Annotated in this window: 30 protein-coding genes and 2 pseudogenes (1 of these 32 running past the window's edge); 10 read left to right on the forward strand and 22 right to left on the reverse strand. The window is 71.5% G+C overall.

Going from position 1 to position 40,930, the window contains the following annotated elements; translation table 11 throughout:
* From G3I60_RS31620 to G3I60_RS31655, 8 genes are all read right to left on the reverse strand, one after another.
* Positions 1-1,489, reverse strand: the 5' portion of a protein-coding gene (locus G3I60_RS31620; protein WP_164296348.1) for an acetyl-CoA carboxylase carboxyltransferase subunit alpha. 239 nt of this gene lie to the left of the window's left edge; 1,489 of the gene's 1,728 nt are visible here — the first part of the coding sequence; its start codon is at positions 1,487-1,489; the stop codon falls past the left edge of the window.
* Positions 1,490-1,585: 96 nt separating this feature from the next.
* Positions 1,586-1,918 carry a TcmI family type II polyketide cyclase gene (locus G3I60_RS31625; RefSeq protein ID WP_138356903.1) on the reverse strand — a complete coding sequence of 111 codons (333 nt, stop codon included), beginning with the start codon at positions 1,916-1,918 and terminating at the stop codon, positions 1,586-1,588.
* Positions 1,919-1,952: 34 nt separating this feature from the next.
* Positions 1,953-2,408 (reverse strand): SRPBCC family protein, encoded by a 456-nt coding sequence (locus G3I60_RS31630; protein WP_138356902.1) that lies wholly within the window; start codon positions 2,406-2,408, stop codon positions 1,953-1,955.
* Position 2,409: 1 nt separating this feature from the next.
* The gene (locus tag G3I60_RS31635) at positions 2,410-2,667 is read right to left on the reverse strand and encodes an acyl carrier protein (protein WP_138356901.1); all 258 of its coding nucleotides are present in this window, start codon (positions 2,665-2,667) and stop codon (positions 2,410-2,412) included.
* 89 nt (positions 2,668-2,756) lie between these two features.
* Positions 2,757-4,019 carry a beta-ketoacyl synthase N-terminal-like domain-containing protein gene (locus G3I60_RS31640; protein ID WP_164296350.1) on the reverse strand — a complete coding sequence of 421 codons (1,263 nt, stop codon included), beginning with the start codon at positions 4,017-4,019 and terminating at the stop codon, positions 2,757-2,759.
* Positions 4,016-5,284, reverse strand: coding sequence for a beta-ketoacyl synthase (locus G3I60_RS31645; RefSeq protein ID WP_138356899.1), 1,269 nt, complete (start codon positions 5,282-5,284; stop codon positions 4,016-4,018). The genes G3I60_RS31640 and G3I60_RS31645 overlap by 4 nt, the downstream gene beginning before the upstream one ends.
* Positions 5,281-5,721: a cupin domain-containing protein gene (locus G3I60_RS31650; RefSeq protein WP_138356898.1), complete on the reverse strand. Its 441-nt coding sequence runs from the start codon at positions 5,719-5,721 to the stop codon at positions 5,281-5,283. The genes G3I60_RS31645 and G3I60_RS31650 overlap by 4 nt, the downstream gene beginning before the upstream one ends.
* A gap of 53 nt (positions 5,722-5,774) precedes the next feature.
* Positions 5,775-6,944 carry a SchA/CurD-like domain-containing protein gene (locus G3I60_RS31655; RefSeq protein ID WP_164296370.1) on the reverse strand — a complete coding sequence of 390 codons (1,170 nt, stop codon included), beginning with the start codon at positions 6,942-6,944 and terminating at the stop codon, positions 5,775-5,777.
* Between the two features lie 302 nt (positions 6,945-7,246).
* Between G3I60_RS31655 and G3I60_RS31660 the strand changes: the two genes are divergently transcribed.
* The 5 genes from G3I60_RS31660 (at position 7,247) to G3I60_RS31680 (ending at position 12,628) form a co-directional block, all read left to right on the forward strand.
* Positions 7,247-8,887, forward strand: coding sequence for an FAD-dependent monooxygenase (locus G3I60_RS31660; RefSeq protein ID WP_138356896.1), 1,641 nt, complete (start codon positions 7,247-7,249; stop codon positions 8,885-8,887).
* Positions 8,888-9,203: 316 nt separating this feature from the next.
* Positions 9,204-9,605 (forward strand): hypothetical protein, encoded by a 402-nt coding sequence (locus G3I60_RS31665; RefSeq protein WP_138356895.1) that lies wholly within the window; start codon positions 9,204-9,206, stop codon positions 9,603-9,605.
* 146 nt (positions 9,606-9,751) lie between these two features.
* Entirely contained in the window at positions 9,752-10,447 is a 696-nt protein-coding gene (locus G3I60_RS31670) for a class F sortase (protein WP_164296372.1), read from the forward strand.
* A 162-nt stretch (positions 10,448-10,609) separates the two neighbouring features.
* Positions 10,610-12,022 carry a pyridoxal-phosphate dependent enzyme gene (locus G3I60_RS31675; RefSeq protein WP_164296374.1) on the forward strand — a complete coding sequence of 471 codons (1,413 nt, stop codon included), beginning with the start codon at positions 10,610-10,612 and terminating at the stop codon, positions 12,020-12,022.
* Positions 12,023-12,208: 186 nt separating this feature from the next.
* Positions 12,209-12,628, forward strand: coding sequence for a molybdopterin-binding protein (locus tag G3I60_RS31680; RefSeq protein WP_164296376.1), 420 nt, complete (start codon positions 12,209-12,211; stop codon positions 12,626-12,628).
* Positions 12,629-12,668: 40 nt separating this feature from the next.
* Here G3I60_RS31680 and G3I60_RS31685 read toward each other — a convergent pair whose 3' ends face one another.
* Positions 12,669-12,881, reverse strand: a complete 213-nt coding sequence (locus G3I60_RS31685; RefSeq protein ID WP_138356891.1) for a DUF4287 domain-containing protein — start codon at positions 12,879-12,881, stop codon at positions 12,669-12,671.
* A 30-nt stretch (positions 12,882-12,911) separates the two neighbouring features.
* The gene (locus tag G3I60_RS31690; RefSeq protein ID WP_244809015.1) at positions 12,912-13,388 is read right to left on the reverse strand and encodes a DUF5990 family protein; all 477 of its coding nucleotides are present in this window, start codon (positions 13,386-13,388) and stop codon (positions 12,912-12,914) included.
* Between the two features lie 254 nt (positions 13,389-13,642).
* Between G3I60_RS31690 and G3I60_RS31695 the strand changes: the two genes are divergently transcribed.
* The 3 genes and pseudogenes from G3I60_RS31695 to G3I60_RS46925 all read left to right on the forward strand — a co-directional run.
* Positions 13,643-15,070, forward strand: coding sequence for an alkaline phosphatase family protein (locus G3I60_RS31695; RefSeq protein ID WP_164296378.1), 1,428 nt, complete (start codon positions 13,643-13,645; stop codon positions 15,068-15,070).
* A 223-nt stretch (positions 15,071-15,293) separates the two neighbouring features.
* Positions 15,294-16,244, forward strand: a pseudogene (locus G3I60_RS46920) (discoidin domain-containing protein); the annotation flags it as partial.
* A 246-nt stretch (positions 16,245-16,490) separates the two neighbouring features.
* Positions 16,491-17,084 (forward strand): annotated as a pseudogene (locus G3I60_RS46925) (beta-1,3-glucanase family protein); the annotation flags it as partial.
* Positions 17,085-17,139: 55 nt separating this feature from the next.
* Here G3I60_RS46925 and G3I60_RS31705 read toward each other — a convergent pair.
* The 3 genes from G3I60_RS31705 to gdhA all read right to left on the reverse strand — a co-directional run bounded on the left by G3I60_RS31705 (position 17,140) and on the right by gdhA (position 20,979).
* A complete protein-coding gene (locus tag G3I60_RS31705; protein WP_164296381.1) occupies positions 17,140-18,678 on the reverse strand; it encodes an ATP-dependent DNA ligase in 1,539 nt (512 codons plus the stop codon).
* A 132-nt stretch (positions 18,679-18,810) separates the two neighbouring features.
* Positions 18,811-19,440 (reverse strand): alpha-ketoglutarate-dependent dioxygenase AlkB, encoded by a 630-nt coding sequence (locus G3I60_RS31710; protein ID WP_164296383.1) that lies wholly within the window; start codon positions 19,438-19,440, stop codon positions 18,811-18,813.
* Between the two features lie 207 nt (positions 19,441-19,647).
* Entirely contained in the window at positions 19,648-20,979 is a 1,332-nt protein-coding gene (gene gdhA / locus G3I60_RS31715) for an NADP-specific glutamate dehydrogenase (RefSeq protein ID WP_164296385.1), read from the reverse strand.
* 316 nt (positions 20,980-21,295) lie between these two features.
* Between gdhA and G3I60_RS31720 the strand changes: the two genes are divergently transcribed.
* Positions 21,296-22,204 (forward strand): alpha/beta fold hydrolase, encoded by a 909-nt coding sequence (locus tag G3I60_RS31720; protein WP_164296387.1) that lies wholly within the window; start codon positions 21,296-21,298, stop codon positions 22,202-22,204.
* On the opposite strand, the gene G3I60_RS31725 is transcribed toward G3I60_RS31720, so the two are convergent.
* The 3 genes from G3I60_RS31725 to G3I60_RS31735 all read right to left on the reverse strand — a co-directional run bounded on the left by G3I60_RS31725 (position 22,201) and on the right by G3I60_RS31735 (position 28,063).
* Positions 22,201-24,879 carry a SpoIIE family protein phosphatase/ATP-binding protein gene (locus G3I60_RS31725; RefSeq protein WP_164296389.1) on the reverse strand — a complete coding sequence of 893 codons (2,679 nt, stop codon included), beginning with the start codon at positions 24,877-24,879 and terminating at the stop codon, positions 22,201-22,203. The two genes, G3I60_RS31720 and G3I60_RS31725, sit on opposite strands and share 4 nt — an antisense overlap.
* Positions 24,880-24,940: 61 nt before the next feature.
* Complete coding sequence (locus G3I60_RS31730) at positions 24,941-26,566, reverse strand: MFS transporter (RefSeq protein ID WP_138356882.1); 1,626 nt, start codon at positions 26,564-26,566, stop codon at positions 24,941-24,943.
* Positions 26,567-26,689: 123 nt separating this feature from the next.
* Positions 26,690-28,063 carry a wax ester/triacylglycerol synthase family O-acyltransferase gene (locus G3I60_RS31735; protein ID WP_198358292.1) on the reverse strand — a complete coding sequence of 458 codons (1,374 nt, stop codon included), beginning with the start codon at positions 28,061-28,063 and terminating at the stop codon, positions 26,690-26,692.
* A 234-nt stretch (positions 28,064-28,297) separates the two neighbouring features.
* On the opposite strand from G3I60_RS31735, the gene G3I60_RS31740 reads away from it, so the two are divergent.
* Positions 28,298-29,437, forward strand: coding sequence for a M4 family metallopeptidase (locus tag G3I60_RS31740; protein WP_138356880.1), 1,140 nt, complete (start codon positions 28,298-28,300; stop codon positions 29,435-29,437).
* Here the strand turns inward: G3I60_RS31740 and G3I60_RS31745 are convergent.
* From G3I60_RS31745 to G3I60_RS31770, 6 genes are all read right to left on the reverse strand, one after another.
* On the reverse strand, positions 29,424-32,354 hold the full coding sequence (locus G3I60_RS31745) for a glycoside hydrolase family 3 C-terminal domain-containing protein (RefSeq protein WP_164296391.1): 2,931 nt from the start codon (positions 32,352-32,354) through the stop codon (positions 29,424-29,426). The genes G3I60_RS31740 and G3I60_RS31745 overlap by 14 nt on opposite strands.
* 295 nt (positions 32,355-32,649) lie before the next feature.
* On the reverse strand, positions 32,650-34,014 hold the full coding sequence (locus G3I60_RS31750; protein WP_164296393.1) for a M1 family metallopeptidase: 1,365 nt from the start codon (positions 34,012-34,014) through the stop codon (positions 32,650-32,652).
* Positions 34,014-38,105, reverse strand: coding sequence for a Pls/PosA family non-ribosomal peptide synthetase (locus G3I60_RS31755; protein WP_239070480.1), 4,092 nt, complete (start codon positions 38,103-38,105; stop codon positions 34,014-34,016). Before G3I60_RS31755 ends, G3I60_RS31750 begins: the two co-directional genes overlap by 1 nt.
* A gap of 350 nt (positions 38,106-38,455) precedes the next feature.
* Positions 38,456-38,890, reverse strand: coding sequence for a subtilase-type protease inhibitor (locus tag G3I60_RS31760; RefSeq protein WP_164296395.1), 435 nt, complete (start codon positions 38,888-38,890; stop codon positions 38,456-38,458).
* Between the two features lie 334 nt (positions 38,891-39,224).
* The gene (locus tag G3I60_RS31765) at positions 39,225-39,722 is read right to left on the reverse strand and encodes a VOC family protein (RefSeq protein ID WP_138356876.1); all 498 of its coding nucleotides are present in this window, start codon (positions 39,720-39,722) and stop codon (positions 39,225-39,227) included.
* A gap of 147 nt (positions 39,723-39,869) precedes the next feature.
* A complete protein-coding gene (locus G3I60_RS31770; RefSeq protein ID WP_343241579.1) occupies positions 39,870-40,736 on the reverse strand; it encodes a polysaccharide deacetylase family protein in 867 nt (288 codons plus the stop codon).
* Between the last annotated feature and the right edge of the window lie 194 nt (positions 40,737-40,930).

The raw sequence follows: 40,930 nt of genomic DNA on the forward strand, positions 1-40,930 counted from the left end.
GGGCCTCGGCGGCGGTCGGCGCCGCCGACGCGTCCTTCCAGAGGATGGCGGCGCAGCCCTCCGGGCTGATCACCGAGTAGATGCCGTTGGCGCTGATGAGCACCCGGTCCGCGACGGCCAGCGCCAGCGCGCCGCCACTGCCGCCCTCGCCGGTGACGACGGCCACGATCGGCACCGGCAGCCGGGCCATCAGCCGCAGGTTCGCCGCGATGGCACCGGCCTGGCCGGTGCGTTCCGCGTCGGGACCCGGGTTGGCGCCGGGGGTGTCGATCAGCGTGATGACGGGCAGTCCGAGCTTCGCGGCCATCCGCATCAGCCGGGCCGCCTTGCGGTATCCGCCCGGATTCGGCATACCGAACTTGCGGCGCTTGCGCTCCACGAGTCCGGTGCCGCCCTTCTGATGGCCGATCAGCATGACGGGCCGGCCGTTCAGCAGCCCCGGGCCGCCGACCACCGCCGCGCAGTCCTCCGCGATCCGGTCACCGTGCAGCTCGTGGAAGCCGTCCAGCAGGTGCGCGGCGTAGTCCAGCGTCGTGGGGCGGTCCGGGTGGCGGGCGAGTTGCACCGTCGCCCATGGGTCGGCGCCGGCCAGTTCTTCCGGCCGGCGCAGGATGGCTCCGCTGTCAGTGGCCGTCGCGGCGGGAGCCGCGGTCGCCGCCGCATCCGGTTCCGGGTCCGCGGCCGGTTGCAGCGCGAGGAGCTGGCCGAGCGTCGCCCGCAGTGCGGCCCGCGGCACGACGTCGTCGACCAGTCCGTGGCTCAGCAGGAACTCAGCGGTCTGGAAGCCCTCCGGGAGCGTCTCGCCGGTGGTGTGTTCGATCACCCGCGGCCCGGCGAAGCCCAGCCGCGCACCGGGTTCGGCGATGATCACATCCGCGAGCGTCGCGAACGAGGCGGCCACGCCGCCGTAGGTCGGGTCGGTGATGAGCGAGATCACCAGGATCCCGGCCTCGTCCAGCTCGGCCAGGGCGTTGGTGGTCTTCGCCATCTGCATCAACGACAGCACGCCCTCCTGCATCCGCGCGCCGCCGGAGGCGGTGACGAGCAGCAGGGGGACGCGCATCCGCAGACTGGTGTGCGCCGCCGCCGTGATCAGCGCGCCCTCACCGCAGCCGAGGCTGCCGCCGAGAAACCCGAAGTCCATCGCGGCGACCACCACCGGCTGGCCCTCGATGGTGCCGCGGGCGCAGAGCACCGCCGTCCGCTGTCCGGTCGCCGCCCGCGCGTCCACCAGCCGGTCGACGTACGGGCGGGTGTCGGAGAAGCCCAGCGGGTCGGGTACGCACTCGACCGGGTCCAGCGGTACCGCGGTTCCGGGGTCGAGCAGGTGCTCCAGCCGTTGACGGGCGGTGAGCCGGGTATGGGAACCGCAGTCGGGGCACACCTTGAGTGCCCGGGTGAAGCGTTTGGCGTAGATGAGCGTGACGCAGCTGTCGCACCGCACCCACGCCGGGGGCTCGGCGTTGTGGGGAATCTCGACCTCGACCATGGGAGGTGGTGTCCTTCCAGCCTGCCGTGCAGGGCTCGAACGTGCGGGCAACGCAAGTTGCCTGGGGCCGGAGATCCGGCCCCAGGCTGCTCCGAACTAGTCGGCGTCGCTGCGCTCCCAGCGGTAGAACTCGCGGGCCATCGCGTCCTTGGGCTCGCGCCAGGTGGCCGGGTCGTACGCCTGGACGTGCGCGGCGAGCCGGTCGCTGACGTCCCGGAACTCCGGATGGCCCTTGAACCGGGCCACTTCGGGGCCGGGCGGCCGGTCCGCCTCGATCAGGTGCAGGTACAGGTCGCCGAACTGGAACAGACTGCGCCCGGTCACACCGATGAGGCGCGGCAGTTCCCCGCGGTCGGAGGCGGCGAAGGCCTCGGCGATGTCGGGGGCGGCGTCGGTCCGCATACGGGCGACGATGAGCGAACGGTGCATCGGGGTGGTCCCTTCGGGGTCGGAGCGGGGTCGGTCAGACGACCCGGGCGTGCTGCTCGACCTGCTCGCGGATGCGTTCCATCTGGATCAGCGAGTTGCGGTTGATGTGGTCGGTCATGCCCGCGTCGTCGACCGGCGCGGTGGGCTTCATCGCGAAGTCCTGCAGCCAGCGCATGGACGTGCCGTCCGGCACCTCCCGGTACTCCCAGCGGATGTTCATGTGCTCGAAGGGACCGGTCTCCACGCGGCGGGCCTTTACGGTGAACGTCTTCGGATCGGCCTCCCGCTCCGAGACCCAGCTCCAGACCGTGCCGTTCTCGTCGGGGTGCATCGTCAGCCGGAAGGTGACGGTGTCGCCCTGGCGCTCGAGCACGTCGACGGACGCGTACTCGCTGAACAGCGTCGGCCAGCGTTCGAGGTCGTTGGTGAGCTCCCAGGTGAGGTCCAAGGGCGCGTTGATGACGATCTCGTTGTCGGTGTGTCCGGTCATGTCAGGCTCCGAGGGTGAGTTGGGCGTTGACGCTCTGCAGGAAGGAGTGCGGGGTCTTGCACGAGTCCGCTTCGTCGCCGATCTGCCGGCCGTAGCGGTTCTCCAGCTCGGAGACGATGCCGAGCAGGCCGAGGGAGTCGAGGTTGAACTCCTCGAACGTCGCCTCGGGCCTCTTCTCCATCTCGCCCGGGTCGACGGACAGGCCGGCGCGGCCCTTCATCAGGGACGCGAGCTCATCGAACGTGACAGGTCCGTTCATCACTGGTTTCTCCTTGGCTCGGGGGAACAGCTCCGGGGAACAGCGGTCGGGGGACGCGGGAACGGCGCCCGGTGGGCGCGCCGTTCCCGTCAGCGCCGGTCGTCGGGAACGCGGCGCAGCACCAGGGCCGAGTTGCAGCCCATCAAGCCGCGGCTCAGGACGAGGGCCGTGCGCAGTTCGGTGGCGCGGGCCTCGCCGGTGACGAGGTCGAGGTCGTGGCGGACCTCGGTGATGTTGGGGGTGGGGGGCACCACGCCGTGTTCCAGGGCGAGTACCGCGGTGGCGACGTCCAGTGCCGACGCCGCGGAGTACGCCCGGCCGAAGCCGGTCTTCGGCGCGGTGACGGGGACGTTCGCGGCGTGCGGGCCGAGGGCGTCGGCGATCGCCAGTGCCTCGGCCTGGTCGGCCGCGGGTACGCCGAGGGCGTCGGCGAAGACCACGTCGATGTCCTCGGCGGAGCAGCCCGCCTCGTCCAGCGCGCCCTGGATCGCCCGCGCCAGACCCGGCCGGGAGTGCTCCCAGCCCGCGGTGCCGGTGAACGTGGCCGCATGTCCCGCGACCACGGCCCGGACCGGGGCGCCGCGGCGGCGCGCCGCGGACTCCTCCTCGACCACGAACATCGCGCCGCCTTCGGCGGGCGAGAATCCGCAGGCGTCGTCGGTGAACGGCAGATAGGCCCGGTGCGGGTCCTTGGCGAGACTGAGCTCGGGGTAGCCGAGCTGGCAGACGACCGAGTAGGGGGCCAGCGGCGCCTCGGTGGCGCCGACGACGACCGCGTCGGTGCCCCGCCGGATCGTGCGGCAGGCGTGTCCGAACGCGTCGAGGCCGCCGGCCTCGTCGTTGGCGAGCACTCCGCAGGGGCCCTGGAAGCCGCCCCGGATGGAGATCTGGCCGGTGCTCGCGGCGTAGAACCAGGCGATGGACTGGTACGGCCCGACGAAGTGCGGGCCCTGGCCCCACAACTGCTGCAGTTCGCCCTGGCCGAACTCGCCGCCGCCGGAGCCGGCCGCGGTCACCACACCGATGGCGAAGGGCGACTGCGGGTCGTGCTCCAGCTGGGCGTCGCCGAGGGCGAGATCGGCCGCCGCCATCGCGAAGTGCGTGAAGCGATCGGTCTGGACCAGATAGCGGCCTTCGACCAGGAGGGCCGGGTCGAACCCGGCGACCTCTCCGGCGACCCGCAGCGGCAGCTCGTTGCAGCCCTCGCGGGTGACCGGGCCGAGCACGGACACGCCCTGCTGGACGGCCTTCCAGAAGGCGTCGGTCCCGACGCCGTTCGGCGCGATGACGCCGAGGCCGGTCACCACGGTCTGCCGGCCGGTGGTGCTCCGATCCGGTGACGTTCGCTTCATGACGGGCTCCTCTCCGCGTGCCCGAGCACCACGGCGGACTGGAAGCCGCCGAAGCCGCTGCCGACCGACAGCACGGACCGCAGCGGGGCGGTGCGCGCGGTCCTCGGCACGTAGTCGAGATCGCAGTCGGGGTCGGGGGTGTCGTAGTTCGCGGTCGGCGGCACCACGCCGTGGGTCAGCGCCAGGGCGCAGGCGGCGAGTTCGATCGCCCCGATGGCGCCGAGCGAGTGCCCGACCATCGACTTGATCGAGCTCATCGGTACGGTGTGCGCGTGCGCGCCCAGGGAGCGCTTCACGGCCGCCGTCTCGTGCCGGTCGTTCTGCACGGTGCCGGAGCCGTGCGCGTTCACGTAGTCGATCTCGGTCCGGTCGATACGGGCCTGGTCCAGCGCCTGGTCGATGGCGTGGGACATCTCCAGGCCCTCGGTGGTGAGACCGGTCATGTGGTACGCGTTGCCGAACGTGGCGAAGCCGCGCAGCTCGCAGTAGATCCGGGCGCCGCGCTTCTGCGCGTGCTCCCATTCCTCCAGGAGCAGCACGGCGGCGCCCTCGCCCAGGACGAACCCGTCGCGTTCGGCGTCGAAGGGACGGGAGGCGTGGGCGGGGTCGTCGTTGCGTGTGGAGGTCGCCTTGATCGCGTCGAAGCAGGCCACCGTGATCGGGGAGATCGGTGAGTCCGCGGCTCCGGCGACGATCACGTCGGCCTTGCCGTCCTGGATGGCGTGGAAGGCGTGGCCCACCGCGTCCAGCCCTGACGTGCAGCCCGTCGAGATCGTCTGGACCGGGCCCTTGGCGCCGAGGTCCTCGGCCACTTCGGAGGCGAGCGCGCTGGGCGAGAAGGCCCGGTGCAGATGCGGTCCGGCACCTTCCGGCCGTACGTCCCAGCGCCCACCCGAGTCGCTGACCTTCACGTAGTCGTGTTCGAGCCGGGTGGTACCGCCGACGGCCGACCCGAGGGAGGCCCCGACCCGCCAGGGGTCCTGGGCCTCCATGTCGAGCCCCGAGTCCCGGACCGCTTCGCGGGCGGCGACCAGCGCGAACTGGACGTACCGGTCGGCGCGCTTCTCGAGGTCCGGGCCGAGACCGCAGGCGGCGGCATCGAAGTCGACCTCCGCGGCGATCCTGGAGCGGAAGCCCTCGGGGTCGAACAGCGTGATGCCCCGGGTCGCGGTACGCCCGGCGGTGAGCAGGTCCCAGAAGGCAGGAACCCCCACGCCGCCGGGGGCGACCACGCCCAGTCCGGTGACCGCCACCCGCCGGGTCACGTCCTCGCCCCCGCGGGGTCGGGGGGAGCCATCGTTCCGGCTTGGACGTGCTCGGTCTCCTCGGTGTCCACATGGCCCAGTTCCGGCCGGGGCGCGAGCGGCCCCAGATGGAAGACCATCCGGGCCTCTTCGGTGCCCACGTTGCGGAAGCGGTGCCGGACGTCGAGGGGAACCAGCAGCCCCTGGTCCGGGCGGAGCGAGTGGCTGACGCCGTCCAGGTCCACTTCGAGCGCGCCCGAGACGACGTAGACGAACTCCTCGGAGTACGGGTGGTAGTGCTCCGCGATCTGCTCACCGGGCTGGATGATCGCCAACCCCATGAAGCCGCTCGTGGAGCCTACGGACGTCGGGGTGAGGACGGCGCGGATGTCTCCGCCACGCCGGGTGTTGGGGCTGGTGTCGTCGAGGTGGACGATACGTGCCTGCTGAGGTGTCATGGCCGCTCCTTGGTCGGTGCCGTCCGGTTGCGGAGCCGGACGCGCTGGGGGTTTCAGGCGGCCTGCGCCCGGCGGTCGGTGATGAGGTCCATCGCCGCGACTCCGTACGAGAGTTCACCGGCGGCGGACGGGTCGTGGTGCTTGCCGAGGTCGAGCAGCCGGTTCAGCTCCTCGGGCACGACATCGGCGAGCTCGCCGGCCGGCGAGCGCCGCTGCGGCTCCGCCAGGTCGACGACACGGACGAGGACGTCGTCGCGGTGGAAGACCGTGCTGCCCACGAGCCGCTGCCCGGGGTCCGCGGCGGCGGCCGCGTCCAGCTCGGCGAGCAGGCGGGCCGCCTCCTCGCCGCGGCCGGGCTTGACCGGGTAGAAGTACGCCCGACGGGTGACGCCGTTGTCCGGGGCGGTCGCGGAGCCGGTGACGTGCTCGACGGCGGGGAGCGCCGCGCGGGCGAAGAAGGCGCGGGCGGACGACCCGTCGGTGAGGTCCCGGGCCTCCTCCAGATACGGGTTGATCGCTTCCTCGACGGCCCTGACCTCGGGCTGGGCGGCGACGTGCCGCAGCGCGTTGCCCAGGTCGCCCGTCACCTCGACGGCCCGCACGACGCGGTTGCCGTGCATGAAGAGCGACGTGCGGCGCAGCTGCGTGGTGTCGTCGACGCGGGCCTGCGGCGAGCGGTAGCCGGCCAGGATCTTGGCCACGGCCGGTTCGCTGCCGGGCTTGACGGTGAAGGTGATCGCGTGGCGCACGACGCCGCCGGAGCACAGCGGCGGTGCCGGCAGCGGGTCGGTGCCGGCGGCGCGCTTGGCGGCGGCCTTCCCCTTGGCGGGGCCCGGCCGGGCCGCACGCCGCTCCGGGCGGGCCGGGGGGTCCAGCGGGTCGGGGGTCTCCCGGGCGATCACGAAGCGCAGGGACGTGGTGTCCCGGACGCAGCCGTGCAGCGGTTCGACCATCTTGCGGTGGGCCGCGCTCTCCACCCAGGCCAGGAAGGGCTCGCTGCCCTCCCATTCGCTGGTGATGAGCCATTGGGACGAATTTCCGAGCGACTGGCAGAGCTGGTCGCTGACGTGGCCCGGTACTCCGGCCACCTGGTGCCTGATCTCCTCGTACGCCTCCAGGAAGCGCTCCTGTCGGCCGTCGAGGACGTCCAGCAGGAGCACGACGCGCAGTCGCGTCGTCTCCAGGGTGGGGTCCGCTATGCGCCGGTCGTCCAGAGTCGTCACCGTGATCGTTCCTCTCTGTCGGGGGACGGGCGTACCGCCCGCCACGGAATGCGGCTTCGATGACGGGTCGGGAAAACTCCGACACCCCTGCCGACTGCCGCAGGCCTTGCCCTCTGCATATGCACCAGGCGTGCTCGGCTACGGCCGATGCTCACATAACGGCATGAATCGCGCACGGTACGTGAGGCGGGCGAGTGACTTCCCGGTCAACAGGCTTGCGACAGGGAAAGGAGGAACGCAGCCGAACGGCCGTCACGAATCCGTGGCGGACCCGCTCCCGCACAACCCTCTCTGGAGACCTCATGACGTCGAAGATCGACGATCGCGTGCCCGTCCTGATCGTTGGTGGCTCCCTGGTGGGGCTGTCCGCCTCGCTGTTCCTGGGCCGGCTCGGCATCGAGCACCTGCTCGTGGAACGGCACGCCCAGACCTCGCACCACCCTCGCGGCCGGGGCAACAACGTCCGCACGATGGAACTGTTCCGGACCGCGGGGGTGGAACCGCTGATCCGCGAGGCCGCCTCCGTCCTGGCGGAGAACCACGGCATCCTGCAGGCCGACACACTGACCGGCTCGGAGCAGGAGTGGCTGTTCAAGCAGATCGACCCCGGCGGGGCGCTGGCCAAGTTCAGCCCGTCGGGCTGGTGCCTGTGCAGCCAGAACGACCTGGAGCCGGTGCTGCTGCGCAGCGCCCGCGAGCTCGGCGGCGACATCCGCTTCGGCACCGAGCTGATCTCCGCCGAGCAGGACGCCGAAGGAGTGACGGCGGTGGTCCGGTCCCGTGAGACGGGTGAGGACCGGACGATCCGGGCGGACTACCTCGTCGCCGCGGACGGGCCGCGCAGCCCGGTGCGCGAGCGGCTCGGCATCGGGATGACCGGGGCCGGCGACCTGTTCCACAACGTGAGCATCACGTTCAAGGCCAAGCGGCTGGCCGACGCGGTCGGCGACCGGCGCTTCATCGTCTGCTACCTGACGAACCCCGAGAGCCCCGGCGCGCTGCTGCCCGTCGACAACGACGAGAACTGGGTGTTCCACGCACCCTGGCGCCCGGACGACGGCGAGACCCTGGAGGACTTCACCGACCAGCGGTGCGAGGCACTGATCCGCACCGCGGTCGGGGTGCCCGACCTCGAGGTGGAGGTCACCGGGAAGGCGCCGTGGCATGCCGCCGAGCGGGTGGCCGAGCGCTACGGCACCGGCCGGATCTTCCTGGCCGGCGACTCGGCGCACGAGATGTCCCCGACCGGTGCGTTCGGCTCCAACACCGGCATCCAGGACGCGCACAACCTCGCCTGGAAGCTCGCCGCGGTGCTGCGCGGCTGGGCGGGCCCCGGGCTGCTGGAGACGTACGACGCCGAGCGGCGGCCGGTGGCGCTGGCCACCGGCGCCCGCGCCTCGACCCGTTCCGCGGAACACCGGCACCCGGGTTACGACGTCAGCCCCGGCGCCGGCCGGAAGCCCGGGATGCTCGCGGTGGTGCTGGGCTACCGCTACCTCGACGGCGCGGTGGTGGGCGCCCCGCAGGACCAGCCGGCCGTCCCGGAGGAGTTCCGTCCACTGGCCCAGCCGGGCGGCCGGGCCCCGCACATGTGGCTCAGCCAGGAGGGCCGCCGGCTCTCCACCCTCGACCTGTACGAGCGGACCCCGGTGCTGCTCAGCGGTCCCGACGGCGGCGCCTGGCACCAGGCCGGTCTGAGCGTCGCCGGGCGCACCGGCATCCCGCTGGCCTGCTTCCGGGTGGGCCCGGACGAGAATCACGACCTCGTCCCCGAAGAGGGCGCCGACTGGGCGCAGTTGCACGGGGCGGAGAACGACGGGGCGGTCCTGATCCGCCCCGACGGATTCATCGCCTGGCGGTCGCGGACCGCGGACGCGAACGCGGAGCGGACGCTGACGGACGTGCTGGAGAAGGTACTGGGCGGCGTTCCCGGCAACGGGTGACGGCTGCCACCGGGAGCGGGCCGCGCGGACGCCGCGCGGCCCGCTCCGCCGCGTCACGCCGGGTGACGCCGCATTTCCCCGTGGTCCGGCCCGCGGGCCGGGGGTGCTGATGCCCCGTCGGGGTGAGGCACCGTCAGCCCGGTGCCGCCCCACTCCCCCACGGCCGGCACCACCCGAAGAGAGCACTCCGTCACCCATTGTGCTCTCTCCGGTGGCACAACCTCGGTATATGACTGACGGTGATGACGTCGCTACTGCGCTTCCTATGGCTGATGCCCTGTCAGCCAGCGCACGTCGCGGCGGAAGGAACCTTCCCATGCGCACTGCTCGCACCCTGCTGGCCGGAGCAACCCTCTCCGCTGTCCTCGCCATCGCCGCTCCCGCCGCCCACGCCGCCACGGGTGCCCACAACGCATACGACCCGAGCGGCTCCTCCAGCTCCAGCTCCAGCGACAGCTGGTCCCCGTCCGAGCAGGGCGCCAAGTCCGAGAACGGCTGGAAGGGCGAGGAGTCCAAGAAGGGCGCCAAGTCCGAGGAAGGGTGGAAGGGCCAGGAGGCCAAGAAGCCGCACGGTGGCATGCACACCGGCGGTGGCGGCATGGCCCTCTCGGGCGGTGGCCTGGCCGCCGGTTCCGTTCTGCTGCTCGGTGGCCTCGGCGCCGGCGCCTTCGTCCTGCGCCGCCGCAACACCTCGGCCGGCGCCGGCCTCGCGGCCTGATCCGACGCACGTTCCGCACCACGCGTTCCGTCGTTGCCACCGTCGTCCCACGATGACGGTGGCAGCGCCGGTTCCGGGCCCGGCCCGCCGCCCCGCTCGCGGGCAGCAGAACCACGAACCGCAGAGCTGATGAAAGGCATCACCGAATGGCCCAGCAGTCCGCACAGCACAGCGCCCGAGCGGCGGAGAACGCACCGGGCGGTGACGGCTCGTCCCGAGTCCTGGGCTGGGCCACCGGCGCGGCTCTGCTCGGCGCGTTCCTGATCTACAACTCCGTCGACGCCTCCGAGGCCGCGCCGCCCCCGGCCGCCGCCGTCGTGGCGCAGGCCACGGCGCACGCGGCGGCCCCGCCGCCGGTCAGCGCCGCCCCCGGACTGCCCGCCTCGCGCCCGACCCTGCTGACGATTCCCGACATCGGCGTGAGCGCACCCTTCACCCCGCTGCACATCGGCACGTCGGGCAAGCTGGATCCCCCGCCGTCGGACAACAACAACCTCGCCGGCTGGTACGCGGAAGGCCCCACCCCCGGCGAACGCGGCAACTCCATCGTCGCCGGCCATGTCGACACCAAGACCGGCCCCGCGGTGTTCTTCCTGCTCAGCATGGTCAAGCCGGGCGCCACCGCCGAGATCACCCGCGCCGACGGCGTCATCGCGAAGTTCAAGGTCGACTCCGTCGAGACCTTCTCCAAGAACAACTTCCCCGACCAGCGCGTCTACGCCGACACCCCCAACGCCCAGCTGCGCATCATCACCTGCGGCGGCGCGTACGACCACTCGAAGAAGGACTACACGGACAACGTCGTCGTCTTCGCCCATCTGGAATCCTCCCGCCAGGGCTGACCACCCGGCGGCACACACCCGGGGCAGGGCCGGGGGCGGTCACGGTATCGTCCCCCTGCGGGTCCATGAACCGGACACCGGCCCCGCGGTGTTGCCGCTGGTCCTTCACACCCGGTGGTGCCGTCGCGTCGAAACCACCGGAAGAGGGACGAGGTTCCAGAGATGACCGTCTACGAATCGGTCACGGACGCGATCGGCGGGACGCCACTGTTCCGGCTGGCGCGGCTGGGCGAGGGAATCGTGGCTCCGGTCTACGCGAAGGCGGAGTTCCTCAGCATCGGCGGCAGCGTCAAGGACCGTGCCGCGCTGTCGATGGTGCGGGAGGCCGAGCGTACGGGTGAGCTCCGGCCGGGCGGCACCATCATCGAGGCGACGTCGGGGAACACCGGTATCGGGCTGGCCATCGTCGGACGGCAGCGCGGCTACCGGGTCGTGATCGGGGTGTCCGAGCGGGCCGCCCCGGAGAAGAGCGACATCCTGCGGGCCTACGGCGCCGAGGTCGTACTCGCCCCGACCGCGCTCTCCAAGGACCATCCGGACCACCTCTTCCATGTGGTCCGCCGGCTCGCGGAGGAGATCCCCGGCGCCTGGCTGGCGAACCAGTACGACAACCCGGCCAACCCGGACGCCCATGTGGTGACCACCGGGCCGGAGATCTGGGAGCAGACCGGCGGGCGGGTCACGCACTTCGTGGCGGGCGTCGGCACCGGCGGCACCATCAGCGGCACCGGCGCCTTCCTGAAGAAGGCATCCGACGGACGGGTCACCGTCGTCGGCGCGGACCCGGAGGCGTCGGTGTACGCCGGCGGCGACGGCAGCTCCTACTTCGTGGAGAGCATCGGCCACTTCGTCCATCCGGAGACCTCGGAGGACGTGTGGCCCGAGTCGTACCACCGGAGCGTGGTCGACGTGTTCGAACGGGTGCCGGACCGGGAGTCGTTGCTGACGGCGCGGCGGATGGCCCGTGAGGAAGGACTACTGGTGGGCCCCTCCTCGGGGACGGCGGTGGCCGCGGCGCTGCGGGTGGCACGGCGGCTGGGCCCCGACGACCTGGTCGTCGTCCTGCTGCCCGACTCGGGCCGCTCCTATCTGTCCTCGGCGCTCAGCGACGACTGGCTGCGGCAGCGCGGCTTCCTGGAGGAGCCCCGGCACCGCGACGACACCGAACCGACGGTGCGCACGGTCCTGGGCGACGCCCCGGGCCACGGCGAAAACCTCGTCACGGTCGCCTCCACCGCCTCGCTGGGCGAGGCACTGGCCGTGCTGCGCGCCGCGCGGACCGATGTCGCGCCCGTGGTGCTCGCCCGCGCCGAGCGGCCGTTCGGCATCGCCGCCTCCGAGATCACCGGCTCGGCCGAGGCCGCCGGACTCCAGCGGGCACTCGACTCGGGTGCGGGTCCTGAGGAGCCGCTGCGCGACCACCTCGCCCCGGCGCTGCCCGTCGTCGGCCTCGGCCAGCCGCTCTCCAGCGCGCTCGCCTGCCTCGACACTCCTCAACGCCGCCACGAGGCCGCCGTCGTCCTGCTCGACGGGCGCGCGGTCGGCCTGGTCGGCCGGAAGGCGCTGGAGGGCTGAGCGGTCGCCCGGCCGCGGCGTGGTGAACCGGCGGAATCCGGCAGTTGTGGGGGATGTGCCAGGCCGTTCCCGCCACTGGCATGGCGTTTGCGACGCGTACCGGAACGGGTGCGCGGAGTGTCGCTACGGTGAAGGGACACGACGGGCCAAGCCCGACATTCCACTCACTTTGCGAGGCGCACCTTCATGAGTCTGAGCATCCGCAACCAGATTCCCGGCACCGTCACCGACGTCACCGCCGGCGAGGTCATGGCGACCGTCAAGGTCCGGCTGGACGGCGGCCAGGACATCACCGCGGCCATCACGCTGGAAGCCGTCAAGGAGCTCGGGATCGCCGAGGGTACGACCGTCCGCACCCTGGTGAAGTCGACGGAGGTCGCCCTGGCCACCGGCCCGGTCGAAGGCCTGAGCATCCGCAACCAGCTCGCCGGCACCATCTCCGAGGTCGCCACCGGCGGCGCGATGGCCAGCGTCAAGGTCACCGTCCCGGGCGGCGAACTGACCGCGGCCATCACCAAGGACGCCGTCACCGACCTCGGCCTGACCGCCGGCACCTCCGTGGTCGCGCTCATCAAGTCGACCGAGATCTCCCTCGCCACCGTCTGATCCGGGCGACAGCCCGCCGCGCGGAGTCCGCGCCGGCGGGCTATTTACCGTTGTCCTCGGCGAGGGTGTGCGCGACCAGGGCGTTCGCATGGCCATGGCCCATGCCGTGCTCGGCCTTGAGCCACCCGACCAGTTCCATGTGCCTGGTCAGCGGCGAGGACCGGATGAGGTCCTTCCATTCGGCGATCGGGCGGCCGTACTTCTGCTCGATCGAGGGGAAATAGGCGGCGGGGCCCTTCACAGTCTCAGTCATGGGAAAAGTGTGGCATCCGGGTCTGACAACTCACCTGGGCCGTAGCGTCTGCGGGGTGGTTGCCGACCAGGTCACCAGGGGCGGCCGCACCCGCCCGCACAGCGGCCGGCCCTCGGCGGTCGTCAGCCGCAGCCGCGCGGTCAGCCGGCCGCCGCGCACCGCCTCGTCGAACGTCTCCGACGGGACGTCGGCGAACATCAGCTTCGCCCGGCGCAGCATGTCGGTCACACCCGCCGCGTCCACCGTGACCCAGGACAGGAAGACGAACTGCCCGCCCAGCCGGTTCTGGATGTAAGGGCCTTCGAGTTCCGTCCCGGTGGCGGTCGCGACGGCGACGGCCTCCAGGGTCCAGCTCGCCGACGCGGCGTCACCCGGGTGGAGGCCCGTCCACTCGCCCGGCCGGTCCTTGCGCTGCACGCCGATGTGAACGTTGCCCGCGGCGGGGAAGTCCGGGCCGAGGACGAAGGCACGGCCGGGCAGGTCTGAGGCCTCGATACGGATCTCCACCCGGTCATCATCCCCCGCCGGCCCGGCCATGGGCGTGTCCCGGCACCATGACTCTGCGTCAGGTGCCTCATGGAGACATGACGTCCGGTGGAGCTCCCGCCCTCCCGCGGCGGCCTGCCGTGCCGTGGCCCGGTGCTCGCTGCTCGTTGGTCACGTGTTCACCGATTGCCCCCTTCGCCTCCCTCCCGGTCCCCGCAAAGGTGTTGATGGGTCCACGACCAGGGCTCGCACCGACAGGTCGAGAAGGGATGTTCATGGCCGAGTTGACGCGACGCAGACTCCTCGGATCGGCGGCGGGGGCGATGGGAGGCGCGGCGGCGCTCTCCCTGCTGCCGCCCAGCGTGCAGAAGGCCGTCGCGGCGGGACCACCGCGGCACGGTTCGCTGAACGACATCGAGCATGTCGTCATGCTGATGCAGGAGAACCGCTCCTTCGACCACTACTTCGGCACCCTCTCCGGCGTCCGCGGCTTCAACGATCCGCACGCGCTGAAGCTGGACAACGGGCGCTCGGTCTTCTACCAGCCCGACACGGTCAATCCGGACGGCTATCTGCTGCCGTTCCATCTGGACACCCACAAGTCCAGCGCCCAGGCCATCCCGTCCACCAGCCACGCCTGGGCCGTGCAGCACGCCGCCTGGAACGGCGGCAGGATGGACCAGTGGCTGCCCGCACACCGCAAGGCCGACGGGGTCAACGGCCCGTACGTGATGGGCTACTACACGCGGAAGGACATCCCCTTCCAGTTCGCCCTCGCGGAGACCTTCACCATCTGCGACAACTACTTCTGCTCGGTCTTCGGCCCGACGTGGCCGAACCGCCTGTACTGGATGACCGGCACCATCGACCCCGGCGGCACGATGGGCGGCCCGGTGCTCACCAACAAGGCGCCCACGCCGTACCGGTGGCCGACCTACGCGGAGCGCCTGCAGGCCGCCGGCATCAGCTGGAAGGTGTACCAGCAGGACGACGACTACGGCTGCAACATGCTGGAGCAGTTCAAGACGTTCCGGGACTCCAAGCCGGGCGAGGACCTCTACGAGCGCGGCATGCGCCCGCAGCCCGAGGGCACCTTCGAGGACGACGCGCGCAACGACCGGCTGCCGACGGTCTCCTGGATCATGCCGACGAGCTTCCAGTCCGAGCACCCGGACTACCTGCCGGCGGCCGGCGCCGACTTCGTGGCGCAGAAGATCGAGGCCATCGCGTCCAATCCGAAGGTGTGGGCGAAGACCGCGTTCATCCTCAACTACGACGAGAACGACGGCCTGTTCGACCATGTGGCCCCGCCCACGCCGAAGGCGGGCACGGTCGACGAGTTCGTCCAGGGGCTGCCGATCGGCGGTGGCTTCCGGGTCCCGGCGATCATCGTCTCGCCCTGGACCGTGGGCGGCTGGGTGGCGAGCGAGGCCTTCGACCACACCTCGGCACTGCAGTTCCTGGAGCGGTTCACCGGCGTCGAGGCACCGAACGTCACACAGTGGCGGCGGCGCACCTTCGGCGATCTGACCTCGGCGTTCCGCTTCTCCCACGCCACCGCGCGGCCGCCGCGGCTGCCGCACGACACAGCGAAGCAGCTGGAGGAGGCCAAGAAGGAAGTGGCCACCCTCCCCAAGCCGGTTCTCCCCGGCGCCGACCAGACGTTCCCGAAGCAGGAGAAGGGCCGGCGGCCGCACACCTGAGCCGGCCCCGCACAGCGATCCGTGCCGAGCGCGGGGAACCCGGCCTGTCGGGTTCCCCGCGCTCGGCGCGTGTTCAACCCTCGTTGTCAGCAGGTGGGTTGGGGCGATTATGGAGCTACTTCTTGACGCCGAGGAAACGCGGTTGTAAACATCACCCCACCGGGAGAGCGCTCTCTCGACGTTTCCGGCTCCATCACGGACCCCCACCCGTTCAGGAGATGCCATGTCAGGCGATCGTTCCTTGCTGGTGCGCCATCGGTTGAGCCGCGACAAGCGCCGACCGTATGTCCTCATCGCCCTGCTCACCGCGTTACTTGCGGGCCTGCTCTTCGTCGTGACGCAGCCGCCGGCCCACGCGGCGGGCGCGCTGCTCTCGCAGGGGAAGCCGGCCACCGCGTCCTCCGCCGAGAACGCCGGAACCCTCGCCGGCGCCGCCGTCGACGGCAACACCGGCACCCGCTGGTCCAGCGCCTTCAGCGACCCGCAGTGGATCCAGGTCGACCTCGGGGCCACCGCCTCGGTCAGCCAGATCGGGCTGACCTGGGAGGCGGCGTACGCGAGCGGCTTCCAGATCCAGGTCTCCGACACCGGAACCGGCAACTGGACCACCGTCTACTCCACCACCACCGGAACCGGCGGCACCCAGACCCTCGACGTCAACGGCACCGGCCGCTACGTCCGCATGAACGGCACCACGCGCGCCACCGCCTACGGCTACTCCCTGTGGGAGTTCCAGGTCTACGGCGTCCTCACCCCCGGCGGCTGCGGCTCCGCCAACGCGGCGCTGAACCGTCCGGCCACCGCGTCGTCCACGGAGAACGCCGCGAGTCCGGCGAGCGCCGCGTTCGACGGCAACACCGGCACCCGCTGGTCCAGCGCTTTCAGCGACCCGCAGTGGGTCCAGGTCGACCTCGGCGCGTCGCAGCAGATCTGCCAGGTCGTCCTGCAGTGGGAGGCGGCGTACGCGAAGGGCTTCCAGATCCAGGTCTCCGACACCGGAACCGGCAACTGGACCACGGTCTACTCCACCACCACCGGAACCGGTGGCACCCAGACCCTCGACGTCAACGGCACCGGCCGCTACGTCCGCATGAACGGCACCGCCCGATCCACCGCCTACGGCTACTCGCTGTGGGAGTTCCAGGTGCGCTCCGGTTCACCGGGCACCCCGCCCACCACTCCCCCGACGGACCCCGGTTCGTTCTGGGGCGACACCAGCACCATCCCGCCCGCGCAGAACGTCGTCATGCTCAAGATCCTCAACCGGACCAACGGCAAGTACCCGGACAGCCAGGTCTACTGGAGCTACAACGGGCAGGTCCACTCGATCGCCGACCAGCCGTACTTCGACATGCCCGTCAACTCCGCCGGGCGGATGTACTTCTACGTCGGCACGCCGAACGGCCAGTACTTCGACTTCATCGAGTTCACCGTCGGAGCGAACGTCTTCAACGGCAACACCACACGGGTCGACGCGTTCGGCCTGAAGCTCGCGATGCGGCTGCACACCCGCGACGGTTACGACGTGTCCGTGGGTGAGGACCAGGCCACCTTCGCCGAGGACCGGTCGGTCACCTTCCAGAAGTTCATCAACGAGGTGCCGGCGCAGTTCAAGGTGCTGGCGCAGTCCCAGGCCCCGTACCGGATCATCGCGCCGGGCAGCGACCCGACGTTCCGGGCCGGCGGGGTGAACGCCAACTACTACACCGCCTACGCGAACTCGGTCGGTGTCAACGCTCCCACGTCCGATGTCTTCGGCTGCGCGGGCACCCTGTCCGAGAGCCCGGGGATGTGCTCGGCGCTCAACCGGCATGTCGCCACGCTGCCGCAGTCTCAGTGGTCGGACCCCAGCCTGTACTACCAGGCGGGCCCGGCGAACTACTACGCGAAGTTCTGGCACGACTACGGCATCAGCAAGCTGGCGTACGGGTTCCCGTACGACGACTACGCCGGCCAGTCCTCGTTCGTCTCCCACGCGAATCCGCAGTACCTGCTGGTCGCGGTGGGCTGGTAAGCACGCTCCGTCGTCCGGGTGCGGTGGTCACCGCACCCGGAGGACGAGGTGGGACCTACAGTCCTTCCTCGGCGGCCAGCGCCCGCACGGTGGACACCGTGTCCGCCTCGGCCGCGGTCTTGTCGTCGCGGTAGCGCAGCACGCGCGCGAAGCGCAGGGCGAGGCCCGCCGGGTAGCGGGGGCTGCGCTGGAGGCCGTCGAAGGCGACCTCGACGACCAACTCCGGGCGGACGTGGACGACATACCGGTCGCGGGTCTCCTCCCGCTCCAGCAGTTCGGTGGTCTGCCAGGTCAGCAGCTCGTCGGTGAGCCCCTTGAAGGTCTTGCCGAGCATCACCCAGGGGGCGGGGTCGGATTCCTCGCCGCGTGCCGCGAGATGCAGATTGCTCAGCCACCCCTGGCGCCTGCCATGACCCCATTCGGCGGCCGTCACCACCAGGTCCAGGGTGTGCCGCGGCTTCACCTTGATCCACCCGGCGCCGCGGCGGCCCGCCGCGTACGGCGCGGCCGGGTCCTTGGCCACCACGCCTTCGTGGCCGCGGGCGAGTGCCTCCTGGAAGAAGCGCGCGGCGGCGTCGGCGTCCGCGGTGACGGTGCGCGGCACGCGCAGTTCCGCCGGCACCACGTCGTCGAGTTCCGCCCAGCGGCGTTCCGCGGGCAGGTCGAGCAGATCGGCGCCGTCGCGGTGCAGCAGGTCGAAGAAGAAGACGCTCAGCGGCACCTCGGCCCGCAGCTGTTCCGGGTCCTGCCGCGAGGCGGTGCGGGCGGCGGTCACCTGGAACGGGCGGGGCCGGCCGTCCGGGCCGAGGGTGATGGCCTCGCCGTCGAGCACGGCCGTCCGCACGGGCAGTGAGCGTACGGCTTCCACCACTTCCGGTACGCGGGAGGTGATGTCGTCCAGGCTCCGGGTGAACACGGAGACGTCGTCCCCGTCCCGGTGCACCTGGACCCGGATCCCGTCGAGTTTCCACTCCAGCGCGGCGGGGCTCATCCGCTCCAGGGCGGCGGCGACGTCCGGGGCCGCCACGGCGAGCATCGGCCGTACCGGGCGCCCGACCTCCAGCCCGAACGCGCGCAGCGCCTCCTTCCCGCCCGACATGGCGGCCGCCGCGACGGCGCGGGCGGAGCCGCGGAACATCAGCGCCCGGCGGACGTCCGCCGCCGGCACACCGGCCGCCTTGGCGACGGCGTCCGCCACCACCGCGTCCAGTGCGCCCTGCCGCAGTTCGCCGACCAGCACCGCGCTCAGGAACGTCTGCTCCTGCGCGGTGGCCCTGGCGAACAGCTCCTCCAGCAGCCGGCGCCGTTCGCCCTGCGCGCCGGATCCGTGCACGGCGGCGAGCGCGGCCAGTACGTCCTGGGTCTCCCGCACGCCGAGCTCCGGTTCGCCGGCGGGTGGCGGCAGTTCGCGCAGGCCGGCGGGGCCGACCCCGATCCGCATCCGCCGGGACTCACCGGACAGCAGGGCCACGGCCGCGGGCAGCTCGTCGGACCCCAGGCTCCGGAGGTATCCGGCCAGCAGGGCGATCTTCGCGTTGCGGGCCGGCTCGGCGCCGACGGCCTGGGAGGTGACGGCCAGTTCGTGAAGCAGCATGGGCGGGGAACTCCAGGGCTGGGGCGGTGAAGGCTGCGCGTGGCCCATGCGTACCCGCTTTCCCGTTCCGTCTCCCGGGGCGAAGCGGCCAGGCCCCCGCCCGGACCCGCCCCGATCCCGTCCGCTACCGGTTCAGCGCACCCCGCGCGGCCGGAACTGCACACTGATCCGGGGTCCCACCGGCCGCGCCGTCTTGGGAATCGCGTGCTCCCAGGAGCGCTGGCAGCTGCCGCCCATGACGATGAGGTCACCGTGTCCGAGCGGCATGCGCACGGCGGCCGGGCCGCCGGAGCGCGGCCGCAGCACCAGGTTCCGCGGCGCCCCCAGGGAGACGATCGCGACCATGGTGTCCTCGGTGCCGCCGCGGCCGATGGTGTCGCCGTGCCAGGCGACACCATCGCGTCCGTCGCGGTAGAAGCAGAGCCCGGCCGTGGTGAACGGCTCACCGAGCTCGGCGGCGTAGTGCCCGCTCAGCGCCGAGCGGGCCGTGTCGAGCGCCGGGTGCGGCAGGGCGTCGCGGTCGCCGAAGAACGACAGCAGCCGCGGCACGTCCACCGTGCGCTCGTACATGACGCGCTGCTCGGCACGCCACTCGACGTCCCGCGCCAGCGCCCCGAAGAGCGCGTCCGCCCCGACGAGCCACTGCGGCAGCACGTCGATCCAGGCGCCGAGCCCGATGTCGGTACGGCGCAGCCCGTCGAGCGGGCGCGGTGCGATCTCGTCCTCCTGGTCGAAGAGCGAGTTCTGCAGATGTACGGCCATGGGACCAGCCTATACGCATTCGTACATCTGTGCGATTAGCGTGGCGGGCATGATGGCGGTGGCCTGGTACTGGAGATCCACGTACCGGCGCGGGACGAGGCCGGGCGTCTGATGGACCATGCGGCCGATGCTGACAGAGCGGTTTCCGGGCACCCTCACACCCGGAAACCGCTCACAACCCGCTGGGCACCGCCCGCGGGAGACCGGTCAGACGACGCCCTGGGAGAGCATCGCGGAGGCCACGCGCTCGAAGCCGGCGATGTTGGCGCCGGTGACGTAGTCGCCCGGGGCACCGAAGCGCTCGGCGGTGTCGTAGCAGGTGTCGTGGATGCCGCGCATGATGGTCGCGAGCTCCTCCGCCGTGCGCTCGAAGGACCACGACTCACGGCTGGAGTTCTGCCGCATCTCCAGTGCGCTGGTGGCGACACCGCCCGCGTTGGCCGCCTTGCCGGGCCCGAAGGAGACCCCGGCGGTTTGCAGCAGCTTGACCGCGTCCGGGGTGGTGGGCATGTTGGCGCCCTCGGAAACGGCCTTCACACCGTTGCGGACGAGAACGGCGGCGGCGTCCGCGTCGAGCTCGTTCTGGGTCGCCGACGGCAGGGCGACGTCGGCGGGCACGTCCCACACCCGGCCGCCTGCCACGTACCGGGCCGAGGCGCCGCGCCGCTCCGCGTAGTCACTGACCCGGCCGCGCTCGACCTCCTTGATCTGCTGCAGCAGTTCGAGGTCGATGCCCTTCTCGTCGACGACATAGCCGCCGGAGTCGGAGCAGGTCAGGACGTTGGCGCCGAGGGACTGGGCCTTCTCGATGGTGTAGATCGCGACATTGCCCGATCCGGAGACCGTGACCTGCTGGCCGTCGAAGTCCTCGCCGCGCTTCTTCAGCATCTCGGCGGTGAACAGGACGTTGCCGTAGCCGGTGGCCTGCGTACGCGCCTGGGAGCCGCCCCATTCCAGGCCCTTTCCGGTGAGGACGCCCGCTTCCCAGCGGTTGGTGATGCGCTTGTACTGGCCGAAGAGGTAGCCGATCTCGCGGCCGCCGACGCCGATGTCGCCCGCCGGGACGTCCGTGTGCTCGCCGAGGTGGCGGTGGAGTTCGGTCATGAACGACTGACAGAAGCGCATCACTTCGGAGTCCGACCGGCCGTGCGGGTCGAAGTCGCTGCCGCCCTTGCCGCCACCGATGTTCAGTCCGGTGAGGGCGTTCTTGAAGATCTGCTCGAACCCGAGGAACTTCACGATGCCCAGGTTCACCGACGGGTGGAAGCGCAGACCGCCCTTGAACGGACCCAGCGCGCTGTTGAACTCCACCCGGAATCCCCGGTTGACGTGGATCTCGCCCGAGTCGTCCTGCCACGGGACCCGGAACATCAGCTGGCGCTCCGGTTCGCAGATGCGCTCGACCAGCTTCGCCTCGGCGAACTCGGGACGCCCCGCGAGCAGCGGCGCGAGGGTCTCCAGCACCTCCTGTGTCGCCTGGTGGAACTCGGGCTCGCCCGGGTTCCGCTCTATCAGCTGGGCACGGAAGGAAGGCTTCATATCGAGTCCATTCAGGAGCGGCTGCCGGGCGGAAAACACTGTGCGGTGTTCTACGGGCGCGGCGGGCCCGGCGTTCACGGCGGTCCCGCGGCTCCGTAGCGGTCGATGTTCACACCGAGCCCCGGACGTCCACAAGTACCGCAGAACACATCAGGGGTTACCTCCTGGTAAGTGTGGAGGGGGCATCAACGACGGCCGCTCGAGACCGCGTCGAGCGGCCCGGAAACCGCCGCAGCGGTGCCGCACCGGGTGCGTCCCCCATCCCGCGGCCGCCTCCCCCTACCGCCGGGTAGCACCGCGGCGAATACTGACTGCCATGACGACGGTGGCCCACTGGGGCGGAACCAGCCGCTACGCGGACCTCGGCGGGCGCGTCCACTGGGTCGACTTCGGGGGGCCGCCCGGCGCACCCCGGGTGGTCCTGGTGCACGGGCTCGGCGGGTCCCACCTCAACTGGTGTCTGCTCGCGCCGCTGCTGACCGCCCGGCTGCGGGTGACCGCCGTGGACCTGGCCGGATTCGGGCTGACGGAGCCGGCGGGCCGGGGCACGGCGGTACGGGACAACGTCGCGCTGCTCGACCGCTTCCTGCGGGAGGTCGTCGGGGAGCCGGCGCTGCTGGTGGGCAACTCGATGGGCGGGATGATCTCGATCCTGCAGGCGGCGGCCCGTCCGGGGACGGCCACCGGACTCGTGCTGGTGGACCCCGCCCTTCCACTGCCGTTCGGGGCCCGGCCCGATCCGCTGGTCCTGTCGGCGTTCCTGCTCTACGCCGTGCCGGGGGTGGGGGAACGGGTGCTCGCGCGGTCGCGGACCGGGAGCACGGCCCGGCAGCAGGTACGGCGGCTGCTCAGTCTCGTGTGCGCCGACCCGTCGGCGGTTCCCGAGGAGCTGGTCAGCGCCTCGGTCGAGCTGGCGGAACGGCGGGCGGGGGTGCCGGGGCTCGACGCGGCCTTCCTGGCCGCCGCGCGCTCACTGGTGCTGGTGAACGCGCGGCGGACCACGTACTGGTCCGCCATGCGGTCGCTGCGGGTGCCGGTCTTCCTCATGAGCGGGGAGCGGGACCGGCTTGTGCCGGTGCGGTCGGCCCGCGCGGCGGCGGCGCGCAATCCCGGCTGGCGCTTCGAGACCTTCCCCGGCGTCGGCCATGTGCCGCAGCTGGAGATACCGGACGTCGTCGCCGCGCGGATGCTGGACTGGCTGGACGACGTCCGGCTCGCCGGCTAGCCCTGGAGCGGCTGCTCGCTCCAGATGACCTTGCCGTCGGCGGTGTAGCGGGTGCCCCAGCGCTCGGCGAACTGCGCGACGAGGAAGAGTCCCCGGCCGCCTTCGTCCATCGTGGCGGCGTAGCGCAGGTGCGGTGAGGTGTCGCTCGTGTCGGACACCTCGCAGATCAGGGTGCGGTCGAGCAGCAGCCGGACCTTGATCGGCTCCGCCCCGTAGCGGATGGCGTTGGTGACGAGCTCGCTGAGGATCAGCTCGGTCACGAAGGCCGTCTCGTCCAGTCCCCAGCTCGCCAGCTTCCGGCTGACCGCGGCACGGACCTCGGACACGGCCGCGGGGTCGGACGGTACCTCCCACTCCGCCATCCGGTCGGCCGGCAGCACGTGGGTGCGGGCGACGAGGAGGGCGATGTCGTCCTTCGGGTGGGCGGGGAGGAGGGCCTCCAGGACCGCCTCACACGTCTCCTCCGGGGTCCGGTCGGTGTCCTTGAGGGCACTGCGCAGCCGTTCGAGGCCGTCGTCGATGTCCCGCTCACGATCCTCGACGAGCCCGTCGGTGTAGAGCACCAGCCGGCTGCCCTCGGGCAGCCTGATCTCCGCCGTCGCGAACGGCAGACCGCCGACGCCGAGCGGCGGGCCGGCGGGCAGGTCGGGGAATTCCACCGTCCCGTCCGGGTGGACCAGCGCGGGCGGCGGATGGCCCGCCCTGGCCATGGTGCACAGCCGCGAGACCGGGTCGTAGATCGCGTACAGGCAGGTCGCGCCCGTGACGTCGTCGCCGGAGCCGGCGGCCGTCTGGTCCTGGTCGATCCGGCCGACCAGCTCGTCGAGATGCCCGAGGACCTCGTCCGGCGGCAGGTCCAGCGTGGAGAAGTTGTGGACCGCGGTGCGCAGCCGCCCCATGGTGGCGGCGGCGTGCAGGCCGTGGCCGACGACATCACCCACCACCAGCGCGACCCGGGCGCCCGGCAGGGGGATGACGTCGAACCAGTCCCCGCCGACGCCGGCCTGCGCGGGCAGATAGCGGTAGGCGGCCTCGACGGCGTTCTGCTCGGGCAGGCCGTGCGGCAGCAGGCTGTGCTGGAGGGTGACGGCCATGGCGTGCTCGCGTGTGTAGCGGCGGGCGTTGTCGATGCACACCGCCGCGCGGGTGACCAGTTCCTCGGCGAAGGAGAGATCGTCCTCGTCGAAGCGCTCCGGCCGCTCGGAGCGCCAGAACTTGGCGATGCCCAGCAGCACGCCACGGGCCAGCAGCGGGACCCTGACGACCGAGTGGACCCCGTACGCGAGCATCGCGTCGGCGCGCTCGGGATCCTGCACCTTCCAGTCGGTGGACGACGCGAGGTCGGGGTCGAACACACCCTGTCCGGTGTCGAGACTCCAGGCCTGCGGAGTGGACGGGATGATGGTGATCGGCTCGCCCACCGGATACAGCGGGGCATCGTCCCTGATGGCGCTGACGGCCACCCGCTGCATCTGGGTGCCGGAGCTCCCCGAGGGCTCCTCACCGCGCAGCACGGGCACCGCGAGGTCGACGGAGACGAAGTCGGCGAACCGGGGGACGGCCACCCGGGCGAGTTCCTGGGCGGTCTGCACCACGTCCAGGGTGGTGCCGATGGCCACGCTGGCCTCGTAGAGCAGTCGCAGGCGTCTGCGGCCCGCCTCGGCCTTGTCCGACAGCGCGTGCAGCTCCGTGGAGTCCCGCAGGGTCGCGACCATGCCGGGGGGCCCGCCGTTACGGTCCGTGGGCCGGACGTTCACCACCAGCAACCGGTCACCGGCCGGCAGGACTTCGTCGCTCATGGCCTGTTCCGAGGCCAGCAGCTCGACTGCCCGGCTGCTGAGTCCCAGGCCGGCCACGGGGCGCCCCTCGGCGTCCGCCGGCAGTCCGAGGAGCCGGCGCGCCTCATCGTTGGCGAGCAGCAGCCTGCCGTCCCCACCGACGATGACCACGCCCTCCCGGACCGCGTGCAGCACCGCGTCGTGGTGCTCGTACATCCGGGTCATCTCGGTCGGCCCCAGACCATGCGTCTGGCGCAGCAGCCGTCGGCTGGTGAGTGCCGCCCCGACCGTGGCCAGCGAGAGCGCGACGGTCGCGGCGCCGAGGATGAGCGGCAGCTGTCGGTCGACGACCCCGCTGACCTTGGTGATCGTGATCCCGGCGGAGACCACGCCGACGACCTTGCCGTTGGTGTCGTAGACGGGGACCGTGGCCTGGACGAGCGGCCCGATGGTTCCGACGATCTTCTCGGTGATCACCTGGCCCTGCAGGGCCGACTCGTAGTTGCCGACGAACTTCTTGCCGATGCGGTCCGGCTTGGGGTGCGTGTAGCGGATGCCGTCGGTGTTGAGCACGACGATGAAGTCCACCCCGGACGCCATCCGGGCGGCCTCGGCCTTCGGCTGGAGGATCGCGGTCGGGTGCGGGGCCTTCAGCGCCGCCACGATTCCCGGCGAGTTCGCGAAGGTCTGCGCGACGGCGACCGAGCGGTTGCGGGCCTCCTGCGTGCTGTCGTGCTGCGACTCCAGGACGAGCGCCAGCACCGCCGCCAGGACGAGCAGCAACACCACGACCACCTGCAGCGCGAAGACCTGGCCGGCGACGCTGCGTATCCCCCTGATCCACCTGCGTCGGCCGGCCGGCAGGGCGCCCGAGGATCGGACCGTCAACCGGGCCATGGCCTATGTGTACCCCGGTTGACCCCGGTAAGCGAGTGGTCGGAGTGCACGAGCCCGGCGCTCAGCCGGGCGGAGGGGGAACATCGCGCGGGTCCGGCACTCGCGGCGACGCCTCGGAAGCCGTCTCGCCCACCTCTGCGGGCACGAGCGGAACAGCGCCGCCACCCTGGAGACGCTCCAGGTCGGAGGGACGTACCTGGATGACCAGCAGGGCGATCAGTGCGCCGACGACAGCGAAGACGGCGGCGGCGACGAATGCGGTCGAGATGCCCGAAGTCAGCACCTGGTCGCCCCAGGGCGACGGGAGCTGTCCGGTCCTGCGGAACTCCAGTTGCTGGGCCGGGGTCGCCTGCGCCAGGAACCGGGGGACCTGGTCGGTGGCCTCGTTGCGACTGGCCGTGCCGAAGACGGTGACCAGCACGGACAGGCCGAGCGACCCGCCCACCTGCTGGGTGGCGTTGAGGATCCCGGAGGCCGCACCCGTCTCCTTCGCCTCGACGCCCGATACCGCCATCAGCGTCAGGGACACGAACTGCAGACCCATGCCGGTGCCGAAGACCAGGATGGGGCCGAGGATGCTGCCCAGGTACGAACTGTCGACATCGGTCATCGTCAGCCAGCCGAGTCCCACCGCGGCCAGCACCGCCCCCACCACCATGAAGGGCTTGGGTCCCCACTTGGGCAGCAGTTGCGAGGTGAACCCCGCGGCCACCGCGATGATCGCGCTCACCGGCAGGAAGGCGAGACCGGCCCGCAGCGGACTGAATCCCAGAATGTTCTGCACGAAGAGCGTCAGGAAGAAGAACATCCCGAAAATCGCGGCGGACAGACTCAGCATCATTCCGTACACACCGGCGCGATTGCGGTCGCGGAACATCCACAGTGGGGTGATGGGCTGCCGCGACCGGCGCTCGATGGTGATGAACAGGTACAGGAACACCACGGCCGCCACGAAGGCCCCGATGGTGACGCTGTCGCTCCAGCCGTCCTTGGAGGCCCGGATGAATCCGTAGACGAGCAGCACCATGCCCAGCGTGGACGTGAGCGCGCCCATGATGTCGAAGTGGCCGGCATGGCGCTCGGACTCCCGGATGAACCGGGGGGTCGCGAGCACGATCAGCAGGCCGATGGGCACGTTCACGAAGAAGACCCAGCGCCAGTCGAGCCACTCCACGAGCAGTCCGCCGGCGAGCAGTCCGATCGCGCTGCCGCCCGCCGAGACGGCGGCGAACACACCGAACGCCCTGTTCCGCTCGGGTCCTTCGCGGAAGGTCGTGGTGATGAGCGCGAGGGCGGTGGGAGAGGCGACGGCGCCGCCGACGCCCTGCAGCGAGCGGGCCGCGAGCAACTGCCAGGATTCCTGGGAGAGTCCGCCGAGCAGCGAGGCGAGCACGAAGAGCAGCACGCCGAAGATGAAGACCCGGCGACGGCCGAGGATGTCGCCCAGCCGCCCGCCGAGCAGCAGCAGTCCGCCGAAGGTCAGCGTGTAGGCGTTGATGACCCAGGACAGGTTCTCGGTCGAGAAACCGAGCGAGGTCTGGATGTGCGGAAGGGCGATGTTCACGATGGTGATGTCGAGGACCACCATCAGCTGGCACGAACAGATGACGAGGAGTGCGATACCGCTGCCGTGGCCCCGCTCCGGGGATGCGGCAGACTCCGGGGATGCCGTCTGAGAGTCCGTCATGGGAGTGCCTGCGCGATTGCCTGCGCCTCAGGTCGGAAGTGAACGAATTCGGTCACTCCTTCGAGGCTAAGCCTGCCCGCACGGCCCCGCCAATCGATCACCGGGGCCGCGACGGAGCGCGTGTCAGGTCAGCGCGAGCAGTTCGTCGAAGCCCTCGCGGATGCCGTCCGCGAGCACCTGGATGTCGGGTACGCCGTCGAAGTCGGCGTTGATGCCGAAGGTGATCTGGCCCAGGTAGGAGAAGATCCCGACGCTGATCCGCATGGTGCTGGCGATCGGCACGTACGGGTAGATCTCGGCCAGCCGCCGGCCCAGCATGTACAGCGGCACCCGCGGGCCCGGCACGTTGGTGGTGACGGTCTGCAGGAACTGCTGCGGGAAGCGCATGGCGGTGCGCGAGCCCAGCGCGAGCAGGGTGGGCGCCGCGAAGTTCGCCATACCCGTGATCGCGTCGGCGCCCGCCGCCTGGCGGCTGCTCTTGAGGTCGTCCATCTGCTCGCGCACCGCGGCCAGCCGCGCCTGCGGATCCGGCTCGCTCACCGGCAGGTTCAGCAGGACGGCGCTCACCCGGTTGTCCAGCTTGTTGCGCTGGTCCCGCGAGCGTACGGAGACCGGCACCATCGTGCGGACCACCATGCCCTCGGACAGCTCACCGCGGCTCTCCAGCAGATCGCGGAAACCGCGGGTGATCGCGGCGAGGATGACGTCGTTGACCGTTCCGCCGGTCACCTTGCGGATCTGCTTGGTCTCCGTCAGATCCGCCTTCGCCCACACCCAGCGGCGGTGCGGACCGAGGGACCCGTTGAGGGAGCCGGCCGCGCGGGTGGTGAGCCGGCGGGCCGTGTTCGGCAGGCTGCCGGCCAGGGCGCGGGCGATGCCGAGCAGTTCGGAACCGCTGCGCAGCCGCCGGGCGAGCGCGGGGACGGCGGACAGGTGTTCCAGCGGCGTCAGGACCGCGTCGCGCACGCCGTCGGCGACGAGGTCGAGCGTGGACGGGCTCGGCTCCGGCGTCCAGGGCCGGGGTTCCGACAGCTCGCTGTCCTTACGCCAGTCCAGCACCAGCTGCATCATGTCGGTGCCGGCTATTCCGTCGATCATGCAGTGGTGGACCTTGGAGATGAGCGCCCAACGGCCGCCCTCCAGCCCTTCCACGAGCCAGATCTCCCACAGCGGCTTCGTGAGGTCCAGACGCTGGGCGAAGAGCCGGCCGGCGAGGTTGCGCAGCTGGTCGTCGCCGCCCGGTGCGGGCACCGCGGTGTGGCGTACGTGGTAGAGGATCTGGAAGTGCTCGTCGTCGACCCAGACGGGACGGCCCAGATGCATCGGCAGGCTCTTGACCCGCTGCCGGTACCGGGGCACGTCGGGGAGCTTGGACACCAGAAGTCTGATGACATCGCCGTACGACGGCACCGGCCCCTCGAACACCAGGACCGATCCCACGTGCATCGGCACGTTCTCGTCCTCGATGAAGTAGAAACCCGCATCCAAGGCGCTCATCCGGTCCACGGACGCAACCGTAGAGGGGAGCACCGGCTCCGTCCAGGGCGCCTGGGATCGGATACCGGCCGCCGGCCGAACGTATCCGGCCTCCTGACCGGCGAAGGCGCGCCAATTCTTGACGGGCCCCTGCCAAGGATCCTGTCCGTACCGTCATGCTTCGTCCCGGCGCCCACCCGGCGCCCCAAGAGCGAGGCGCCACCGCGCCCGCGCCGGCGACAGGAAGGCAGTCAGATGCGACGGAGACTCACCGCCGGGGCCGTTCTCGCGGCCGCGGCGCTGCTGGCGTCGGTCATGGGTGCGGGCACCGGGACGGCCGCCGCCGACTCCCCCGCCCTCGGTACGGGCTACGGGGTGCATGACGGCCAGGTGCCGCTGACCACCACGAAGACGATCTCGTCCTATCTGCTCCAGGACCCGACGCGTGGCAACACCGTCACCGTCGACGGCCGTACCAACACCATCCTCACGGACGCGGACAACATCTGGGGCAACGGGCTGCCGACCAATCTTCAGTCCGCGGGCGTCGACGCCCAGTTCGCCGCCGTCTCCGTGTGGGACTACTTCAAGTACTCGTTCAACCGGCTCGGGGTCAGGAACGACGGCAAGGGCGTCCGCAGCGTCGTCCACTACGGCAGCCACTACACCAACGTCTTCTGGAGCGATGCCTGCGGCTGTGTCAACTACGGCGACGGATCGGACAACGCCCATCCGCTGACCACCATCGACATCGGCGCGCACGAGATCACCCACGGCATCACCTCCGCCACCGCCGGGCTCACCTACAGCGGCGAGGCGGGCGCGCTCAACGAGAGCACCTCCGACATCTTCGCCACCATGGTGGAGTTCTCCGCGAACATCCCGGCCGACGTGCCGGACTACCTCATCGGCGAGAAGGCGAACCTCAACGGGAACGGCACCCCGCTGCGCTACATGGACCGGCCGTCCAGGGACGGTGTCTCACCCGACTACTGGTCGACGTCGGTCCCGAACCTCGACCCGCACGTGGCCTCGGGGATCGGCAACCACTTCTTCTTCCTGCTCGCCGAGGGCAGCGGCCCGCGGGTCATCAACGGGATCTCCTACAACAGCCCGACCGTCAACGGCTCGGTGCTGACCGGGATCGGGCAGAACACCGCGGCGGCGATCTGGTACCGGGCGCTGACCGTGTACATGACGTCCACCACCAACTATCACGCCGCGCGGACCGCGACCCTCGCGGCGGCGCGCGACCTCTACGGGGCGGCCAGCAGCCAGTACGCCGCGGTCGGCGCCGCGTGGACCGCCGTCAACGTGGTCGGCCGCGCCGTGCCGTCGCCGGCTCACGACGGCACGGCACGGACCGGCCACGTCGGCGAGGTCAGGACCGGCTGACGGTCCACACGAAGCCGGCCGTGTCGGTCGCGCCGGTGGGGCCGGTCGCGGTGACCGAGACCGTGCTGGTGCCCGGGGCCGTCGCGGTACCGGAGATCACCCCGGCCGGGCTGATCGACAGACCCTCGGGCAGCCCGGTCGCGGTGAACACCGGGCCGGTCCCGGCGGATCCGGTGGTGCGGGCCGCGATGGCCAGCCGCACCGGGGTGCCGGCCCGGCTGCTCATACCGTGCGGGTTGGTCACGGTGACGCTGCCCGTGCCGGTGACGGTGCTGGTCACCGTCCTGGCCGAGAGCGGTGTGCCGACCGTCAGGGTCCCGGTCAGCGGCAGCTCGCGGGACGAGTCGCCGACCTGGATCCGGTAGTCGCCCGGGGTGGTCGTCCAGCCGGCCGTGGTGTCCGACCAGTGCGCCAGATCGTGCGCGGTGACGGTGAACTGCACCCGCCGGCTCGCCCCCGGCTGCAGTTCCACCCGCTGGAACCCCTTGAGCTGCCGGGCCGGTTCACCCGTCGCGGCGGGAGCGCCGACGTAGAGCTGGGCGATCTCCGCGCCGGCGCGGCTGCCGCTGTTGGTGACGGTCGCGGAGACCGTGGTGTTGCCGCTCGCGTCCGGCGTCCCGACCTGGAGTCCGGAGAAGGCGAACGTCGTGTACGACAGCCCGAACCCGAACGGGAAGAGCGGGGTGACGTCGCCGGCGTCGTACCACCGGTAGCCGACCTTCAGGCCCTCCGAATACTGCACCTTGCCGTCGGTGCCCGGCCACTGGGCCGCGGTGTGCGCGGGCACGTCGGCCAGGCTCGCCGGGAAGGTGACGGGCAGCTTCCCCGACGGGTTGGCGTCGCCGAACAGCAGCCGGGCGACGGAGTTGCCGACCTCCTGCCCGGCGTACCACTCCTCCAGCACGCCCTGCACCTGGCCCAGCCACGGCATGGTGACCGCGGAGCCGGTGTTGAGCACCACCACGGTCCTCGGGTTGGCGGCCGCGACCTGCGCCACCAGCTCGTTCTGCTGGGCGGGCAGATCGATGCCTTTCAGGTCGGTGCCCTCCTTCTCCCCGTACCCGACGAAGACGACCGCCACCTCGGAGGCGCGGGCCAGGGCGACCGCGGCGGCGATGTCCGTGCCGTCGTTGTACTGGACGGTGGTGGCGGTGCCCGCGACCCGGTTCTGGATCCCGGCCAGCGGCGAGACGGTGCCGGAGCTGGTGACGACGGCACTGCCGCCGCCCACGCTGCGCACGCCCGCGCCGGCGTCGGGGCCGAGCAGCGCGATCGAGTGCGTCGACGCCGTCGACAGCGGTAGCACACCGGTGTTCTTCAGCAGGACGCTGCCCTGTTCGGCGATCCGACGGGCGGTCGCCTGATGGGCGGCGGAGGTCACCAGGGCCGTGGTCGACCCGGTGTGCTTCCGGTCGAAGAGGCCGAAGGCGAACATCTGCGTGAGTACCCGGCTCACCATGGTGTCCAGCGTGGCCTGGCTCACCTGGCCGTTGGCGACCGCCTGGGCGAGGTAGTTGGAGTAGTAGTACCCGCCGGGCATCTCCATCGTCATCCCGCTGTTCGCGGACTCCACGGTGGAGTGCGTCGCGCCCCAGTCGCTGGTGACGAACCCGCCGAAGTCCGCCTGCTGGTAGAGGGCGGTGTTCAGCAGATACGGGTGCTGGCAGTCGTAGGCGCCGTTGACGGTGCTGTAGCCGCACATCACCGACGCCGCCGCGCCCTTGCTGACCGCGGTCTGGAACCCGGGCAGATAGATCTCCTGCAGGGTGCGGGTGTCGATGACCGCGTTGTCCTTCGGCCCGTTGCGGTTGGTCTCCTGGTTGTAGACCGCCACATGCTTGGCCTGAGCCATGACGCCCTGGCTCTGGATGCCCTGGATGTTGGCGACGGCCATCTCGCCGGACAGGTACGGGTCCTCGCTGTAGCTCTCGAAGGCCCGGCCCCAGCGCGGGTCGCGCACGATGTTGAGGGTCGGGCCGAGTGCCACATCGGCGCCCTTGCCCGCGAACTCGTTCCCGGCGACGGCGCCGTACTGGTGCTGCAGTGCCGTGTCCCAGCTGGCCGCGGCCGACACGGGCGCGGGCAGCTGGGTCACACCGGAGAAAGCGTCGCCCACCCCGCCGGGGCCGTCGTGGAAGCCCACCGAGGGGATGCACAGGGACGGGATCGCGGCGAGGTTCCCGACGTACGGCGAGGTGTTGCCGGTGCCGTGCACCATCTGGATCTTCTGGGCCTGCGTCATCTGCGCCATGACCTGCGTGACACGCTCGGCCACGGGCGCGCTGGACCCCGACCAGGGGCAGCTGCCGTCGCCGCCGCCGGGCGGGCTGCTGGTGCCGCCGGGGGTGAGGACGCTGAACTCCCAGAGCGAATAGCCCCACGAGGTGGCTCGCTGGATGCCGGCCAGCCGCACATAGCGACCGGTTCCGTTCAGCGCCACCGTCTCGATGCCGCCCTGGCCCGCGGTGGTGGAGTAGACGGTGGTCCAGTCGGTGCCGTCGTCGGAGACCTGGATCCGGTACGCCCTCGCGTACGCGTTCTCCCAGGCCAGTTGCACTCCGCAGACCGGCCGGCTGGATCCGAGGTCGACCTGCAGCCACTGCGGATCGGCGGCGGCGCTGGACCAGCGGGTGCCCGCGTTGCCGTCGAACGCCGCTTCCGCCGGGGTGTCGGACTTCTCGGTCGACGAGGCGGTGGCGGGCCGGTTCAGCGCAGCCGTCGTGATGCCGCAGGGGACGACGGGGTCGGAGCCCGGCGCCGCTTGCGCCGCCGATCCCGCCACCGCGGGCGTCAGACTCGCCGACAGGGCCGCCACGAGCAGGACGGCGAGGTGCCGCGGGCGTCCGCGACGGGTTCGGGGACGGTTTCCGCGGCGAGGAGCGCCGCGCCGTAGGGAGAAGTGGGGAGTGCCTGGCACGGGCGTCTCCTAGTCGGTGATCACCGCAGCTGTGAGAGGGCGAACCGGTGACGGACCTTCACTTCTCGGCCTGTAGAGCCTCGATGATGATAGGAGTTGACCGATTTAGCCCATATTGCGACGCCGAGCCTATGCAGCTTGTATGACATATCCCGGCATCCAGGGCTGTTCCGGGTGTGTCGGCATGCCGGAACGCCGGATGTCGTGATGCGGGAGTGCGGGATGTCGTGGTGCCGGACTGCCGTGGTGCCGGATGCCGTAGTGCCGGATGCCGAGTGCGGGATGTCGAGTGCGGTCAGTCGCCGGCCCGCGGCAGTGCCGGGAGCCGGGGCTCGCGCAGCCACGCCGTGAACAGGTCGTCCAGCGGGCGCGGGGTGTACTGCTGCGCGAGAGCGGTGAACTGCTCGGTGGTGACGGTGCGGTGGCGGTGCTGCGACGTCCAGGTGCGCAGCAGCGCGAAGAAGGCCGTGTCGCCCATCGTCGTCCGCAGCGCGTGCAGCGTGAGCGCGCCGCGCTTGTAGAGCCGGTCGTCGAACATCCGCCGTACGCCCGGGTCGGCGAGCCGCAGATCCTGCGGCAATCCGGCGAGCCGGGTGTGCGCACGGGTGGCCAGGACGGTGGCGGGGGCGCCGCCCGCGGCCTCCGACCACAGCCACTCGGCGTAGCAGGCGAAGCCCTCGTTCAGCCATATGTGGCGCCAGTCGGCGAGGGTGAGGCTGTTGCCGAACCACTGGTGGGCCAGTTCATGGGCGACCAGGCGCTCGAAGCCGCGCCGTCCGTCGATGTGGTTGGCGCCGAAGACCGACAGGGCCTGCGCCTCGACCGGAACCTCCAGCTCCTCGTCGACCACGACCACCGCGTAGTCGTCGAAGGGGTACGGGCCGAAGAGCTCCTGGAACAGCTCCATCATCTCCGGCTGGCGGCCGAAGTCATGGGCGAACGGGGCGAGCAGGGCGGCCGGGACGGCCGCGGGCTGCGCGATCGGGCCGCCGAGGTGCTCCACCAGCTCGTAGGGGCCGATCTGGACGCTGGCCAGATAGCTGGCCATCGGCGCCCGCTGCTCGTAGACCCAGGTCGTGGTGGAACCGCCGATGGTGCACGACTCCAGGGTGCCGTTGGCGAGCACGGTGCACACCGACGGCGCCGTCACCGCGATGCGGTAGACGGCCTTGTCCGACGGATGGTCGTTGCAGGGGAACCAGGAGGGCGCGCCGATCGGCTGGGCGGCCACCAGCGCACCGTACTCCAGCGGCTCCCAGCCCAGGTCGCCCCAGTAGCGGCTGCGGATCGGCCGCGGGGTGCCGACGTAGCGCACCTCGACGGCGAAGGGCGTTCCCGCGGGCAGTTCACGGGCGGGGCGCACCCGCAGCTTCCCGGCGCGGTGGGTGTAGCGGGCGGGCCGTTTGCCGTCCACCAGGACCCGGTCGATCCGGAACGCTCCGAGGTCGAGGCTGAACTCGGAGAGCGCGTGCTCGGTGACCGCGGAGATCCGGGCCCGGCCGGACAGCCGGTCGGCGCTCGGCCGGAAGTCCAGTTCCAGGTCGTAGCGCACCGTACGGTAGCCGCCGTTGCCGTGCTCGGGCAGGTACGAATCGGTGGAGACGGCCGCCCCGGGCCTGGCCGGGGCGGCCGCACGGCCACCCCCCGGTGCCTTGTTCACTAACTGCGGGTCCCCTCTGCGTGCCGGTCGGTGTGCCAGGCGGCGATCGGGTTGCCGAGCCAGCGGGTGCCCTCGGGCACCGATTCGCCGCGCATGACGAGCGAGGCGGGACCGATGGTGGTGCGCGGCCCGACGGTCGCGCCGGGGAGCACGATGCCATGCGGACCCAGGGTTGATCCATCCCCCAGCGTCACCGTGTCCATGCGCATGATCCGGTCGTGGAACAGATGGGTCTGCACCACGCAGCCCCGGTTGACGGTGGCCCCGGCGCCGACCCGCACGAGGTCGGCCTCCGGCAGCCAGTACGTCTCGCACCAGGCGCCGCGGCCGATCCGCGCGCCGAGCGTCCGCAGCCACAGGTTCATCAGCGGGGTGCCGGGGACCGATCCCACCAGCCACGGCACGGCGAGCACCTCGACGAAGGTGTCCGCGAGCTCGTTGCGCCACACGAACGAGCTCCACAGCGGATGCTCGACCGTCCGGAACCTGCCGACCAGCAGCCACTTGGCCGTGGCGGCGACCACGCACGCCAGCAGACCCGCGGCCGCCATCAACAGGCCGCCGCACAGGGCGGCGACGGCGAGTCCCGCTGTGCTCACCAGAGCCTCGAACGCGCCCACGAACAGGACCGCGAGGGCGACGGTGCACATGACCGGGACGACCCGGCACACCTCGACGGCGGCGCGCGCCACCATCAGGGCGCGGGGCGGGTCATAGGTGCGGCTCTGGTCGCCGGCCTCGGCGGCCCGGGGCAGTTTCATCGGCGGCATGCCCAGCCAGGAGCTGCCCGCCTTGGCGCCCTTCGGCGTCGAGGACAGGACACCGACCAGGCCGTTCTTCGGTACCGAGCGACCGGGCGCGGTCATCCCGGAGTTGCCCAGGAACGCCCGCTTGCCGACCCGGGCGGCGGCGATGCGCATCCACCCGCCGCCCAGTTCGTAGGTGGCGACCATCGTGTCGTCGGCGAGGAAGGCGCCGTCGCCGACCGTGGTCATCGCGGGCAGCGCCAGGACGGTCGACGCCTCGACGCGCCGCCCGACCTTCATGCCGAGGGCGCGCAGCCATACCGGGGTGAAGAGGCTCGCGTACAGCGGGAAGAGCACGACGCGCGCGGTGTTCATCAGCCGCTCCGTGGCCCAGGCCCGCCAGGCGACGCCGCTGTGCACGGCGTGATACCCCTCGCGCAGTCCGGTGCCCAGCGCCCTGACCAGGACCAGGACGAGCAGCGCGTAAGTGGCCAGCGACACCACCGTGGCGAGCGGTACGGCGATCAGCGCGGCGGCGAGCGCGGCGCCGGGCGCGGACTCGCCGCGGACGAAGAGCAGCAGCGTCAGCAGTCCGGGCAGCGCCGCCAGCGCGGGCAGCAGGCCCAGCGCGGTGGAGGTGAGGCCGTAGACCAGGGACCACCCACGGGTGCGCGGCGGGCGGCTGCCGGGCCAGCGGTGGGCGGCCTTGCCGGAGCGGGCCGCCGGAACGCCCGACCAGCGCTGGCCGGCCGGCACCGCCCCGGTCACACCGGAGCCCGGCGCGATCTCGGCGCGCTTGCCGACGCGGGCGCCGGGGAACAGGGTGCTGCGCGCGCCGACCGTGGCCGCCGCGCCGATCCGGATCTTGCCGATGTGCAGCAGGTCCCCGTCGAGCCAGTGGCCCGACAGGTCCACCTCGGGTTCGACGGCGCAGCCCTTGCCCAGCCGCAGCATCCCGGTGACGGGCGGCAGCGAGTGCAGATCGGCGTCCGCGCCGATCCGCGCGCCGAGCGCACGGGCGTAGTGGGTGATCCAGGTGCCGGTCAGCCGGTTCGCGCCGACGCGCTCGGCGAGGCGTTCCGCGGTCCACAGCCGCAGGTGGACGCTGCCACCGCGCGGATAGGTACCAGGGCGGACGCCGCGCAGCAGCAGCCGCGCGCCGCCGGCCGCCACGGCGACCCGGCCGGCCGAGCTGACGCACAGCACCCAGCCCAGTGCCACCCACCACCAGGACACGGCGGGCGCCCACGGGAAGTCCCCGTACCGGGCGAGCACGTTGTTCAGCGCGGCGACGCCCACGGCCCAGCGCAGCCCCGAGATCGTCAGCAGCGGAAGCATCAGCGCCACCTGTACGGCACCGGCGCGGCGCGGGGTGGGCCGTACGGTCCGCACGGCGCTCTCGCGGGCGTCCGACGCCTCCAGGACGCGGGCCAGCGCGCCCAGCGACGGGTTCTGGTAGATGTCGCTGACGGAGACGTTGGGGAAGCGCGCCCGGATGAGGGCGACCAGGCGGGCGGCGCCGAGGCTGCTGCCGCCGATCGCGAAGAACTCGGCGTCGGCGGTGCCGACGGAGGTGCCGAGGATCTCGGCCCACTGTTCCGCGAGCCACCCCTCGGTGCCTTCCAGCGGGCCCTCCTGCCCGGAGGTGTCCACGGTGGGCAGCGGCCAGGGCAGCGCGGCCCGGTCGACCTTGCCGGAGGTCCGGGTGGGCAGGGTGTCGACCACCGCGATGAGCGGCACGAGCGAGGCGGGCAGCGCCTCGCGCAGCCGGCGCAGCGCGTCGACGGGGTCGAACACCCCGCTGACGGCGCCCACTTCAGCCTCACCGGCCTGGGCCTCGTCGGTCTGGGCCTGGTCGGTCTGGGTTTCGTCGGCCTGGGTTTCGTCGGTTTCGGACGGCTCGCCGGCCTGCGCGGCGCCGTCGGGGGCCTCGTCGCCGACCGGGGTGTCACCGGCCGTGTCCTGCGCCGCGCTCACCAAATAACCGACGAGGATCTGGTTGCCGCCCCGGGTGGTGCGGACGGCGGCCGCGGCACCGGCGACGTTCGGCAGCGCCTGCAGCGCCGCGTCGACCTCGCCGAGTTCGATCCGGCGGCCACCCAGTTTGATCTGTTCGTCGGCCCTGCCGACGAACAGCAGTCCTTCGGCGTCGGCACGGACCAGGTCACCGCTGCGGTAGGCGCGCTCCCAGCCCAGCGACGGCAGCGGCGCGTACTTCTCGGCGTCCTTGTCCGCGTCGAGGTAACGGGCCAGCCCGACCCCGCCGATGACGAGTTCGCCGACCTCGCCCATGGGCACGAGCTCGCCCCGCGCGTCCACGACCGCCAGGTCCCAGCCGTCGAGCGGCAGCCCGATCCTGACCGGGCCCTCGCCGGTGAGCTGAGCGGCGCAGGCGACCACGGTGGCCTCGGTGGGCCCGTAGGTGTTCCACACCTCGCGGCCCTCGACGGCCATCCGCTCGGCGAGTTCGGGCGGGCACGCCTCGCCGCCGAAGATCAGCAGCCGGACGTCGTCGAGCGCTTCCGACGGCCACAGCGCCGCCAGGGTGGGCACCGTCGACACGATGGTGATGCGCTGTTCGACCAGCCACGGGCCCAGGTCAAGCCCGGTGCGGACCAGTGACCGCGGCGCGGCGACCAGGCAGGCGCCGTACCGCCAGGCCAGCCACATCTCCTCGCAGGAGGCGTCGAAGGCGACCGACAGCCCGGCCAGCACCCGGTCCCCGGGGCCGATGGGCTCCTCGGTGAGGAAGAGCCCGGCCTCGGCGTCGACGAACGCCGCGGCGCTGCGGTGGGTGACGGCAACGCCCTTGGGCTTGCCGGTCGACCCTGAGGTGAAGATGATCCAGGCGTCGTCGTCGGGTCCGGGCCGCCGGCCCACGACGCCGTGCGGGGTACCGCAGGGACGGATCTCGCGGTGCGCGCCGATGACGGCGCTCACTCCCGCTTCGGAGAAGACCAACTCGGCGCGTTCGTCGGGGTCTTCGGCGTCCACCGGCACATAGGCGGCGCCTGCCGCCAGCACCGCGAGGATCGAGACGTACAGGTCGTTGGTGCCGGACGGCACCCGGATGCCGACCCGGTCGCCGGCGCCGATGCCGGCCGCCGCGAGCCGCAGCCGCATCGCCTCGGTCTCGGCCGCCAGGGCGCGGTAGTTCAGCGCCGTGGAACCGTCGTCGACGGCTGGGCCGTTCGGGTGTCTTCGGGTGGTCTCCGCGAGGATGTCGAGCAGGGTCCGCTCGGGCGCGGGACCCTTCCCGGAGAAGACCGCGCGCGGTGGTGCCAGCAGCTCGGCCGGGTCGATCAGGGTGTCGAGCGTCAGCTCGGGTGCCTCTGCCAGCGTCATACAGCGCTCCCGTTCCCGGCCGGGGTGAAGGACGGCGGCGCACAGCGCGCGTCGATCCGATCAGTGCCGGCCAGGAACGGACGCATGTCTTACCCTCCGAGGTACGTGGACTGCTTGCCGGGTGCCGCGGGCGCGCTCCGGGGACGGACCGTCCGGCCCTCCGGGTGAGCGCCGTATCCGGGTTTTCCACCGGGGCCGCGCTGCGCTCGGGCTCCGCGGCAACCGCGCCGCGGCAAGGGGGCCGAAGGGCACGTTACCGGTGCAAGGTGAACACGGCCTGTCGGGTTTGACCCGAGTGGCCGGTATCACAACAGCCGTGACCCGCCTCGGTGCAGTCGTTCAGCTCCGGCTCAGAAGCCGAAAACCGCCCCGGTACCCCCTGCCTTGATGCAGGAGTTCGCGTAGGTGTGGGAGTACGAGACGCGTTGCCCCTGCCACACTCCGTCCGCGGTGACCACCACCGGATCCCAGATCTTGGGGCAGATCCGGTTGGGGTCGGAGGCTAACAGCGCGTCGAAGTTCCCGCCCGCCAGGGTCAGTTCCGTGCATGCGGCCCGTGCGTCCGGGTGGTCGCCTCCGGCGGTGGGGCGACAGCGCAGCAGCACGGCCCGCTGGACAGCGGCGGTCGCGGCGTCCTCGCCCTTGCCGATGGTCAGCACCATCGACGAGGGCGCGTACAGACTGTGCGGCTGGGCGGATTCGGCTCGGGCGGTCCCACTGGTGCCCGCCACGCAGCTGAGAGCCAGGGCGGCCCCCACTCCGATCGCACCTAGGGTGTATCGCATTCCGAACACTCCTTCTCCGTTGATTGCAGATAACGGACAGGAGTATTACGGAGGTGTTTCGTGGCCGCACTTCGAACGATCACTTCCGGTCGCGGTGCGTGATCGGACGATGGCTCATTGTTCGATACGGGCAGCTCAGTGGCCGCCCCGAACGCACTCGGCGAACCGTCCAGCATGCGGACACCCGCGCGTGGCGCGGCCACCGAGATGTCCGTGAGCTGGGAGAACGTCGGGCCCTGAGTGTTCCCGGCCCACCGCTCTCGACCTGAAACCACCGCTTTTCGCGTTCGAAAGGGGGGTCGGCGGTACGCCAGGCGTCGCAGACAGGGACGGGTCAGGTGGCCGAGCCGGCGGCCGCACCGGTCTTCAGGTCCGGACCCCAGCGGTCGAGCGACTCCTGGAGATCCAGCGCCCGCAGCTTCGGCTCGTCCCCGGCCGGCCAGTCCTCGCGCGGCACCCGCCACATGATCTCGAACTCGTTGCCGTCGGGGTCCTTGGCGTACAGGGACTTCGACACTCCGTGGTTGGTCGCGCCGACCAGCGAACCGCGCTCCGTCAGCTTGGCGGCGGTGTCGGCGAGTTCGCCGAGCGTGCCGACCTCCCAGGCCAGGTGGTAGAGGCCGACCCGGCCCTGCTCGGGGCCGGGGGCGTCCGCACCGATCGCGAAGAGGCCGAGGTCGTGGTCGTTGAGGGTGTCCTGGGCGCTGAGGAAGGCGGCCCGTCCGGGGATCTCCACATCGATCTTGAAGCCGAAGACATCGGTGTAGAACTCGACGGCGCGCGCGACATCGCGGATGTAGAGCACGGCGTGGTTGAGGCGGCGTACAGGCATGGTGGCGCTCCTGGTCGGACATCGGTCGGCCCCGTGGTCGGCGGGCCTGTTCCGACGGTACGCCGACTTAGTTGACACTTCAAGCAATCTGCCTTGAAAGTTCAAGTACTCAGTGGTGAGCTTACCGGGTGCGCCGTCCGCGACGCCTCAGTGCACGGCGTCCGAGAGCCGGACGAACCGGTGGCCGGCCGCGAGCAGCGCGGGCAGGGCGCGGGCCATGCCCTCGGCCGTACCGCCCGCGGGGTGGTTCATATGGCCGATGACGACCGATCCGGCGGTCGCCGTGAGCGCGGCGCGGCGCACCTGGGCAGGGGTGAACGTAGCCCCCGCGTCGGCGTTGACGCTGAATCCGGCGAACCGCTCCCCCCGTTCGGCGACGATGCGCGCCGCGATGTCGTCGCAGTACGCGGTGCCGGAGCGGAAGAAGCGCGGCGGATGTCCGAGCAGGGCGGTGAGCTTGTCCTGGTTTCCCGCGACCTCGTCGAAGACCTCCCCGGCGTCGCGTGTCCCGGCGATGCCGTACGCGGAGCGGCCCGATACCGACAGCGGCCGGTGACGCGTCCCGTGGTTGGCGATCTCGAACAGCGGATCGCCCGCGAGCTGCTCGAAGTGCGCGCGGTTGGCGTCGATCCAGCGCGCGTTGAGGAAGAGCGTCGCGGGCACCTTGCGGGCCCGCAGCAGGTCGATCAGCTCCCGGTCGTAGCCGCCGCCACCCGGTCCCCCGCAGGCGTCGAAGGTCAGCGCTATCGCCCGTCCCGCGGTGGGAGGCAGCTTGGTTACCACCCCGGGAGCGGTGAAACCCCAGCCCGTGGGGGTCATCCGGCCGTAGCGGGCGACGGTCGCGGCCCGGGTCACCCGGGGAGCCGGCTTGGGCGACGGGGGTGCGGGGGACGGTGGCGCGGCGGACGGCGTGGGGACCGTGCCGGGGCCGGATCCGGGCGGGGACGACGGGTCCCGCGACCGCTCGGCGGGGCCGGGAGCCGACGTGCATCCCGTCAGGAATCCGCCCGCCACGGCTGTGAGTACCCATCGGCGACCCAGCGACATCCGTTCCCCCGTACATGATCCACAACGCACTAGCTGTTCTGTCCATGGAGGTTGGTGACAGCGATCACGGCGGGGTGATCTTGTACGAGTGAGGGCCTTCCGGGTTCGGTGTGGATTGCGACATCTACACGGAACGATCAGAAGGCCCTCATGCCCCACCG

Source organism: Streptomyces sp. SID13666 (genome assembly GCF_010548325.1).
Lineage (GTDB): Bacteria > Actinomycetota > Actinomycetes > Streptomycetales > Streptomycetaceae > Actinacidiphila > Actinacidiphila fildesensis.

Coding starts and splice junctions, on each gene's coding strand:
- G3I60_RS31760 (WP_164296395.1), bottom strand. CDS start 38,890: ATGCGATACACCCTAGGTGCGATCGGAGTGGGGGCCGCCCTGGCTCTC.
- G3I60_RS31640 (WP_164296350.1), bottom strand. CDS start 4,019: ATGAAGCGAACGTCACCGGATCGGAGCACCACCGGCCGGCAGACCGTG.
- G3I60_RS31650 (WP_138356898.1), bottom strand. CDS start 5,721: ATGACACCTCAGCAGGCACGTATCGTCCACCTCGACGACACCAGCCCC.
- G3I60_RS31630 (WP_138356902.1), bottom strand. CDS start 2,408: ATGACCGGACACACCGACAACGAGATCGTCATCAACGCGCCCTTGGAC.
- G3I60_RS31695 (WP_164296378.1), top strand. CDS start 13,643: ATGGCCGAGTTGACGCGACGCAGACTCCTCGGATCGGCGGCGGGGGCG.
- G3I60_RS31685 (WP_138356891.1), bottom strand. CDS start 12,881: ATGACTGAGACTGTGAAGGGCCCCGCCGCCTATTTCCCCTCGATCGAG.
- G3I60_RS31710 (WP_164296383.1), bottom strand. CDS start 19,440: ATGGCCGTACATCTGCAGAACTCGCTCTTCGACCAGGAGGACGAGATC.
- G3I60_RS31680 (WP_164296376.1), top strand. CDS start 12,209: ATGAGTCTGAGCATCCGCAACCAGATTCCCGGCACCGTCACCGACGTC.
- G3I60_RS31720 (WP_164296387.1), top strand. CDS start 21,296: ATGACGACGGTGGCCCACTGGGGCGGAACCAGCCGCTACGCGGACCTC.
- G3I60_RS31705 (WP_164296381.1), bottom strand. CDS start 18,678: ATGCTGCTTCACGAACTGGCCGTCACCTCCCAGGCCGTCGGCGCCGAG.
- G3I60_RS31670 (WP_164296372.1), top strand. CDS start 9,752: ATGGCCCAGCAGTCCGCACAGCACAGCGCCCGAGCGGCGGAGAACGCA.
- G3I60_RS31675 (WP_164296374.1), top strand. CDS start 10,610: ATGACCGTCTACGAATCGGTCACGGACGCGATCGGCGGGACGCCACTG.
- G3I60_RS31730 (WP_138356882.1), bottom strand. CDS start 26,566: ATGACGGACTCTCAGACGGCATCCCCGGAGTCTGCCGCATCCCCGGAG.
- G3I60_RS31740 (WP_138356880.1), top strand. CDS start 28,298: ATGCGACGGAGACTCACCGCCGGGGCCGTTCTCGCGGCCGCGGCGCTG.
- gdhA (WP_164296385.1), bottom strand. CDS start 20,979: ATGAAGCCTTCCTTCCGTGCCCAGCTGATAGAGCGGAACCCGGGCGAG.
- G3I60_RS31755 (WP_239070480.1), bottom strand. CDS start 38,105: ATGACGCTGGCAGAGGCACCCGAGCTGACGCTCGACACCCTGATCGAC.
- G3I60_RS31735 (WP_198358292.1), bottom strand. CDS start 28,063: ATGAGCGCCTTGGATGCGGGTTTCTACTTCATCGAGGACGAGAACGTG.
- G3I60_RS31665 (WP_138356895.1), top strand. CDS start 9,204: ATGCGCACTGCTCGCACCCTGCTGGCCGGAGCAACCCTCTCCGCTGTC.
- G3I60_RS31725 (WP_164296389.1), bottom strand. CDS start 24,879: ATGGCCCGGTTGACGGTCCGATCCTCGGGCGCCCTGCCGGCCGGCCGA.
- G3I60_RS31765 (WP_138356876.1), bottom strand. CDS start 39,722: ATGCCTGTACGCCGCCTCAACCACGCCGTGCTCTACATCCGCGATGTC.
- G3I60_RS31660 (WP_138356896.1), top strand. CDS start 7,247: ATGACGTCGAAGATCGACGATCGCGTGCCCGTCCTGATCGTTGGTGGC.
- G3I60_RS31625 (WP_138356903.1), bottom strand. CDS start 1,918: ATGCACCGTTCGCTCATCGTCGCCCGTATGCGGACCGACGCCGCCCCC.
- G3I60_RS31635 (WP_138356901.1), bottom strand. CDS start 2,667: ATGAACGGACCTGTCACGTTCGATGAGCTCGCGTCCCTGATGAAGGGC.